Origin of the sequence: Anoxynatronum sibiricum (assembly GCF_039414295.1) — a bacterium.
Classification (GTDB): Bacteria; Bacillota; Clostridia; order Peptostreptococcales; family Tindalliaceae; genus Anoxynatronum; species Anoxynatronum sibiricum.
Window position 1 is genome coordinate 115343 of sequence record NZ_JBCITM010000006.1, and the last position, 55465, is coordinate 170807.

At 47.1% G+C, this 55465-nt stretch carries 64 protein-coding genes and 2 pseudogenes (2 of these 66 cut by a window edge); 18 read left to right on the plus strand and 48 right to left on the minus strand.

Annotation, left to right across the window (positions count from 1 at the left end):
• From AAIG11_RS07665 to AAIG11_RS07685, 5 genes and pseudogenes are all read right to left on the minus strand, one after another.
• On the minus strand, nucleotides 1-887 hold the start of the coding sequence (locus tag AAIG11_RS07665) for an HD domain-containing phosphohydrolase (protein WP_343185654.1). It extends 1201 nt beyond the left edge of the window; 887 of the gene's 2088 nt are visible here — the first part of the coding sequence; it begins with the start codon at nucleotides 885-887; its stop codon lies off the left edge, out of view.
• 92 nt (nucleotides 888-979) lie between these two features.
• A pseudogene (locus tag AAIG11_RS07670) lies at nucleotides 980-1176 on the minus strand (YwbE family protein).
• Between the two features lie 98 nt (nucleotides 1177-1274).
• The gene (locus AAIG11_RS07675; RefSeq protein ID WP_343185655.1) at nucleotides 1275-3074 is read right to left on the minus strand and encodes a glycosyl hydrolase family 18 protein; all 1800 of its coding nucleotides are present in this window, start codon (nucleotides 3072-3074) and stop codon (nucleotides 1275-1277) included.
• A gap of 303 nt (nucleotides 3075-3377) precedes the next feature.
• The gene (locus AAIG11_RS07680) at nucleotides 3378-3575 is read right to left on the minus strand and encodes a YwbE family protein (RefSeq protein ID WP_425499415.1); all 198 of its coding nucleotides are present in this window, start codon (nucleotides 3573-3575) and stop codon (nucleotides 3378-3380) included.
• Nucleotides 3576-3838: 263 nt separating this feature from the next.
• Nucleotides 3839-4363, minus strand: coding sequence for a DUF3795 domain-containing protein (locus tag AAIG11_RS07685; protein WP_343185657.1), 525 nt, complete (start codon nucleotides 4361-4363; stop codon nucleotides 3839-3841).
• A 118-nt stretch (nucleotides 4364-4481) separates the two neighbouring features.
• On the opposite strand from AAIG11_RS07685, the gene AAIG11_RS07690 reads away from it, so the two are divergent.
• The 3 genes from AAIG11_RS07690 (at nucleotide 4482) to AAIG11_RS07700 (ending at nucleotide 5912) form a co-directional block, all read left to right on the plus strand.
• A complete protein-coding gene (locus AAIG11_RS07690; protein WP_343185658.1) occupies nucleotides 4482-4625 on the plus strand; it encodes a hypothetical protein in 144 nt (47 codons plus the stop codon).
• Between the two features lie 29 nt (nucleotides 4626-4654).
• Nucleotides 4655-5071, plus strand: a complete 417-nt coding sequence (locus AAIG11_RS07695) for an amidohydrolase family protein (protein WP_343185659.1) — start codon at nucleotides 4655-4657, stop codon at nucleotides 5069-5071.
• A gap of 64 nt (nucleotides 5072-5135) precedes the next feature.
• The gene (locus AAIG11_RS07700; RefSeq protein ID WP_343185660.1) at nucleotides 5136-5912 is read left to right on the plus strand and encodes a serine hydrolase; all 777 of its coding nucleotides are present in this window, start codon (nucleotides 5136-5138) and stop codon (nucleotides 5910-5912) included.
• Here the strand turns inward: AAIG11_RS07700 and nudC are convergent.
• The 20 genes and pseudogenes from nudC to AAIG11_RS07795 all read right to left on the minus strand — a co-directional run bounded on the left by nudC (nucleotide 5909) and on the right by AAIG11_RS07795 (nucleotide 20865).
• On the minus strand, nucleotides 5909-6748 hold the full coding sequence (nudC, locus tag AAIG11_RS07705; protein ID WP_343185661.1) for an NAD(+) diphosphatase: 840 nt from the start codon (nucleotides 6746-6748) through the stop codon (nucleotides 5909-5911). The two genes, AAIG11_RS07700 and nudC, sit on opposite strands and share 4 nt — an antisense overlap.
• A gap of 42 nt (nucleotides 6749-6790) precedes the next feature.
• Nucleotides 6791-7552 carry a class I SAM-dependent methyltransferase gene (locus tag AAIG11_RS07710; RefSeq protein ID WP_343185662.1) on the minus strand — a complete coding sequence of 254 codons (762 nt, stop codon included), beginning with the start codon at nucleotides 7550-7552 and terminating at the stop codon, nucleotides 6791-6793.
• 33 nt (nucleotides 7553-7585) lie between these two features.
• A complete protein-coding gene (locus tag AAIG11_RS07715; RefSeq protein WP_343185663.1) occupies nucleotides 7586-7774 on the minus strand; it encodes a hypothetical protein in 189 nt (62 codons plus the stop codon).
• A 68-nt stretch (nucleotides 7775-7842) separates the two neighbouring features.
• Nucleotides 7843-8115 carry an exonuclease domain-containing protein gene (locus AAIG11_RS07720; protein WP_343185664.1) on the minus strand — a complete coding sequence of 91 codons (273 nt, stop codon included), beginning with the start codon at nucleotides 8113-8115 and terminating at the stop codon, nucleotides 7843-7845.
• A gap of 255 nt (nucleotides 8116-8370) precedes the next feature.
• On the minus strand, nucleotides 8371-8865 hold the full coding sequence (gene queF, locus AAIG11_RS07725; RefSeq protein ID WP_343185665.1) for a preQ(1) synthase: 495 nt from the start codon (nucleotides 8863-8865) through the stop codon (nucleotides 8371-8373).
• A 33-nt stretch (nucleotides 8866-8898) separates the two neighbouring features.
• On the minus strand, nucleotides 8899-9396 hold the full coding sequence (locus AAIG11_RS07730) for a QueT transporter family protein (protein WP_343185666.1): 498 nt from the start codon (nucleotides 9394-9396) through the stop codon (nucleotides 8899-8901).
• 257 nt (nucleotides 9397-9653) lie between these two features.
• Entirely contained in the window at nucleotides 9654-9854 is a 201-nt protein-coding gene (locus AAIG11_RS07735) for a hypothetical protein (protein WP_343185667.1), read from the minus strand.
• A gap of 171 nt (nucleotides 9855-10025) precedes the next feature.
• Complete coding sequence (locus AAIG11_RS07740; RefSeq protein ID WP_343185668.1) at nucleotides 10026-11060, minus strand: PTS sugar transporter subunit IIC; 1035 nt, start codon at nucleotides 11058-11060, stop codon at nucleotides 10026-10028.
• Nucleotides 11061-11080: 20 nt separating this feature from the next.
• A pseudogene (locus AAIG11_RS18170) lies at nucleotides 11081-11356 on the minus strand (serpin family protein); the annotation flags it as partial.
• 33 nt (nucleotides 11357-11389) lie between these two features.
• Complete coding sequence (locus AAIG11_RS07745; RefSeq protein WP_343185669.1) at nucleotides 11390-12265, minus strand: AraC family transcriptional regulator; 876 nt, start codon at nucleotides 12263-12265, stop codon at nucleotides 11390-11392.
• Nucleotides 12266-12277: 12 nt separating this feature from the next.
• Nucleotides 12278-12742 carry a TrmO family methyltransferase domain-containing protein gene (locus AAIG11_RS07750; protein ID WP_343185670.1) on the minus strand — a complete coding sequence of 155 codons (465 nt, stop codon included), beginning with the start codon at nucleotides 12740-12742 and terminating at the stop codon, nucleotides 12278-12280.
• A gap of 150 nt (nucleotides 12743-12892) precedes the next feature.
• A complete protein-coding gene (locus tag AAIG11_RS07755; RefSeq protein WP_343185671.1) occupies nucleotides 12893-13207 on the minus strand; it encodes a DUF3795 domain-containing protein in 315 nt (104 codons plus the stop codon).
• Between the two features lie 93 nt (nucleotides 13208-13300).
• Nucleotides 13301-14137, minus strand: a complete 837-nt coding sequence (locus tag AAIG11_RS07760) for a DODA-type extradiol aromatic ring-opening family dioxygenase (protein WP_343185672.1) — start codon at nucleotides 14135-14137, stop codon at nucleotides 13301-13303.
• 174 nt (nucleotides 14138-14311) lie between these two features.
• Nucleotides 14312-15373 carry an FAD-binding protein gene (locus AAIG11_RS07765; protein WP_343185673.1) on the minus strand — a complete coding sequence of 354 codons (1062 nt, stop codon included), beginning with the start codon at nucleotides 15371-15373 and terminating at the stop codon, nucleotides 14312-14314.
• 54 nt (nucleotides 15374-15427) lie between these two features.
• Nucleotides 15428-15643, minus strand: a complete 216-nt coding sequence (locus AAIG11_RS07770; RefSeq protein ID WP_283410007.1) for a helix-turn-helix domain-containing protein — start codon at nucleotides 15641-15643, stop codon at nucleotides 15428-15430.
• Between the two features lie 10 nt (nucleotides 15644-15653).
• The gene (locus AAIG11_RS07775; protein ID WP_343185674.1) at nucleotides 15654-16133 is read right to left on the minus strand and encodes a DUF2975 domain-containing protein; all 480 of its coding nucleotides are present in this window, start codon (nucleotides 16131-16133) and stop codon (nucleotides 15654-15656) included.
• Between the two features lie 221 nt (nucleotides 16134-16354).
• Nucleotides 16355-17233 carry a pirin family protein gene (locus AAIG11_RS07780; RefSeq protein WP_343185675.1) on the minus strand — a complete coding sequence of 293 codons (879 nt, stop codon included), beginning with the start codon at nucleotides 17231-17233 and terminating at the stop codon, nucleotides 16355-16357.
• A 343-nt stretch (nucleotides 17234-17576) separates the two neighbouring features.
• Complete coding sequence (locus AAIG11_RS07785) at nucleotides 17577-18509, minus strand: cation efflux transmembrane domain-containing protein (RefSeq protein WP_343185676.1); 933 nt, start codon at nucleotides 18507-18509, stop codon at nucleotides 17577-17579.
• Between the two features lie 392 nt (nucleotides 18510-18901).
• The gene (locus AAIG11_RS07790; protein ID WP_343185677.1) at nucleotides 18902-20104 is read right to left on the minus strand and encodes an S-layer homology domain-containing protein; all 1203 of its coding nucleotides are present in this window, start codon (nucleotides 20102-20104) and stop codon (nucleotides 18902-18904) included.
• Nucleotides 20095-20865 carry a formylglycine-generating enzyme family protein gene (locus AAIG11_RS07795; RefSeq protein WP_343185678.1) on the minus strand — a complete coding sequence of 257 codons (771 nt, stop codon included), beginning with the start codon at nucleotides 20863-20865 and terminating at the stop codon, nucleotides 20095-20097. The genes AAIG11_RS07790 and AAIG11_RS07795 overlap by 10 nt, the downstream gene beginning before the upstream one ends.
• A 456-nt stretch (nucleotides 20866-21321) precedes the next feature.
• Between AAIG11_RS07795 and AAIG11_RS07800 the strand changes: the two genes are divergently transcribed.
• A complete protein-coding gene (locus tag AAIG11_RS07800) occupies nucleotides 21322-23361 on the plus strand; it encodes a methyl-accepting chemotaxis protein (protein WP_343185679.1) in 2040 nt (679 codons plus the stop codon).
• 92 nt (nucleotides 23362-23453) lie between these two features.
• On the opposite strand, the gene AAIG11_RS07805 is transcribed toward AAIG11_RS07800, so the two are convergent.
• From AAIG11_RS07805 to AAIG11_RS07830, 6 genes are all read right to left on the minus strand, one after another.
• Entirely contained in the window at nucleotides 23454-24068 is a 615-nt protein-coding gene (locus tag AAIG11_RS07805; protein WP_343185680.1) for a hypothetical protein, read from the minus strand.
• A gap of 171 nt (nucleotides 24069-24239) precedes the next feature.
• On the minus strand, nucleotides 24240-25334 hold the full coding sequence (locus AAIG11_RS07810; RefSeq protein WP_343185681.1) for an alpha/beta fold hydrolase: 1095 nt from the start codon (nucleotides 25332-25334) through the stop codon (nucleotides 24240-24242).
• A 61-nt stretch (nucleotides 25335-25395) separates the two neighbouring features.
• Complete coding sequence (locus tag AAIG11_RS07815) at nucleotides 25396-25626, minus strand: hypothetical protein (RefSeq protein WP_343185682.1); 231 nt, start codon at nucleotides 25624-25626, stop codon at nucleotides 25396-25398.
• A complete protein-coding gene (locus AAIG11_RS07820) occupies nucleotides 25623-26849 on the minus strand; it encodes an alpha/beta fold hydrolase (RefSeq protein ID WP_343185683.1) in 1227 nt (408 codons plus the stop codon). Before AAIG11_RS07820 ends, AAIG11_RS07815 begins: the two co-directional genes overlap by 4 nt.
• A gap of 240 nt (nucleotides 26850-27089) precedes the next feature.
• Nucleotides 27090-29792, minus strand: a complete 2703-nt coding sequence (locus AAIG11_RS07825; RefSeq protein WP_343185684.1) for a winged helix-turn-helix domain-containing protein — start codon at nucleotides 29790-29792, stop codon at nucleotides 27090-27092.
• 382 nt (nucleotides 29793-30174) lie between these two features.
• A complete protein-coding gene (locus AAIG11_RS07830; RefSeq protein WP_343185685.1) occupies nucleotides 30175-30615 on the minus strand; it encodes a hypothetical protein in 441 nt (146 codons plus the stop codon).
• Between the two features lie 332 nt (nucleotides 30616-30947).
• Between AAIG11_RS07830 and AAIG11_RS18175 the strand changes: the two genes are divergently transcribed.
• Genes AAIG11_RS18175 through AAIG11_RS07840 form a run of 3 tightly spaced genes read left to right on the plus strand, consistent with a single transcriptional unit; the run spans nucleotide 30948 to nucleotide 32832 of the window.
• A complete protein-coding gene (locus AAIG11_RS18175) occupies nucleotides 30948-31820 on the plus strand; it encodes an EFR1 family ferrodoxin (protein WP_425499414.1) in 873 nt (290 codons plus the stop codon).
• Nucleotides 31821-31822: 2 nt separating this feature from the next.
• The gene (locus AAIG11_RS07835; protein WP_343185686.1) at nucleotides 31823-32674 is read left to right on the plus strand and encodes an arginase family protein; all 852 of its coding nucleotides are present in this window, start codon (nucleotides 31823-31825) and stop codon (nucleotides 32672-32674) included.
• Nucleotides 32675-32694: 20 nt separating this feature from the next.
• The gene (locus tag AAIG11_RS07840) at nucleotides 32695-32832 is read left to right on the plus strand and encodes an Rdx family protein (RefSeq protein WP_343185687.1); all 138 of its coding nucleotides are present in this window, start codon (nucleotides 32695-32697) and stop codon (nucleotides 32830-32832) included.
• A gap of 83 nt (nucleotides 32833-32915) precedes the next feature.
• Here AAIG11_RS07840 and AAIG11_RS07845 read toward each other — a convergent pair whose 3' ends face one another.
• The 3 genes from AAIG11_RS07845 to AAIG11_RS07855 form a co-directional block, all read right to left on the minus strand.
• Nucleotides 32916-34010, minus strand: a complete 1095-nt coding sequence (locus AAIG11_RS07845) for a hypothetical protein (protein WP_343185688.1) — start codon at nucleotides 34008-34010, stop codon at nucleotides 32916-32918.
• 200 nt (nucleotides 34011-34210) lie between these two features.
• Entirely contained in the window at nucleotides 34211-34756 is a 546-nt protein-coding gene (locus AAIG11_RS07850) for an aminotransferase class I/II-fold pyridoxal phosphate-dependent enzyme (protein WP_343185750.1), read from the minus strand.
• Nucleotides 34757-34799: 43 nt separating this feature from the next.
• Entirely contained in the window at nucleotides 34800-35009 is a 210-nt protein-coding gene (locus tag AAIG11_RS07855; protein WP_343185689.1) for a hypothetical protein, read from the minus strand.
• Between the two features lies 1 nt (nucleotide 35010).
• Between AAIG11_RS07855 and AAIG11_RS07860 the strand changes: the two genes are divergently transcribed.
• Nucleotides 35011-35316 carry a hypothetical protein gene (locus AAIG11_RS07860; RefSeq protein WP_343185690.1) on the plus strand — a complete coding sequence of 102 codons (306 nt, stop codon included), beginning with the start codon at nucleotides 35011-35013 and terminating at the stop codon, nucleotides 35314-35316.
• Nucleotides 35317-35432: 116 nt separating this feature from the next.
• On the opposite strand, the gene AAIG11_RS07865 is transcribed toward AAIG11_RS07860, so the two are convergent.
• Both AAIG11_RS07865 and AAIG11_RS07870 read right to left on the minus strand, forming a co-directional pair.
• Nucleotides 35433-36479, minus strand: a complete 1047-nt coding sequence (locus AAIG11_RS07865; protein ID WP_343185691.1) for an SAM-dependent methyltransferase — start codon at nucleotides 36477-36479, stop codon at nucleotides 35433-35435.
• 198 nt (nucleotides 36480-36677) lie between these two features.
• On the minus strand, nucleotides 36678-37418 hold the full coding sequence (locus tag AAIG11_RS07870) for a DNA alkylation repair protein (RefSeq protein WP_343185692.1): 741 nt from the start codon (nucleotides 37416-37418) through the stop codon (nucleotides 36678-36680).
• A gap of 195 nt (nucleotides 37419-37613) precedes the next feature.
• Between AAIG11_RS07870 and AAIG11_RS07875 the strand changes: the two genes are divergently transcribed.
• The gene (locus AAIG11_RS07875; RefSeq protein ID WP_343185693.1) at nucleotides 37614-38219 is read left to right on the plus strand and encodes a hypothetical protein; all 606 of its coding nucleotides are present in this window, start codon (nucleotides 37614-37616) and stop codon (nucleotides 38217-38219) included.
• Nucleotides 38220-38289: 70 nt separating this feature from the next.
• On the opposite strand, the gene AAIG11_RS07880 is transcribed toward AAIG11_RS07875, so the two are convergent.
• The 3 genes from AAIG11_RS07880 to AAIG11_RS07890 form a co-directional block, all read right to left on the minus strand.
• Nucleotides 38290-38508: a helix-turn-helix transcriptional regulator gene (locus tag AAIG11_RS07880; protein WP_343185694.1), complete on the minus strand. Its 219-nt coding sequence runs from the start codon at nucleotides 38506-38508 to the stop codon at nucleotides 38290-38292.
• Nucleotides 38498-38845, minus strand: coding sequence for a DUF3796 domain-containing protein (locus AAIG11_RS07885; RefSeq protein WP_343185695.1), 348 nt, complete (start codon nucleotides 38843-38845; stop codon nucleotides 38498-38500). The genes AAIG11_RS07880 and AAIG11_RS07885 overlap by 11 nt, the downstream gene beginning before the upstream one ends.
• A 326-nt stretch (nucleotides 38846-39171) precedes the next feature.
• Nucleotides 39172-40104, minus strand: coding sequence for a helix-turn-helix transcriptional regulator (locus AAIG11_RS07890; protein WP_343185751.1), 933 nt, complete (start codon nucleotides 40102-40104; stop codon nucleotides 39172-39174).
• A gap of 86 nt (nucleotides 40105-40190) precedes the next feature.
• Here AAIG11_RS07890 and AAIG11_RS07895 point away from each other — a divergent pair, with 86 nt between their 5' ends.
• Nucleotides 40191-40859 (plus strand): type 1 glutamine amidotransferase family protein, encoded by a 669-nt coding sequence (locus tag AAIG11_RS07895; RefSeq protein ID WP_343185696.1) that lies wholly within the window; start codon nucleotides 40191-40193, stop codon nucleotides 40857-40859.
• Nucleotides 40860-41338: 479 nt separating this feature from the next.
• Here AAIG11_RS07895 and AAIG11_RS07900 read toward each other — a convergent pair whose 3' ends face one another.
• The 4 genes from AAIG11_RS07900 to AAIG11_RS07915 all read right to left on the minus strand — a co-directional run bounded on the left by AAIG11_RS07900 (nucleotide 41339) and on the right by AAIG11_RS07915 (nucleotide 44585).
• Nucleotides 41339-42298 (minus strand): alpha/beta hydrolase, encoded by a 960-nt coding sequence (locus AAIG11_RS07900; protein ID WP_343185697.1) that lies wholly within the window; start codon nucleotides 42296-42298, stop codon nucleotides 41339-41341.
• Between the two features lie 77 nt (nucleotides 42299-42375).
• On the minus strand, nucleotides 42376-42915 hold the full coding sequence (locus tag AAIG11_RS07905) for a helix-turn-helix domain-containing protein (RefSeq protein ID WP_343185698.1): 540 nt from the start codon (nucleotides 42913-42915) through the stop codon (nucleotides 42376-42378).
• A complete protein-coding gene (locus AAIG11_RS07910; protein WP_343185699.1) occupies nucleotides 42912-43955 on the minus strand; it encodes an alpha/beta fold hydrolase in 1044 nt (347 codons plus the stop codon). Before AAIG11_RS07910 ends, AAIG11_RS07905 begins: the two co-directional genes overlap by 4 nt.
• A gap of 438 nt (nucleotides 43956-44393) precedes the next feature.
• Nucleotides 44394-44585 carry a hypothetical protein gene (locus tag AAIG11_RS07915; RefSeq protein WP_343185700.1) on the minus strand — a complete coding sequence of 64 codons (192 nt, stop codon included), beginning with the start codon at nucleotides 44583-44585 and terminating at the stop codon, nucleotides 44394-44396.
• A gap of 228 nt (nucleotides 44586-44813) precedes the next feature.
• On the opposite strand from AAIG11_RS07915, the gene AAIG11_RS07920 reads away from it, so the two are divergent.
• The 5 genes from AAIG11_RS07920 (at nucleotide 44814) to AAIG11_RS07940 (ending at nucleotide 48574) form a co-directional block, all read left to right on the plus strand.
• Complete coding sequence (locus AAIG11_RS07920) at nucleotides 44814-45416, plus strand: TetR/AcrR family transcriptional regulator (RefSeq protein ID WP_343185701.1); 603 nt, start codon at nucleotides 44814-44816, stop codon at nucleotides 45414-45416.
• Nucleotides 45417-45418: 2 nt separating this feature from the next.
• Nucleotides 45419-46270, plus strand: coding sequence for an ABC transporter ATP-binding protein (locus AAIG11_RS07925; RefSeq protein ID WP_343185702.1), 852 nt, complete (start codon nucleotides 45419-45421; stop codon nucleotides 46268-46270).
• Nucleotides 46267-46962: a fluoroquinolone export ABC transporter permease subunit gene (locus AAIG11_RS07930; protein WP_343185703.1), complete on the plus strand. Its 696-nt coding sequence runs from the start codon at nucleotides 46267-46269 to the stop codon at nucleotides 46960-46962. The genes AAIG11_RS07925 and AAIG11_RS07930 overlap by 4 nt, the downstream gene beginning before the upstream one ends.
• A 1-nt stretch (nucleotide 46963) precedes the next feature.
• Nucleotides 46964-47695, plus strand: a complete 732-nt coding sequence (locus AAIG11_RS07935; RefSeq protein WP_343185704.1) for a hypothetical protein — start codon at nucleotides 46964-46966, stop codon at nucleotides 47693-47695.
• Between the two features lie 66 nt (nucleotides 47696-47761).
• Nucleotides 47762-48574 (plus strand): EFR1 family ferrodoxin, encoded by an 813-nt coding sequence (locus tag AAIG11_RS07940; RefSeq protein WP_343185705.1) that lies wholly within the window; start codon nucleotides 47762-47764, stop codon nucleotides 48572-48574.
• Nucleotides 48575-48711: 137 nt separating this feature from the next.
• Here AAIG11_RS07940 and AAIG11_RS07945 read toward each other — a convergent pair whose 3' ends face one another.
• From AAIG11_RS07945 to AAIG11_RS07960, 4 genes are all read right to left on the minus strand, one after another.
• Nucleotides 48712-49296 carry a rhomboid family intramembrane serine protease gene (locus AAIG11_RS07945; protein WP_343185706.1) on the minus strand — a complete coding sequence of 195 codons (585 nt, stop codon included), beginning with the start codon at nucleotides 49294-49296 and terminating at the stop codon, nucleotides 48712-48714.
• 181 nt (nucleotides 49297-49477) lie between these two features.
• A complete protein-coding gene (locus AAIG11_RS07950; protein WP_343185707.1) occupies nucleotides 49478-49948 on the minus strand; it encodes a flavodoxin family protein in 471 nt (156 codons plus the stop codon).
• Nucleotides 49949-50008: 60 nt separating this feature from the next.
• Nucleotides 50009-51130, minus strand: coding sequence for a hypothetical protein (locus tag AAIG11_RS07955; RefSeq protein WP_343185708.1), 1122 nt, complete (start codon nucleotides 51128-51130; stop codon nucleotides 50009-50011).
• Between the two features lie 55 nt (nucleotides 51131-51185).
• Nucleotides 51186-51785, minus strand: a complete 600-nt coding sequence (locus AAIG11_RS07960; RefSeq protein ID WP_343185709.1) for a TetR/AcrR family transcriptional regulator — start codon at nucleotides 51783-51785, stop codon at nucleotides 51186-51188.
• A 484-nt stretch (nucleotides 51786-52269) separates the two neighbouring features.
• On the opposite strand from AAIG11_RS07960, the gene AAIG11_RS07965 reads away from it, so the two are divergent.
• Both AAIG11_RS07965 and AAIG11_RS07970 read left to right on the plus strand, forming a co-directional pair.
• Complete coding sequence (locus AAIG11_RS07965) at nucleotides 52270-53103, plus strand: AraC family transcriptional regulator (protein WP_343185710.1); 834 nt, start codon at nucleotides 52270-52272, stop codon at nucleotides 53101-53103.
• Nucleotides 53104-53218: 115 nt separating this feature from the next.
• Nucleotides 53219-54520, plus strand: coding sequence for an MATE family efflux transporter (locus tag AAIG11_RS07970; RefSeq protein ID WP_343185752.1), 1302 nt, complete (start codon nucleotides 53219-53221; stop codon nucleotides 54518-54520).
• A 33-nt stretch (nucleotides 54521-54553) separates the two neighbouring features.
• Here AAIG11_RS07970 and AAIG11_RS07975 read toward each other — a convergent pair whose 3' ends face one another.
• On the minus strand, nucleotides 54554-54805 hold the full coding sequence (locus AAIG11_RS07975; protein WP_343185711.1) for a DUF6765 family protein: 252 nt from the start codon (nucleotides 54803-54805) through the stop codon (nucleotides 54554-54556).
• Between the two features lie 95 nt (nucleotides 54806-54900).
• Between AAIG11_RS07975 and AAIG11_RS07980 the strand changes: the two genes are divergently transcribed.
• Nucleotides 54901-55465, plus strand: partial view of a phosphate/phosphite/phosphonate ABC transporter substrate-binding protein gene (locus tag AAIG11_RS07980; RefSeq protein ID WP_343185712.1) — the 5' portion only. It continues 323 nt past the right edge of the window; the window shows 565 of its 888 coding nt (coding positions 1-565); its start codon is at nucleotides 54901-54903; its stop codon lies beyond the right edge, outside the window.

Below are 55465 nucleotides of genomic sequence, written 5' to 3' on the forward strand. Positions count from 1 at the left end.
AAGAGAATCAGTATCGCCACAGCACTCATCCAAAAATAGGGATTCTCAAGCACACTCGTGCGATCAAAAGGAACCCACTTCATTCGAATCGTCTGTTTTTCACCATCACTGATTTGAGCCAGTCCTTTATTGAGAATATCATTCAGCATTGGCCAGTCGTTTCGGGTGGCAATGGATAAATGAGACTCGTAGGGAGTCTCTGTGTTCACCACCAGATTGGTGATTTTGTCATGGTCAATGCTGGCAGCTGCACTCATCACTTCAATAATCATGACATCCGCTTCTCCGAAAGACACTTTTCGAAGACCGTCACTGGCAGTGCCAACCGTCTGATATTCAAGTCTGGGGTAATTATCGTCGAGGTATTCAACGATGGAATAACCCTCCACCACCAACACGCTCATGCTGGAGTTGGCCAGTTTTTCAAAACTGAGTTTTTCCGAGTAGTTTTCCCGCGTCACAATTACATTGGGATTAAAGATATAAGGCACTGTAAACTCAAAATATTCACTACGAGCGGGGGTTTTCGTTGCTGCCGTAATCCCTGCAATCTCGCGATTCATGGCCTTTTCCATTAAATCAGTCCACTGGTCGAACTCCACCATTTCAAAGGCGAACTCCAGCTTTTCTTCCAGCAGTTTAAAGTAATCGGCAGAAATACCCACATACTCTCCATTGATGAGAAACTCCACAGGTGGATAGTCTGTTGTGTACCCGATTTTAATTTGACCGGCATGTTCATCCAGCCATTGTCGTTCTTCCTCTGTCAGGAAAATTGCCGCCTCCTGGGACTGTTGGCAGCCACTGAGAAATATATGTAAAAGAATCACAAACAGTAAAGCCCATAACCAGTTTCGCCCATGGAATAAACGCTGTTTTCTTTTCATTTTACCCCCCAACATCTCTCCTCTACATTTAAAGAGAGAGACGATTCCCGATCAACCTGTCGACGACAGATACGATTGACAATATCCACTGGTCATTTCTTGATCTCTTTTACCCTGCAAACGATTCGACTCTCAAGCATCACTTTGATCCCGCGAGGGTGAACAGATGTGTTCGCCAGTATTTTTTGACAACTCCTTCTGTTGCATTTCCGCTGCGTTGGTCTTGTTTTTGAACAACACATACAGACATGCCCAGTTCTATCTCATTTCGCTTTGTCACTACCGCCATTTTTCATAATCCTTTCAAAAATCGTCTTATCAACGCTTCAGTTCCTCGATATGCCTCGCTGCAGAAACTTCGATGGCTTATTTGCTGCTTTCATTAACCTACTGAAACACCACATCCCGCAGGGCCGGCCACACATCATCGGTGGCAAAAGTCCGCTGCCAGCAGGCAATACCTGCAAGGTTCAGCTCATGCATCAGGCCTGCTCGAAGAGAAAGGGTTTCGACATTTTCAATCCAGATTTTCACCAGATCTTCCCCGTCAATAAAAGCAGCATAATAGAGCTGTGACTCTTCGTCCCAGATGGGAGACAGCTCATTATTGGCAATAAAATTGGCCTGGGCCTGCATTCCAATGGCCGAAGATCGGTTGGTCATTCGATTGGCCCGTTCGGTGGAGGGCCGCTCCCGCCACACCCGGGTGTACAGGGGCAGCCCCATAACCAGTTTCTGGGAGTCCACCACTTGGGTCAGTGCTGTCATGCCTCGTTCCACCCAGGGATAGGATGCCACGGGTCCGCTGATGGGGCTGGATGCCCAGTGTTCGTCATAGGTCATGATCACCAGGTAATCAACAATTCGGCCCAGATATTCGTGGTCGTAGCATTTTGACCAGTTGTCACTGCCGCCCATGATGGTGACGTCCATGGACAGGATCAGCCCGTGCTGTTTCATGGACCAGGCCAGCTCATTGATAAAATGGGTGAGCCGGTCACGGTCCGCCATATAGACATTTTCAAAGTCAACGTTAATTCCCTCATACCCATGGGTCAGGGCTTCCTGAATCATCCGGTCAATGAACCGCTCCCGGGCGTCTGCCTTTTGCAAAAATGCGTGGGTGCGGTCAATGTTAAACTCGTTTGAAACCAGCGCCCAGATCTGAAAGCCATTTTCACGTGCCCAGCGAATGTAGGCTTCCGACACCTTTGACGAGATGTTACCTGCATCGTCTGTCAGTTCGTACCAGGTGGGGGATACCACGTTAACCCCGGGCATGTCAGGCAAGGTATCCACATTGGGATTTCGGCCATACACCGCCTCCCATACCAACATCACCGGCTCGTCCAGGGGCGGTTGCCATTCAGGGAGTGTGGCCGCCTGAATGGTCTGCATGGATGCCAGCCGGCTCTCCGTCTCCCGAATCACGCCAATGGTTCCCTGTTCTGTCACCACGGTGATCTGCTCCTCTCCGGACACATAGACCACCGCCACCCCCCCTGCTGACTCCTCCAGAATCCGGGTGGGTTCACGAACAGCCCGCCACTGAATGTACGTCTCCAGCGACAGGATTCTATCCCGGTAAGCATCCATTTGTCCGGCATCTTCAAAAATCAGCTGGCCGGATTCCAGCTCCAATTGCTGGTAGGGCAGATAATCATTGGAAAAGATCACATGGCCGCTGGTGGTTCCCATCTGTAGCCGAATGCCCAGAGTGTCACCCATGTCCAGATCAACCAGGTCTTCGTAGGGGAGAAAAGTGTCTTCCTGCAGATGAACAGGTATCACTTGGCGGCTTACCGGCGCACCATCAACGGTGACTTCCCCGGTATCGGAGATGGTGATAAAATGATTTGGGCCCACCAGATTCGTCTGCCCCATGGCGGCATCATAATGGTGAGTGTACAGGGAATCCCGCAGCCAGAAGGCGTTAAAATGGGTTTTGCCGGTTTCTCTGTTGATTTGCAGCACTTCTTCGGTATAGGGCTCAACATGCACACCCGCCTCCTTCAGGTACACCACTTGGGGAGCTATCTCATGGGTTTCATAGGATCCCATCAACGGCAGTTGCTGTACCCATCTGCGAATCCGCAGGTTCAGTTCGATATTAATGCTCAGTACTGCCGTGACCACCAGTGCCAGGGCCAGTAAAATTGTCAAAATGACTCGCAATGTCTTTTTCATGGTTGATTCCTTCCTTACTCCTATTATGTTAAAAACACCTTAATTCCACAACAACCTTTCCACTATATCAACCTTTGCTGATCCGGCTGTCATGGCGATTCCCTTCCCAAACCATCCTTTTTTCCCAACGCTTTCTTCTACTGGCCTCCCCTTCCTGCTTTTGTACTTAATAACGAAAAGAGAGATAAAAGGTTTCCTTTTGGGGTTCCATTACCTCCGACCCCGGAGTACCCCGGAGTAACAGCGCGACCCCGGAATAACGATTATCCCGGAGTAACGGTTATCGTCTTTTATTGCCTCCATCTATTTCTTGATCTCTTTTACCCTGCCTACGATTCCGCTCTCAAACATCACCTTGATCCCATGCGGATGAGAAGCTGCATTCGTTAAGATTTTTTTGACAACCCCTTCTGTTACATTGCCGCTGCGCTGGTCTTGTTTTTGAACAACCCCCACAGTCATTCCAGGCGCTATCTCATTCCGTTTTGTCCCTGCTGTCATTTTCATGTTCCTTTCACCTGTTTCTTTCAATTGAACTTCTTCACATATATAGCCCTTACATGGCTCTTTTACATGGCCCTTTGTATTCACTTAACCACTACGGCCACTACGGTGTTTCTCAATGTGCAGTATCATCATTCGATCTCATTTGCTCCCGCCTGATAATTGTATCATATTGTTTCACTGGGATCTTATTCCTGGTGCATAAAAAAGCACCGAACCCAATGTTCTGTACTCCAGTGATAATCTGTGTGCTGTTTGCTTCATTTGTTTTCCTCGTTCCACCGGTATTTTCTGTTGCTGTGCAGGGTATCCATCTGGCATTCCAGGCACAGGCCATTGTGACAGCAAACAACCCCGCCGCATTCTCTGCACTGCCACTTTTCAGCTTCTTTTGCCAAAAATGCCTCCATGCCGTGCTGGCGAATGAACTCCAGGTTTTCCACCATGCTCATATGGTATTTTTTCCGATAGCGGCTATCCAGCGCCTTCAGTCTCTTGCACGGGAAATCATTGCATTCAAAGCAGAACCGGTCTTTTCCTTTCTCCAGCCGTTCACAGTGATGACCCATGTGAGTGCAGTGTTCCCCCCGCGGGATACAACCAGGGCAGTATTTTCGGTGAAATCCCTGCTTGTTGATATCATGCTGCATAAAAAGATAGTGGACACACAGGCCACAGTTCATACCGCAGGGAGCAACGAGGCTTTCTTCCATCCTTCTCACCTTCTTCTCATCATGCAACTGGCCCTCAGGCCAGTTGTGTGGAATGGCATCGCCATTTTTCATTCGCTCATTCGTTCATCTACTTACCCTGAAATCTAAGGGTGTAACAGAGGAAGAATATGATAGAATCGATGGTGTCTGTAGCTCTGAACAGAAATTGCACAGGAAAGGGATGATCTGCTTGCGAACTGTCATTAACCAGGGAACACTGATTGATCCGGGTAATGGGATTCATCAACCCTGTCACCTGGCGATTGAAAAGGGAAAAGTCGCGGCTATTGCGGGGTTGGCGCCGATGATCCGGCTCAGTATCTGGATGCGGTAAATCAACAGGGACTTCCGGTTAACCTGGGATTGCTGGCACCCCATGAAACCCTTCGAACTCAGGCAGGGGCTACCGATCGGTACAGCGCTGCCAGTGACGGCCTGCTGAATCATGGCCAGGGACACCCCAGGGCAGCAGGCACTTTTCCAAGAATGCTGGGCCGATTTGTCCGGGAACGCCGCCTGTTGAGCCTGAATCAGGCCATCGCCAAAATGACGGTGCAGCCAGCCCGAATGGCGGGCATTCCAAAAGGAACCCTGGAGCCAGGTGCCGATGCAGACATCACCATTTTTGATCCTCAAACCATTATTGACCGGGCCACCTTTCGGGACCCGCTGGTTGCACCACTGGGCATTGAGCAGGTTCTTATCAATGGAGAACCGGTATTGGTAAGGGAAAAGCTGCTGTACAGCAATAGAGGAAAAGCCCTTCGGCCGGAAAGGTAGAATTATATAGGTAGCGCTTTAGCCGGAAAAGCAAAAAATTGAAGTGAAAATCAGGAGGCATTCCATGAACCAAATCATTCATCCCCTCACTAAAAACCTGGCGGGAACCATCGGCTGGTACTACCGGCACCTGGGGACCGGCGAAACCCATGAACACCAGGCCCGTCAACCCTATCTGGCTGCCAGTGTCATCAAGCTTTCCATCCTGCTGGCAGTTTTTCAGGCAATGGAAGAAGGCCGGTGCCACCGTGATGACCGGCTGGTGCTGCAAGAAGCGGATAAACTCCCCAGCTGCGGTGCCCTGACTGATCTGCACCCGGGGCTGGAAATCACCCTGCAGGATTGTTACCGGCTGATGATCACCCTCAGTGACAACACCGCCACCAATCTGTTGATTCAACGGGTGGGAATGGATTGGGTCAATGAAGTGATTCAGTCTGCAGGATTATCCCATACCCAGCTCAACCGGCTTCTTTTTGACAGTGAAGCCCAGCAGCAGGGGCGGGAAAATACCTTTAGCCCTGCGGATGCAGGCAAGCTGCTGGAGATGATTCACCGACGAACCTTTGTTTCTGAAGCCTGGAGCCTGGAAGCAGAAGCCATTCTGAAACGGCAACAGTTGAAAAACAAGCTGCGCGCTCTGATTCCCCGGCAAATTCCCATTGGTCATAAGACCGGAGAAGACACAGACATCACCCATGATGTGGGCATCATCTACACCCGCCAGCCTTTCATTCTCTGTCTGGCCGCCAACGGAACAGATGTCATTCAGACCGAAGAAGTCTTTCGGCAGGTTGCCCTGCGCTGCTACCAGTACACCGAGCTAAGCTGTACTTGTTAAGGCATTCGGCGCGTTCTAAAGGCTTCCATCATTTCACCGGTTAAGCTTATTTTCGATTCATCAGGGGGGACATTGTCGCGGTCCATCCAAACACCCATGGACAATTCGTCCTCGTCGATGATGATTTTGTCGTCTCCGTCAAGTTCTGCAAAGAAGCCAGCCAAAATGGTATCTGTAAAAGGCCAGGGCTGGCTTTTATAAAACTGAATGTTTTTAACCTTCAGCCCCACTTCTTCCATCACTTCCCGTTGAACTGTCTCTTCCAGCGACTCTCCAATTTCAACAAATCCGGCAATCAGCGCAAAATTCTTGTACGACCGACCTGCGTATTTGGTGAGCAGTAACCGGTCACCCTCATAGACCGCCACAATGACGCAGGGAGAAATGACGGGATAGGTTTGAAAACCACAGGATTCGCAAGATAACATTCGTTCAGTTTCAGACGTTTTCGTTTGATGGCCGCAGCGGCTGCAAAAGTGATGGTTCTGGTACCACCGATTTAGCTGCCATCCTACTGCACCGGCAAATGAGCGCCAATATTTGAGTTCTGTGCGAAATCTTCCTGTTGTCACGTACGTCCAACCTTTTACAGAATCCAAGTCTTGCTGCTTTACTAAAAAATAGTTGATATCGTCAATGTTGAACAAAAACTGTGCCTCATCCTTTAAATGAGGGTGCGAATCCTGAAAATCGGCAAAAGCCGGGTACCACAGTTTTTCTTTTTCTTCTTTTACCAGTACCGTTTCCCCTTTATAGGACAACAATAAATCCCCGGGTTCAGCTTTTTTATTGGTAAATTTGTTGTTAAAAATGCGTGGTTTGATGTCCTGTATCATGAAATACCTCTTTCTCTCGTTGGTGATGACGGGGTCCAGTCGCTACATGTCTTTCAAAATCATAGTCACTCCGGATATCTCATTTTCCAGCTGGTTGACTTCAGCCTGCTGGCTTTGCAGGTAGCTGTCAAACAACCAGGCCGATTCTGGGTATTGATGCTTTAATTCTGCCGCTCTTTTGGCAATATGCCCCTGCTGCTCGTCGTTAATGCCTTTGAGTTCATCTTCGTCAACAATTAGATCTTCCAGCAAACCAACACCGGTTTTTTCGAAAATATCCAGCCATTCTGCTCTGGTAAGATAGTCAATGGATGCGCCCTTTTGACCATAGGCATCATCGATGATCAGGTATCCTTTCGGTTTGATGGTGTTTTTAAGCTTTATGATGGTTTCCTCAGGGGAGCCTAACACATCGCCAACCGCTCCAAGAATCACAACATCGTAGCCCTTTTCTGTCAAGACAGCCTCCGTGATATCACCCACAGCAAATTCACATAAGCTTTCTACGCCATGTTGCCTGGATTTTTGACTGGCATCGGCAATAAAATCCGGCATGAGATCAATGCCCTTCACACTGCATCCCATCTCCCTGGCTATATATACACTCACGGCACCTTTGCCGCAGGCCAGGTCCAGCACCTTGATATCCCGTGTGACCTTCATGTGCTTTGACATCAAATGAACGATATCCCTTGGTGATGATCCCAGATCCCACAGATCCTGCAATAAATAGGGCAGGTATGGTATCAGTTCTGTGGTTTCTGCTGTCAACGACTTTGCCAGTTTTTCTTCAATCGTAGCCATCGATCAAACCCACTTTCTTTTTCAAGTTATCTACTATGCGCTGGTCATGAAGTTCAAAAATGCCAGCTTTTCCTTTTCGTTTTTAAACATTCCGTACCAGTCCATGATTTCTGCTGAAAACCCAATGAACCCATGACCTACGCTGGTATTCAACATGTGCATGGCAAAGGTGATTTCATAATCCGTCATGTTATCAAAAATAAAGAATAAGATTTCTTTCATATTCATTCTCCTTATCCACTCTCCCTGAACCTCAACCCGCGCTCGTGCCATTGGACACGGATGCACATTTACTGTTGAAATTTGAACTCGATAATGTTGGTTTCCAATATATCCCGAATCTCATGCCACACCTCTTTAAAGGTGGGCGCATTGCACACCATTTGCGGCGTAATGCCATGGATCTGAATGTTAAAGGGATGAAGGTCCAGTGGCTCCGGTTTGATAAGCCAGCTTTTTCTTGAATACTCGCCATTGTCATAAAGAATCATGCCCAGAGAGCAAGCGCTGTTTCTTCTTGCGTTGGCTGTTTCAAAGTCAATGGCGACGAATTTGATTGACACAAGGCTTCACCTCAATTTCGATTGTCTTCACAGCTGGGATCACAGCTTCATAAGACCCTCTTCCAATGCTGTTACCAGCGTCTCCCACGATAGCCACATTTATAGAATATCACATCCGTGACCGTTCCGACTCCATTCACCTCCAAAAATCTCTTGAAACAGGAAACGAAACCAACATTTCTATCATCAGCAATGGTCCTCCCCACTGCTGACATGAAAAAAGCCCGCCGGTAACCGGCAGGCCTCCTATATTTTCTATCGATTATCGATTGATTCCGGATACAGATCGTGCTGCTGCAGCCTTTGCCACGCCACTTCATGCCATCGGGTGCCTTCTTTGCCGTAATTGCAGTAAGGATCAATGGAAATACCGCCCCTTGGCGTAAACTTGCCCCACACTTCAATGTATTTGGGATCCATCAGTTTGATCAGATCTTTCATGATCGTATTCACACAGTCTTCATGAAAACCGCCATGGTTTCGAAAGCTGAACAGATAAAGCTTCAGGGATTTACTCTCCACCATCCGCACATCAGGCACATAAGCAATGTAGATGGCGGCAAAATCCGGTTGCCCTGTGATGGGGCAGAGGCTTGTAAACTCAGGGCAGTTAAACTTGACGAAATAATCATTTTCCTGATGCCTGTTTTCAAATGTTTCCAATATTTCCGGCTTGTATTGATCTCCATAGACTGTCTGCTGATTGCCTAAAAGCGACAGCCCATCAATATGGTCAGGTGCTTTCAACATGATTTCCCTATACCTCCCCTACTTTCACTTCTGTTATCTGTCTGATAGCGGCCCTTCAAGATATTTCACCATCAGAACTCCCACCATGCCGGGTATCACCTGTCCAACACCGATGCTCACCGCAAGAATTCCATAAGGAACATTGATCAGCGGCGAAAGCCACAGGGGCACCATCAGCGTCGGAATCGCCATAATGGGCAGCGCCACCAGTAAAAGATGCACTTTTCTGGCATACCTGCATCCGGCCGCTGTGAAAATGCCAACCATGAACCCACCGATCATATCCATCGGCCCAAGTCCGCCCAGAATAGTATTGCTGAGAAAATTTGCTGCTCCCAGGGGAATGATTAAAACTGGATTGATGGCCGCCAGCGCGTACAGACTGGTGGCGATCCGCACCTGATACTGGCCAAAGGCGAAACTTTGGGTGAAAAACATGATGACGACATACAGCGCAATAACGATGGCGGAAAAGGTTAAGCTGCGTGTATCAGCGAACGCATTGCTTTTTTTGACTGCTTGAACTTTCATTTTTTGCTCCTTCCCTCATCACAAAGGAGAAAGTGCGATAATCCTGTTTTTAAGGCAAAAAAAACAGCACCCAAAAAGGCACCTTTCAAAAACTGCTCTGCTACAAGCAACATCTGGCCCTAGTTTTGTTTATAGACAGGATGGTTTCGAACTGTCTTCCATATGACAAGCTATATTTTCTACCTATGCTACCATATTTTCCACTCCATGACCAGCTTTCTGTTCCCGATCTTTAACAGTTTCTCCTGTCCTCATTTCTACAACCAGTGAAATTGCCGGCCAAAGCCGGAGTCATATTTACGTTTGAAGAAGGCCTCCAAGCTCTCCCGGGTGCTGCCGTCACCTTTCTGATGGGTTTCTTTCTGAAACAGGCTCATTTCCTGGTGTTCTTCCAGAGAAAGGCGTTGGTACTGGTTCTGAAATCGAATGAAAGTGACTTCCAGAAGCGTGTAGAGCATCATATTGCGGCAGTGGGTGCCTGATCAGCTGCCTGAAACAGCTGGTGCCGCATTTCATCGCTGACATCCTTTTTCAAAGATTCGCATCGATTTTCGCTCATGCAGTTGCTCCATGACGGTTTTCATGGTCTTTACCTTTCCCGCTTTCTTGTTTGTTTTTTCATTGGCCTACTAGTTCAACTTTAGGTCACCAGCTTTGATCCATCCCTTTCGTCTCATGATTTCTGCCAGAATCAGCGAGAGAACGGCCGGCAGTATGAAATGAAGGAGCCCCATTTTCATCAGCACATCGGCAGAGAATCCCATGGCACTGATGGTTCCAAATTGTCCCACCAGTCCGCTGGTTCCCATTCCGGCACCTGTGGGCACGTTTTCCATACGCAGTAAAGTGGCCGCCAGCGGGCCAAGTATGGCACTTGCCACCGTAGGCGGTATCCAAATAAGTGGATTTCGCACAATGTTGGGAATTTGGAGCATCGAAGTGCCCAGCCCCTGAGAGAGCAAACCGCCCCAGCCGTTCTCCCGGTAGCTGATGACAGCAAACCCAATCATCTGGCAGCAACATCCCACTGTAGCTGCACCGGCAGCAGTACCGCCAAGACCCAGCATGATACACAGTGCCGCGCTGGAGATGGGCAGTGTAAGCGCCATGCCTACAATAACAGCCATCAAGGCTCCCATGGGAATGGGATGCATTTCGGTCACCACCATAATAACAGTCCCCAACCAGGCCATAAAGCCACCAATGAAAGGCCCTGCCACCATTCCCATTACCACACCGGCTGCAATGGTGATCATGGGAGTCGCAATGATGTCCACTTTTGTTTCTCCAGCAACCAATTTCCCGCATTCTGCTCCCACCACCACAGCCACGAAACAGCCCGCAGGACCACCGGCTTCATAGCCCGCCATGCCAGTGATCGTGGAAGCAAACAGTACCAGCGGTGGTGCCTTTAAACCGTAGGCAACAGCCACACCAATGGCTGGGCCTGCCATGGCCATAGCCCGCTGGCCCAACTGCTGTAGTATGGGAAGCTGAAGTTGTTCACCCGCCACATTAAGAATCAAGCCAATAATCAAGGAGGAAAACAGCCCCAATGCCATAGCTCCAAGTGCCTCAATGCCATATCGTTTCATCGAAAATTCGATATTTTTTCTTTTTAAGAATCCCAGCTTTGATTTGTTCGATGAAGCCATCGCCGTCATGTTTTCCCTCCAGTAATCAATCAGTTTGTATTTTTTGATTTTTGATGATTCGACCCTGATTTCAACCGATGTGACAGCGGCTGCTTCTGTACATTCGTGATCTCCCCTTCAGGACCATTAAAAAGATCATTGCTGGTGAAATCTGTGTTAAAAGGTTCGGTCCAGTTACCCTGAAAATAAACCACATTGATGAGAAATAGGATTGTGTGGGGATCAATCGGGTATTCAACAATGTCTTTAATCAACCCGTCAGTTCTGTCATTTACCCAGTTGTTGATCACATCCACTGATGCTTGATGATCAAGTCTGACCGACCGGGTAACGGGGCTTTATATGTTTGATATGTTTTGGGCGGGAATATAGATCTCGCTGATGGAGTTCTCATTATATGGCCCCAAATTCTCTTTGCCACAGTATTCGAAGTTAAAGTGTCCCGGCAGTTTCCTATCTGTTGCCGGCAGCCATTCTTCATAGATATACCGATAGGTATGCCCCACCTGATTGGCGAGCCCTTTATGCCTGAACTTATAATAAGTTTGGGCGGGAATGATTTTAGCCGTTAGTTGAATGGGGATTCGATCAATTTCACTGACCGCCACCGCCACGTAAAAAAAGAGGCTGTCTGTGTCCTGATCCGGGAACCAAAACTGCATCTGATAAAACTCCAGAGGTTTCTTCAGACTGGGAATGGCCGTCAGATTTTCGGTTAACATTGACCACTGTTCCGACAGATCATTTTTCAGTGACAGATCATAATAAAAGGGAATGCCCACCAGCTTGATGTCCTCCAAAAATACGATTTCCGGTTCTTTGTCCAGAACGTGTTCATTCTTTTTCAGCGTTCTCTCGGTGATGGGCTGCAGCAGCAGTCGTCTGTCAGCGATGCCTTCCCTGCGCATATCCGACGGGTTTTGGCGCATCATTTTGAAAAAAGCCCGGGTATACGCCTCAGCGCTTCCAAAGCCATAATCAAGGGCGATGTCAATAATGCGTTTATCTGTCGCCATCAGCTCTCTGGCTGACTCTGTGATTTTTCTGGCCAGAATGTATGATTTCGGCGAGTGCCCCGTGATGGATTTGAACAGTCTGGAATAGTAATAGAAAGAAAACCCCAGATCTTTGGAGATATCTAAAACAGATATTTTTGATCTGAGGTTCGTCTCAATGATTTGAATGGATTGTAAAATCAGCTCTCTGTTGTTCATTCCCGACACCTCTTAAAAGTTAAAGAACACACTCCAGTCAAAGTCAGCTGAATCTTCGATGCACACCGGCAGCCCTGCACACCACTCTGGCAGCGTTGCCTCCCGCGCCACATCGGAGCAGGGGTAATAGGGCTTAATATCCAGTACCGGCGTCTCTTCTTCTGCGTCAATATACCAGGTTTCGATGATGCCGTGCTCGTAATCAATGTGCTTCACATCAATCACGCTGATGCAAATTGGATTGGGCCTGATAGGTGATCGGGTGGCAAATACCCCCATGTGCTCCGGGCCTGGCAGATAGGGCTTCTCCAACACCTTCGTCTCCCGCAACCCCGGCTGATCCACCTGATTGGCCCACCAGGTCACCAGCAGGTGACTGAAACCATCCATGGCCGTCAGGGCTTCTTTGTAGTCATCTTCAATGACAATGGCAAACCCCTTGTCGCTTTTCACTTTACCAATTAGCTTTAGTTCCATCATAACTGCCCCCTTATTTTTATTAGGTACAGTTATATGATAAATCAATATCAATAAAAGTTCTTGATTCAATTTGTCCGAAATCACTCGTCAGTTGATCTTATTTGTTCAGTGCCACTGAATTTTCGGCCACCGAAAATACTCATCATTTCATTCACTTGTGTTTCGAAAGAAGCCCAGCGGAATAAATGTATCCTTGCCTGCTGTCCAGTTTCTAAGATTCGCCAGTCGCTCGCCATGATCTTCATGACCTGGTGTATTATAAGCTTCGATCAACTTCTCGCATGGGACTTCACTGCAAAGTCCGCAATGGTGCACTCCTTTTTCGATGGCACAAACAGCTACTTGACAGGTGCCCCAAAACGGCTTTCCTGCATTTGCCTGACACCCTTGGCAGCCTGTCCTTTCAATCCATTCGCAATCGCCGCAATAAGTGCCACATTTTCCCATCATATGTTGATCCACTCTGATGATCCTCCATTTCCACCGATTATCTTTTCATTTCAGTTACTTCTAATCACCTGCATCATCCCTGATCTGCTGACCGGCACCCTGGCTTCAAACAACATGGCTATTCCCGCCATCTCTCCATAAAAAGGCGATGGCTCTTTTTCCGAGAATATAGTCGTCAAATACCTTCTCGCCCGGGTTTCCCGACAGTCCCACACATACCAGCAGCGGCAAAAGATGTTCTTCTCTGGGATGGCAGTATCTTGCACCGGGAATCCTTTCCCAGTTGATGAACTGCTCCCAGATTTTTGCCTCATTTATTTCATCGCAACAACCGGCAATGAGATGATCCTGAAACGCATTGTTCTTTGGATCTTCCCTATTCTTTCCCTCAAAATCAAACCGGCTCATGTTGTGAAAGGAAAACCCGGAACCGATGATCAGGATATTTTCTTCCAATAAAGGTCTTAAAGCCTTCCCCATGGCCAGGTGTGTCTGCGAACTGAGGCTGTGGTGCAGCGAAATCTGGACCACAGGAATATCCGCCAGTGGGTACATCATCTTCAACGGAATATACGAACCGTGATCATAGGGTCTTTGATCATCGAGACGACATTCAATGCCGTTCCTGCCAAAGAGTTCGGCGATCTTTTCTGCCAGCCGGGGGTTTCCTTTAGAGAGATATTGAATGGTGTAAGCCGCTTCGGGAAAACCGTAGTAATCGTACATCAGCTCAGGCTCCCCACCACTTTGAATGGTCACTGTGTTCTCCTCCCAGTGGGCGCTGAACACAATGATGGCATCCGGTCGGCGGATTTTGGAAGAGAGGTTTTTCATAAAATGAATCATTTTTTCATGGGATGGGTCGTTCAGGATTGGCAACGGCCCGCCTCCGTGGGAAAAATAAATGACCTGACCAGTTTGGGCAATCTGCTCTTTGCTCATAAGACCCTCCTTCTTCTTCGAATCATCGAGTCACTTATACCCGGGAAGGATCGAATCCATTCATCACGCCCCACCCAGTTCACGAATTTTAAATGGCAACCGCACTGGCTGCCCTGTCATTTGATTGACTCAGGAAAAAGGTTTTCATCCTGGCTTGTTTGGTTCACCATCTGTTCACCGGATACTCTGAATACCCGATTGCATCACCCATTTTCTAAGACCAGAGTGATACATGAAAGGGGCTTTTGCATTTTTGGCGATGACATTAAGCCTGATCTTTGTCAGCCGTTTTTCATATCTGCCCAGAAATCCATCAATGCCTTCATTCAGGCTCTGGGCGAGGAACAGGGAGCTTTTCAGGGCATAGCTGATCCCTTCCGCTGAACTGGGGCTGATGGCACCGGCGGCTTCTCCCACAAGGGCAATCCCATCTCTTCCGGCCCAAAGCTGGTTCGCATGCTTTGGCCGATAGATAAAGGCACCTTCTTTTTTGACTCTGTGATGAAAAAGAAATCCATGATGCGCCAGTTTTTCCTTTAATTTGTGATATTTCTCCCAGGTCTTATCATTGGCTTTAAGCGCCGACCCCAGCACAAGGTACTGATTCTTGGGAATAATCCAGGAATAGAAGTCACTGATTTCCTCGTCGAAAATGGCCGTGTAATATGCCTGGGGCACCTGGTTTTCATACCATTCCTGAATAGCAATATAAATATCCGGAACAGCCCGGCCCATGCTGATGGACTTTCGAATCCCTGAACAGGCACCATCCGCACCGATGAGCACTCTGGTTTTGAGAGAATCTCTTCTCCCCTTTTGCGTAAAATGAACTGTAACACCGTCTTTCATCGGCTCATACCCTTTATACACAGCGTTGAAGCGTTTGTCCACCCCTAAAGACAACAGTGATACCATCCACCTGTCGAACTTTTCCCTGTCCATATTATAATAAAATCGTTGATACAGCTTTTCGATGCCATTGGTCACATCGATGGTTCTCACCGCAAAAAGCTGAGGATCTACCAATACCTCTGTTGGTACTCCCAAACCCAGTTTGGCAATCATTTTTTGAGCATCAGGTGCCAGAAGACCGCCACAACATTTGTTTCTGGATGAAACGGGGTGATTCGACTCCAGATCTCTTCTATCCATCACCACCACTTTGTATGCTTCTCCCAATAGCCGGGCCAGGTTTGCTCCTGCCGGACCGGCACCAATAATCGCAATGTCGTACATGCCTCCACCTCGTCTGTTGTTAATCGTTGCTGTGATTCATTTTTGTGACCGTGATCAGTCCCCACTGTCTTCCCGGTATTCCAAAATATCCCCAGGCTGACATTCCAGCACTTTGCATATTTCTTCCAGGGTGGAGAATCGTATGGCCTTGGCCTTGCCGTTTTTTAAAATGGAAATATTGGCCATGGTGATGCCGACTCTTTCCGACAACTCCGTGACACTCATTTTTCTTCTGGCCAGCATCACATCAAGATTAATGATAATTGCCATTAACATCACCTCAAATCGTCAATTCATTGTCGCTTTTTATTTCGATGGCATTTTGCAGCAGCTTTTGCAGAACGGCGGCAAACACGGCGACCACCATGGGTGCAAATGCAAAGAGCATCCCGATGAGAATCACACCCGGGGCGTCTTCCACCTCTCCCACCGTATAAAAAAGAGGCATCATTGCTATGTATAGAATGCTGATGGTTGCCGCCGCATATGTGATCTTCTTCAGGGCTTTCACCCCCAAATCTGAGAAAGCATCATTCCGATCTATCAGGTTCAACAGCGTAAAGGCCTGAAACAGTGCCATGAAAAATGGAATGGCTGACAGGTACATCCCCGCGACGATTCCATACAAGACTGCTGCCATATGTGAACTGCTTGCCGCTGCTTCTCTGGCGATCATGGGCAGCACTATCACACACACGGCCAGAATGGGAAGGCCAATGAAAATAACAGCTGTTTTTAGAAAACGTGTTTCCCTTTTCATCATCATCACCTCGTCATCATGTTATGCTTCATCCTATCATATTGTTTATCGTTTTACAATAAACATATGTTGATTAACGTTTTATTTTTGTTGTTTTGAAGATTTTTTTCCATCCGGTTTCCCACAAAAAGAAGCCCCTGCTCAATCCGTTCCATGTGGATTGCCAGAGGCCTACACGATGCGCGCTTATTAAACCTGGATCGAAAGCTTAAACAAAAAAACTAAAAATCTTCAGTTCCAAACTTTCCGTCACGATAATCCTGGAACGCCTGGTCCAGTTCTTCCTTGGTATTCATCACAAAGGGTCCCCCTGCAACGGCAGGTTCATTTAAGGGTTCCCCACTGAAGACAATGAGTTTGACGCCCTCTTCGCCCGCCTTCAGGGCGATTTCACCTGCCTTGTTTTCAAAAAGAATGAAATCTTTATGGGTGCAGGCCGTACCATTGATTTGAGCATGGCCTTCCGTCAGTAGAAGACCCGTATTGTACTTGCCCGGCTCTTCAAAGGTGACACTGTTGCCCCCCTGCACATCCAGCAAATAGATGTTCATGGGGGAATAGGTCATGGCTGGGCCTTTCACACCCTTAAATTCGCCTGCCACAACAGTGACTTTGCCGGCTCCATTGGGGAGTTCCAGTTTCCCCAGTTTGCTGCTGGGGAGATCCTGGTACCGCCCCGGTACCCATTTATCTTTTTTCGGCAAATTCACCCAGAGCTGGATCATGTGAAAGACCCCGCCCCGATTTAAAAACTCTTTTTCATGGTACTCCTTGTGCATAATGGCACCCCCGGCGGTCATCCACTGCACATCACCAGGATAAATGATGCCGTGATTCCCGGCGTTGTCGTGGTGCTCTACCGCTCCTTCAAAGGCAAAAGTGACGGTTTCGATACCCCGGTGAGGGTGGGGCCCAATGCCCCTGGAGGTGGTGGAGGGTGAAAACTCCCTGGGAACATTGTAATCCATCAGGGCAAAGGGAGAAAATCGTTCCAGCAGATTTTTCCCGCCGGGGAAATAATTTCTGACCCGAAAACCATTTCCCACCCAGTGTTCTTTCTCGATGACAAATTTCTCTTCAATCGGTCGCACCATCGACATGTGCTCACTCCTTCACAATATTTCATTCATTTTTCAACCCTTTAATCAACTAAGCCAATTTAATCATCTTGGCCAACGGAGTTCTGTCTGGCGTCTCCAAACACTCTCCATTTCCCTTCATACCCCTTTATTTGATTTCTCACCTCTTATGGCTTCTTAAACCAATAATGACTTCAAAAACCGACAGTTTTTCATCTCCAAAGTGGCCCCTGCCCATTGTCGATCAACTTTCCCGCTGCTTCTTTGTAGTCCTTCAATAAGGCATTGATATCATCAGTCGTCCATTTTTGCCATAAACCGCATCTCCTATTCGACAGAAACCTACCTTTTTCCCGACAGATACTCACCCTTGTGATAAATCTGATATTGGATTACTTTCGGGAATAATGTCCAGCAACAAATGGGCATGATCTTTCATCAGTATGTGGGAGATCTTGGTTTTTGCCGCCACAATATCCGCTTTGATGTAATACGCTTCATCAGTTGAAATGTAAATGAGAACAACATACTGGCTGCCATTTTTGCTGATAAAAATGCCTTCAATGTTAAACGCCTCAGGCATATTGCCGGTGATGGCGGCCTCAAATATGGCTCGCTTCTTCTCATCCTGCAATGTTCCTCCCGCCAGTTCAATGACGGACTCCTTGATAATGGTTAATGGCTCTTTGATTAACATTGCCGCCAGTATTAGAACAAAAAATGAATCTGCTAAATAGGGGATAAATCCGCCGCCGCCTGCGCCACTGGATAAGAAAAAGACACCCACCCCAATGCCCAGAGACAGGGTTCCGTCGACAAACGTCGCCTTTTGTTCCGTTTTTAAAAGGATACTGGTGTTGCCCATGGAACGGTTTTGTTGATAATAAAAGAAAGACACACCATAGCAGATGACCGCACATGCCAGCGCATAATAGAGAATGGGATCAGGGATGAGCATTGGAATATTATCCGATAAGCCGGTGAAATACATCACGATGCGAACAACAGCGGTAACAACAGACATCACCAGTACTCCAAAGATCATCAGCCCTTTGATAAAACCGTAAAGAGACTCATAGAAAAATTTCCCGAGGGGAAATGTTTTGCTTTTAGTGGCCCGAACAGCGACAATTTTCATAGCTACCAATACGCCCAGGAACATAATAAAACTATAATTTCCATCCAGCAAGATTGCTTCCGAATTTGAATAGTAATAGGTTGCCCAGGCCATCACTGCCATCACGATATTCGCTGCTGCCCCCACTAACAACGCACGGTTTTCTTTGTTCTGTTCCACGAATCATCTCTCCTCTTCATCTTGTTCCACACATTTGCGGCGCTTACTATCACACCACACTTCATGGCTTCTGCCCGGAAGAAATGCCCAGCCACCAAGTATCCTCTGCCGCTTCTCTTTAAATGTGCCACATGGCCCTCCTCTTTTCTACTGACAAATGTCACGAATGCTCCTGACAGTGATTATTTAATGAGGGAAAACCACAAACCCTCATCTTACAGAAGCCATTGTAAGGAGTTACACCGCCTTACAATGGCTTCTCAGTGATAGCGAACCCGTTTTATGTACTCAATCGGCTTACGCAGCCAATCAAAGGTTGGACATACTCCCGGCTTGAAAAATCGTTTGTTGGGAACAACCGCTTCAATCCGCCGTTCCCGGCTCTTTAACAATTACTGCACTTCACGCCATTCCGACAAGAGAGACAAGGTTCCCCCGGGCAAGCCCGGTCGTACGCCATAAACAGCATCTGCTTCATATGTCTTCCCATTTTCAGTTTTTTGGGTGATTCCCATTGCAATATAGATCCCCTCGTGGGATACGAAAATCGTATCAGGATGCAAGATTGCTCGATAACCTTCAAAATGATGGGCATACTCTATCGTAATCCAATGGATCGTGAACTCTTTTTCACTTTCAGGCACTTCGTCAAAATCTTTGAACCAGGCACCACGGTAAAAATTCCTGTTGTCACGAAGCTCCCGCAGGCGGGTCACATCTTCCTGCGTCAGTGTGGTTGTGGCCTGGCTGACAGGGTTAAACCGCGACCAGTCAATCGTATCCACCGTGGTATTGGCAAATTTCAGACCACCGTCAGGGATACCGGTTGGACCCTCTGCCCGTGGGTAAAACTCACCACGAAAGGTGACCCCGCCATTGGCTTTCACCTGGTTGTCCACTTTCATCAGGAACATGACCGCTTGCTGGCGTTGCAGGTTCTGATCAACACCGTAGGTGTGATAGTAACGGCCGCCGCCCATGCCGGAAGAAAACTCGTTGTCGTACATGAACTCTACAGCTTGAGCCTCTGACAGGTTAAACCCGAAGAGGGCTGAGGTGATTTTTGCAATTTCCATCCGCTTCAAGGGAAGATTTCGGGCGGTGACATGTTGATGCCCACGAATCGGCAGTTGATAGTGTGCCATATGGGTGTAAATATTTTCTGCCCAGTGATGACTGCTGCCGGGTGAATCAAGTTTCTTGCCGGGTTCCAAATACTTGAACAGCATGGCTGTCCATTCGGATTCCAGTACATCGGCATGGGGTTTAAAGGTACCATCAGGATAGCCCCCGACAATGCTCCTGTCCACCGCCCAGGAGACAGCCTCCGTTGACCAGGCATCTGTCAGATCCGGGAAATTGGTTGTCTCAGCAAAAGCCAGCTGAGTCAGCATGAACATGCATATTGTCACCATACATGCATATTTCGTTGCTCTCTTTCGATCATTCTTTTTCGCTGCCGCCTGCCTTTTGCTTAGATTTTCCGACTTTCCCTGTGCTGCTTTTCTCATCATGTAGTTCCCCCCGTCATCGATCTCGCCAACCTTTTTCCCGGCTCCCTTTTTTCCTATACCTGTGGTCTGACTCATTCCCATGACCTGGCTAAACGAAAACCAAGGTCATCAATTTTAAAGGTGGGATGTCCCCGCCTGCGGGAAGTGGCACCACATCCTCTAGCCTCTTCTGCCCAGCTTCCACCACGAAAAACCCGGTACTCCCCATAGGTCTTTTCGTCGTATAAATCCCAGCACCATTCCCACACATTTCCCAGCATGTCGTACAAGCCCCATTCATTAGGCTGCTTTTTCCCTGCTTCATGAACCTGCTCTTCAGCGTTATCTTTATACCAGGCAATGTCTGTGATCTCGCCATATCGATACCCTTCTGACGTGGCTTTGCAGGCATATTGCCACTCAGCATCTGTCGGCAGCCTGTATCCATTTGCCTGTGGTTCAAATCCCACATGGCCACTGTGCTTATCAATGGCATAACACTCTTGCAGTCCGCATGCCTTTGACAGCCGATTACAGAAGGAAACAGCTTCATACCAGGATACCTTCATCACTGGCATATTGTTGGCCTTTGCACCAACTTCCAGCATCTTTTTTGCTGTCTCTCCCGTCCTGGAAAGGATTTCTTGATACAAACCTTCTGTCACCGGATATTTAGCCATCAGGAAAGCCTTGATCTCAACCCTCTTTTCAATTTCTGTCAGTTTTCCCTTTTGGCCTGGCATGCTCATTTTGGAATTTGAACTTATCCATTTCTGTTCATCCCGATAGTCCCTCACTGTTTCCACACCGCCAGGAATCGGCAGCATCAGATGGTTTAGATATTCTGTTAATCGACTTTTCATTGGTTCACTCCTAAGAAAGACACATGTTGCATGGTCAGTAAGGTTTCAAGTGGTCGCCAGAGTGGTGCGTTTTAAACTCCCCTTCACAGAAGGAGAGAATCGGCCGTCGCTTCGCCACTGATTTCGGCTCTAGCTGTCACACGTTCTCTATTCCATTAGAATATCACATCCGTCCCCTTTTCGGCTCCCTTCACCTCGTAAAAATCTTTCGAAACAGCAAGCAAATGCCATTTCTTTGTCATCATCCCGTCAGCAGCCTTGATGATAGCCATTAAAAACCACCGGTAATCGAAAGATTGCCGGTGATGAAAAAATAATGGTTGAACAAAACAATAATCATTGACAATAGTCTGAAGACTCTTATAGAATGAACGAGAATAAAACATAATCGCGATTACTCACTTGGTTGTCTACTGAAACAATGTTCAAGGATGATGAAACGGAAGGATGAATCAGATGGAGCCGAAAGAGACTCAACGTGACGGGAGAAAAGGTACCATTAAAACCAGACTGGTATTGCTGCCCTTGCTGGTGGTCATCATAGTGGTGTCAGCCATTAGTGCTGTCAGTTCCTGGTTTAGCAGAGAAAGTCTGTTACACCAGATGGAAGAAAACGGGTACTACATTGCCCGTCAGTTTATCAGCCGAGTGGAAGACAACGTGGATTCACTGGAAGCCCTGAATGATTTGCTGGAAGAGAAAATCTTAACGGCTGCAAGAATGGCGGTTCGCAATGAAGAAGTGATGAGTGATGAGCTTCTCCTAAGTTTGGCAGTCGACTTTGGCATTTCAGATCTTTACTGGTATGACAACCAGGGTGTTACCCTTTATTCCACAGTGCCTGAATACATCGGATGGCAGCCTGATCCTGGTCATCCGGTTCATCAGTTTATGATCAGCGGGAATGAAAGTCTTATGGAAGACATCCGCATGGATACTGAATCAGGAAACTACTTTAAATATGGGTACCTGCGCAGTCAGTCAGGTGATTTCATTCAGGTGGGCATCCCTGCAGATGAAGTACAGGCATTGACTTACAGGTTTAGCTATCAGTCTCTGGTGGAGAACATGGCCCTGTCAGATGAGGTTATGTATGCCCTGGTGATGGACAAGGATCTGAAAACGGTCGCACATAATGATCCCAATGAAGTAGGCATCGTCTTTGACGATGCAGGCAGCATGGCAGCAGCCCAGCAAGGCGTTCCTCACAGTCAGATGTGGGACTTTAACGAGGAGACAGTTTTTGATGTTATTTTCCCTGCTGTCATCAATGGTGAGCTGCAGGGAGCCGTGGCCATTGGCTTTTCAATGGCAAATGTTAACGCCGCCATTAACCGAAATCTCTCAATGGCCATTGGCGGCGGGCTGGTTGGCCTGCTGCTGCTGGGGCTGATTCTTTACTCCACCTCCAACAGTGTGATTACAACCCTTCGGGTACTTGTAACTCAGGCAAGTGCCATGGCAGCAGGTGATTTTCGCCAGGATTTGCCAGCGTCATTAAGTCAGCGGAACGATGAAATTGGTGGAATTGCTGAAGCGATTCGCTATATGCAGGATTCCATGAAAAAAATGATTCGTAATGTCATTGAAGCTTCTGAACAGGTGGCGGCTTCATCGGAGGAACTGACGGCCACCAGCCAGCAGTCTGCAACCGCCTCTGATGAAGTGGCTCGAACCATCGAAGAAATTGCAAAGGGTGCCGGTGATCAGGCCAAAGATACCGAAAAGGGCGCCCTGACAGCCAGTGAGCTGGGTGAAGTGGTTGCCAAAGACAAAGCAGCATTATCCGCCTTGAACCATTCGGTGGATTCTGTCACTCAACTAAAGAACGAAGGCATTCATACCCTGAATGAGCTGATTGTCAAAACGCAGAAGAGCAGCCAGGGATCAGCCCAGGTACACGAAGTGATTTTAAATACAAACAACAGTGCCGACCGGATTAATCAGGCCAGTGGCATGATCAAGAGCATTGCTGAGCAAACCAACTTGCTGGCCTTAAACGCTGCCATCGAAGCGGCCCGTGCCGGGGAGGCTGGTCGTGGCTTTGCAGTGGTGGCTGATGAAATCAGAAAACTGGCTGAAGCCTCCAACCAGTTCACCGGAGAAATCAGCACCATTATGGAAGAGTTGACCGCGCAAACTGACAAGGCTGTGAAAACCATGGAAGAGGTTGCCAAAATCATTGAAGAGCAATCTGACAGTGTGGAGGAAACCAACCAGAAGTTTGCAGGCATCAGCACTGCCATTGAAACCATGAAACAGGCCATTCAGGAAGTAAACATCTCTGGTCTGGAGATCGAGAGCAAAAAAGATGCCCTCACGCAGATTTTGCAGAACCTGTCGGCAATTTCACAGGAGAATGCGGCAGGTTCAGAAGAGGCTTCAGCTTCTGTTGAGGAGCAAACGGCTGCAATGGCAGAAATAGCCAACTCCAGCGAAGAGCTGTCTCAGATTGCCGAAGAACTGAATCTTTTGGTTCAACAGTTCAAAGTCTAACCACCTGCCAGTACATTGTCTGCATGCATCATGACCCCTGTTCAATTTAACCCGGGCCTCCGAGGCTCGGGTTTTATATGTGTCCATCTCCTTTAGGCAAATTCATGAATGAGTTGCAGTTTGACCACTTTTCCCTCTTCTATATAAAAGAAGAGATAGGTGTAGGGATTGTCCGGGAGCACTAACTCATAGCGTCCATCAATGCCGGAGGTGCCATCCAGGCTGCGGGTCACTTCCGGGTATGCCAGCATCAGGTCGTCCAGGGTACTCCCTGGAGAGATCCCTCGGTTGGTTGTGACACGATGATTTTCCGTTTCGATGTTGATGAGATAAAACCGCCGGCCGTCCTGGGCTGGTGAAAAGAGAACAAGCCGTGTATCCTCATAAGCCAGTGTTTTTTCATGACTTCCGGTGAAAGTGTCAGCATTTTCAAGGATGACGATTTCTTCCACCAAAGGAGTACCCAGGATTTCTTCCAGGTTCATTTCATCTTCATATGCCAGTAAAACGACACTGCCTTCAGAAAAATGAAGAATGCCGTCATCTGAAATGCTTCGCTGGGAAGCTTCCTCCTGAAAAGACGCTTCAACTTCAGGCTGTTGTCCTTCTTCCTGAAGATGATCTGGCGGCGGTTCTGGAGCATTTGTACAGCCAACGGCAATTATCAGGATAACCCACACCATTGCTATGAAGATCATTTTTTTCATGGATGTATGCGCCTTCTTTCCTTATGATTACTTTCTCTCCCGCCGGCGTCAACAGATTCTCACTTGCCATACCCTTTCAAGGGTTCCTGAGATCAGATCCATTGCCTGCGATACTTATACAGGGCGACCAGAGCAAGCACGGTGCCTGCTGTTATGGTCACATCTCCATTTTTATTGTTTCTTGATTATGTCACTCTTAAAGATCAAGGCGACTTTGTCAGGTTCTTCAAAAAAGGGACTGTGTGCCGAGTTTTCGAAGAGATAGAAACATTTTAGAGGTGCATCGATCAGCTGTAAATATTCTTCTGACATCTTGTAATTTACCGTGTAATCATATGCGCCAGAAAAGAAATAGATAGGCACTTCAAATGTTGTGCACTTTTCACGCAAATCTTCATTAATCTGTAAATGCTTGTGATTACTGAGCAGCACCTTGCCACGCCAAAGGTTGATTTTTTCGACAAGGGAATATTCCCTGTTTTTCAAGGAAGATAGGAATACCCCTTTTATGACAGACTTCATGTCACGGGTTGTGCCGATACCGGCCCGATGCATTACATCATCCCTTATTTTTTTGTATTCCTCTGACAGGTAGTCATTGTCCTGAAGTTTTTTAACGGTTTTACGATCACCTTCCTTCATGTAATGGCCGAGCATATAATCATAGGCAAGCCTCTCTGACTCAACCTGGTAGGCAATCTGCGCAACTCCGATGTATGCTTCATACAGCTGTGGCACCTTATGTACAGCCTGAATACCGAAATAAGTGCCTCCCGAATGAGCCATAAGATAGATTTTATCCTTACCAAACCGCTTTGCCAAATAATGAGTTGCCGCAATGATATCTTCGATGTACTGTTCTGTTGTTATTGTACTACAGTCAATGTCATTCCCATAAGACAGTCCTGCACCTCTTTGATCCCACCAGACCACCGTAAAGTAGTTTTCCATCCCTGTGGGATAATCTTCAGTAAGAAAGTATTCTGGCATCCCGGGACCACCATGCAAAAACAACAGAACGGGATTTGAAACGTCTTTGCTTTTGATGATCATCCCCATTTTAACTCCATTAATTTCAACAAATTGTTTTTCCGCAATACTATTATCAAGTGCTGCATCGTTTAGATCCGTCACTTCTTTTACCTTGTTGGGGCTCAATACCACTAAGGCAGCCAGGCATAAAACAACAACCCCTAAAATAGCGTACAGCAGAAATATAACCATTTTTTTCACCCCCCTGCAGAACATTCCAGCTGCCTGAATCATCTTAGATTCCGACCTCCCTCTTCATCAATTTCATCAAATGTTTATCCTCTCAGTGAAGCAATTAATCAAGCTGAAAGTTTCCCCTGATCACCAGCAACAGGGGCAGGCGGAGGTCACTGATCCGGCTCAGCATGCCATGCAGGGCTGCCTGGTCGACAACTGTTCCGGTAAATCTTGTCAGTCCTTCCGGCAGCAACAGAATTTCCATACCGGGAAACCAGTCCGCCCAGCCTTGATCCAGGTGCCCCTGGACGATAATGGTATAGTGCTTTTCACTTACATCAGCACTCATTTAACCCTTCCTCCTTTCACCTTGTTGACAAGCATATCAATTACCTTTTCTGATTCGTCCACCCAGGGGCTGTGTCCGGAATGCTCAAACCAGATCAGCTCTTTGTGTGGAGCCGCCAGGATTTCGTAATAGTCTTCAACCAGGTGTGGCGGTGCGTTTATATCGTGCCGGCCTTCCATAAAATAGACCGGGACGGCGAGGGTCGCTGCATCTTTGCGCAAGTCCACTTCCCAGAGCTGCGGCCACATTGTATCCATTACCCGGAGCAGGCCGCGGAAGTAATTGACCTTGTCGTAAAGTCCGTACTCCACGGCAAAGATATCGCCGAAGGTGTCGTAGCCGGGTCCGGTAATCTTCGGGTTCTGCATCATTGTCTGGCTCAGCACCATGATGTAGCGGGTCACCTTCCAGGCGATGCCCTTGCCAAAATAAGGTGGCGGCCCCTGCTTCTGCAATGCCAGCTGGGTTTTTGTATTCCCCTGGTCAGCAGAAATCTCCAGGGCAAGCTGGTAGTCATAGAGATCCGTTTCCAGGAAAGCCACCATCTGGGCCAACCCGATAAAGGCATGAAAATGTTCAGGATGTTGCTGAACCATCCAGATGCCCAGGATGCTGCCCCAGGATTCTCCCACCACATAGATCTTTTCTTCTCCGAAGCGTTCCATCAGATAGAGAGTCAGCCTGTGAGCATCATCCAGGTATTGCTGGGGCGTAAGCTTCTTAAGATCGACTGCCCGGTATGATTTGCCTGCGCCAGGCTGGTCCCAGTTAACCACAACAAAGTGTTCTTCCAATTGACCAAGCACTTTCCTGGTTGCCGCCAGCTGGGTTCCACCGGGGCCTCCGGCCAGGAAAAGCAGGACCGGTTTGTCTGTATCGTGGCCGCGTATGGTAATCCACTGTTTTTCACCATTAATCTCCACCTGCTCCAGACTGGCAATGCTGCCGGGCAATGGCAAACCGTCTGCACCCAAAATCGGCGGGGTTTTTGCACACCATTGGGAAGTAACGACGGCCAGTACGGCGACAGCAACCAACCCTGCCATGAGAACAAGCTTGGAAGACCACAAAACAGCCCGGGTAAGGAGCTGGTACAACAATCCGGCATCGATCAAGGCCAGCACTGCGACAACAAGTAGGGGCACAGCGGTCATGAAAGGCAGCAGGATGACGGGTATTAGTAAAAGAAAAGCGATGAGCATGCCTGCCAACTTTAGAATCATGAGGCCAATCCTGATTACAAGGGTAGGCAGCGTTATTATTTTTGAAGCCATCGTTGCTTAATCTCCTTCCCAAATTTAGTTCATTAGTGAGTTCACATGAATTAGTACACTTTCATTGTAGTCTGTCGCGGAAGAATCTGCGCCTATCTTAAGATAGGTTTTTCAGATGGGCATGTAAAAAAAGCCCCTGCACGATGTGCAGAGACTGAAGGATCATTACTTGATTTAAAATATGATGGTTTACGGTTTGTGTCCCCCGATCCCTGTTATTACCTTAAGCTCCCTTCCCCTGACCACTGCCTGGGTTCGGCTGCTGACACCCAGCTTCTCATAAATGTTGTGGGCATGCCACTTAACGGTGCCGAGACTGATAAAGAGCTTTTTGGCAATCTCTTGGTTGGATAGACCTGAAGCAATTAACTGAAGAATCCTTGCTTCCTGCTCGCTTAATAAGCCTGAAACATCAATGGCAGGGGGCTCTGCAGAAAATGTGTTGAAAAGGGATTTGCCATAAGCCTTAAGTGAAGGTTCTTTCAGCAGCGGTAACGCATATTCAAAAATCTGTTTTAGTATAAGTCCTTCGTCGGTAAAGGATCTGACATAACCTTCTGCCTCAGCAATTAACAGGGCATCATGAAAGCTGTTCATCAAGCCTTCTTTATCACCTCTGTACCAGCAGGCAATGGTATGCAGCATCAGTGCCTCCAACAAGGTTTTATTACGGTTGCCGGCTCGGCATTGGTCAATCAGCTCCCCGGCCAGTTGCGAAGATTCCAGGTACTGGTTGACGGCCATTTTGACCCGGATCATTGTCAGCAGTTCATAATCAATCAGGTATTGTACCGAGCTGCTATTGAGAAATGATTGAAACTGGCTGGCCCAGGAGACAGCTTTTTGCAGATGGCCTTTCAGCAGCGCCACTCTTGCCTTTATTGCTCCCGCACGGATGGATAGTCGCTGGACTCTATAAGATTCCAAGATTCCCACAAGGATCCCAAGATGTTCTGTCATCATGCCAAAATCCTGACGCGACATCTGCAACTGTGTCTGGTAAAAGTATACATGGCGAAGATCATCCACTATGCCACCCTTGCCGGCCAGTTCCGCTGCCTTGTCCAGGCAGTGCTTTGCCTCCTTGAGATCATTTTCTTCCCTGGCTATTTCTCCCAGAACAGCCCAGGCGAGACCGGCGGGAGGGATAATGTGCTTTTCATCTCCGGCCAGCTCCAATGCCTGGAAGCAGGTTTGTTTTGCTTCACCCATTTTTCCCTGGGCCAGTCTGACGCTGGCCGCTTCACATAAAGCGTTGATGGCCAGGTATAGCACTCCCGCCCTGCCGGCAAAGTCACTTGCTTTCAGATAGAAATGATATGATTCCTCAAAGTTACCGGCCAACTCATAAATCAGGCCTAAGGTATCATAGCCTCTGGCTTTAATGTGAATCAGGTCGGGAGACAGTTCGCTCATTGCCGGGTCAATCAAGCGTAACCCATCCACCACTTTTCCATTCATGGCCAAAAGGGCTGCCCGGTAAATATGGATTTGAGCAGACAGCGACTTTTGGAAGATTTCATCCTGTAATGGAAACTCTTGTAACATCACCTCGCCCCGGTCCAGAAGAAACGCTGATTCTTCAAGTTTTCCTGAAAGAAACAACACGCGTGATGCCATAATCTGAAGATCAGGGCGGCAACCAATAAAATCCGGGGGCAGTTTGATCAACCAGCTTTCCAGCAGCGAGACATAGCCCCTTGACCAGATTAAAGGATTTTTCAGTACCCTCTCAATGGTATCGGCAGCTACGTTATGGTCTTCTGAGGCTAATGCATATTCCACTGCATCTGCCAGGTATCCCCTCTTTTCTGACCAGTTGGCGGCAATACGGTATAACCGGTTTTTCTCCTCTTTGCTGAGCTGCTTTCGCAGGCAGTCTGCAAAAAGATGGTGATAACGGTACCACTCCTTTTGTTCGTCAAGGGCAATCAGAAACAGATTGGATTTTTCAAGCTGACGGAGAATATCTTGTGAGCGTTTTTGCTCAGCCATCTCAGTGCAAAGTTCGTGGTTAAAGCTTTTCAGAACGGAGGTTTGTTTAAGAAAATGCCTGATTTCGCTGGGTTGGCTTTTTATGACCTCTTCTATAAGGTAGTCAACTAGGTAGCGGTGGCTGCCTTTAAAATGATTGATAAAAGCACCAATATCACTGCACTGGCGCAGAGAAAGCGCCGCCAGTTGCAGCCCAACAGCCCAGCCTTCAGTGCGTTCAAACAGGTCGGCAACCCATTCCGGCCTTATGGTTGTTCCCATAATTGATGTAATGAACTCGGTTGCTTCTGGTATATCAAAAGCCAGGTCTCGTAAGCGTATTTCGGTGATTTCGCCATGGGCTCTCAACCGGGGAATCGATAGGGGCGGATCTTCCCTTGTAACCAGTAAGATATGGAGGCACGGGGGAGAGTGATCGATTAAATATTGGACGATTTGGTGGATGAAGGGGGAGTGGATCCGGTGATAATCATCCAGGACAATGAAAAGCCCGTTACCGGACTGATTTTCCCATTCGGACAGACTAAAAAGCATGCTGTGTAAGAGCTGCTCCACGTGCTCAGGGATGGGGCTGTTAAAATCCGAATCTCTGTTTATGGAAGCAATGGTTAATGGCTGGTTAAGAAATGCTGCCGAAAGATACGCCAAGAAGCGTCCCGGATTATCATCACTGCTTTCCAGCGATAACCAGAAAACCTGCAAGCCTTCACTGTTAGTCTGTATGCTGCGAACCCATTCGGAGGCCAATACCGATTTGCCGTAACCGGCCGGAGCCGAAATCAGAGTGGCCCTTCTTCCGGCAAGCAGGCCTTCGTTCAGCAGCGATACAAGGCGCCTGCGGTTAACAAGCTTCGGCCTGGGCGGAGGAAGGGTTGTCCTGGCCTTTGTATTCAGCATTGCCGACCCCTGCCGGCCGCCTGACCAAGTGCCGGGTTTTTGCTCGTTCTGCTTGCTGCCTTGCATTTCCTAAACACGTCCTTTCGTTTATGAAGTGTTTTTTAAAACTGCAATGCCCAGATCAAGGACGGCGCACCTTACAGATTTTTATACAACCATAAGCACCAGTTTGTTAAACAGGCTTGCCATAGATCCTGATGTTTTTGTTAGCATTTTAAAAGCAGCATTTTCTAAGACTATTGACATGAAAATCAGGATTTTTGTTGAAAAATGAAGTTTTTATAGCTTCACTTCCTTCGGGAATAACCTTGATCGTTCATTATCCTGCAAGTTCAGAAGTATCCATATTTATTAGGAATAAAAAAGTTCATTCGGATAATGATCATTGTTTTCGACAAGAGTCATAATATGAGAATGCTGGTAGGAAAACTGAACCCGAACCATTCATCCTTTGCTGATGACCGCTTTTCCATTTACAGGATGCACTCCATTTTTCCAATGACTTCTTTTCGGTGATTGCAGATGTGAAAGTCAAGGGGTAATCTGGTACTTTTTCAGGCCGCCAGCTTCGAAAACGGGCAGCACCTGGAAAGGCTTGGCTGCTGAACGCCAATAAGTTTGTTTTTCTGGATTCCTCAGTGAAAAAAGGACATTTCCATCCCTTCGAATCACCGCCACATCGCCGATGGCTGGAAGTGACGGGTTCTCCGTAATAAGCAGCTTCCCGACCCCGGTGAGAGTAATAGTGATGATCCTTCATGGTACAGACGCCCGTTAGCTTTGCACCATAGTAGGCTGCCAGGCCCTTCAGAAGCCGGGTCATTTCTTCAGGCTCCGGAATACCTGTTTTTTTCTTTTACCGGTTCCCCTTCACTCAGGTGCTTTATTTCCGACAAAAACTGGAAGGCGGACCCCACCAAGGGGGAGTGGATAGGATGGCATGGCCGTTGCTCCTGCATCCGTCTGTGCTGGTGAATAATCCTTTGATTTGACCGTGTGTACTGTATCATCGAACAGCTTCGCCAGGACAGGAGCATCGACTTGATCTCCCTTCCAACGAAGAAAAATTTGTAATGGATTTAAACAAAAATTTTTTCTCCTCGTAATAAAGTGAGGTAAACTTATAAAGCATTGATGTCTTCCGCTTAAAGTAATATGTTGAAGGAAGTGAAGACAGTGAAGCGAGTTTTAATACTTTATCATTCAGGTGCAGGGAGCACCAAAACCATCGCTGAGATCTACCGAGAAAAATTAAAAGACCTATCACCCGGTCTAATGCCCCTTACCTTACCCTTTCCCTATGAAATTCTGGGTCATTATGATCTGATCATTTTGGGTTTTCCAACTTATCATGGGGAAGCACCTCATTCCATGGTGCAGTTTGTCGAAAATATGCCTTCGTTCGAACCTCAAAAAGCAGCTTTTCTCTTTACCACCTACGGACTTTATCCAGCAAACTCATTGTATCATTTGGGAAAAAAACTGAAAGAGAAAAATTACGCATTATCTTTTACCGCAGGTTACCGGGCTCCTGCCACAGATGCAGCACTCTTATTGCCACCCATGAACCCATTGTTTCGGTACGGGAAGAAGACTTCAAAAAAGTTGAAGACTCACCTAAATCATATCCGAAAATGCATTGTCTCGTCCCAGGTTGTGGAAGTAAATCCCCGATTCAGGTTTCATGCACTTCTTAACTACCCCAACCAGTACTTTGGTAAAAGAGTTAAACATCAATTTATGGTTAATGATACCCTATGCGTGCAGTGCAACCGATGCGTCCATGAGTGCATCCTTAAATGCTGGCATCGTGGCTCCAGTTCCTTAGTGCCGGTTTATGATAATACCCACTGCGAATACTGCTTTAAATGTGTGCACCATTGTCCGTCCAATGCCATTATGTTATCCTCAAAAACAAAAGAACGCCCCAAGTTAAACCAGGCCTTCTATCAAAAAAGGAAAGAGGCGCTTTTGTCTTGCCTCAATCACGAAGAATGTTTTGCTAAAAAAAACCAAAGGAGGAACTAAAAATGAAGCAAGTAAAAATTGCTGGAATCCCCATGAACTCGGGAGGTTTTTATACCGGAACTGAAACGACCCCTCAAGTCCTTCGAGAGGCCGGGTTGATTGACACATTGAAAAAACAGGGCGTCAGCGTACAGGATATGGGCGATATCAGCATTCCCAGTTATATACCCAGGCACAATGTACCTCCCATTAGAAACTGGCCTGGTCCCCGTGTTGTGTGGCAAGAGATCTATGACCAGTCGAAGGACTGGTTCGATGAAAATGAAACACTTTTATTATTTGGCGGAGACTGCAGCATTGTTACCGGCACGACGCATAGCTTATACAGAAGGTATGCAGCCGATATTCATCTCATTGTCATCGATGCCCATATAGACGCTTACAAGCCTTCTGCCGATCGTTGCATGGGTGCAGCCGGAATGGGGTTGTGGTTTCTTTTAGAAGAAAATGATTTTCTTGCCAGCCTGAAGGGATTTGGCGGCGACAACGTAACCATTGTAGGGTATCAGCATGAATCAGCAATCAACACGGATGTTAAAAAGCACCCTTTATCTGAACTGCGGGAAAATGGAATCAGCCAGGTCATTCAAAAAGTTCTTCAGGAAATCCCACAAAACCGAAAAATCATGGTGCATTTGGATTTGGATGTGATTGCCAAGACAGAAATGCATGCCGTCTATTCTCCCAGTGAAGCCGGACTTTCTATGACAGAAGCCACAAGCCTTCTCCGGCAGATTCTAGCCGATTCCAGAACGGCTGGGGTCGAAATAACCGAGTTTTTTCCTCCCTATGATCATGACGGAAGTCAGTCTAAGGGGTTAATCAATATGCTTGTTGATGTCTTTAGAGATTAAACCTTCCTGATCGTACACCCTTGGCCGATAATGATCCCTTCCGGCGGGGCCTTTGTGAAGTGATGCTGGAAGATCGTCTCCTGTTTTCGAAAAAATCACTTGGACGCTTCCCTGAAAAAGATGAAGTGGCGTCAGTCATTCGAAAAGCGATGGCGTAGAGTTCATCTGTCATTTTGTCAAAAACACAAGCTGCCGGGAAACCATTCCCGGCAGCCATTTTTTAGCAGTTGTTTTGTTAAGGCTAAACTCGCTCCCACTTGGATTCCATATAGGGTGGCGCGTCTTGTTGCAGGGTGATTTTCGCCTTCCACTGGTAGGTTTTGGGCCATTGGCGGAAGACTTTGATGGCGGTGAAGAAAAACTTCAGAAACAAGGTGGTGGGCTGTGGTTCCCAGCCATCTTTGGGGTGGAGGGTCACTTCCACTTGGTCGCCGCTGCGGTTTACCTGGTACTCCCCTGACACCACCCCGGCGGAGGCTTCTGCTCCAAAGGTGAACCGGCCCTTGAGGGAGGCCTTGTTGGGGAGATGGGTGATTTCTGGGAAGGCAGGTTGGAACCGGGCTTCAAAGGTGTGTTGGTTGTGTATTGCACGAATCGCTGCAAAAGCAGGAAGTTCCTTTTCTTCTGCCATTTCTGCCAATTGGTATTGTGTGCCATTAGGGCCGGTATAATGGTTGTCCTCACTTCCAACTGGATTAACGACAGGCGCTTCCAGTAGTTCCAGCATCTTACTCTGGGCGGGGCACCAGTCAACCAGAAAGGTGTCGGCGCTGTAGCGCATGAAGTACACCCGGGAGCCGTTCATGGGAAAAGGGAAGGGATCGGCTTTGTGGCTGCGTCCGTTGATGCTGATGGTGACCTGTGTGTCGGCCCGGCGGACAAAGTCGAAGCCATACATAAAATACACCGGCAGGTAGGATGGTTTGGTCGAAGAGCTTCCCACAGGGGCCAGGAGGGCAAATGGGTTGGTAGGCTTCTGGCTCTTTTCCACCACTTCCACCTTCACCGGGCGGCCGTTTTTGTCTTCAAAGGCAAAGGCCACGTCCACACCCCTGGGGGTGATGTTGAACCGGGCGTTTTCCATGGGGTGTATATGGGTGTCGGCCAAGCCTTTGGCGGCCACGTCCAGCTTTTCTTCCACGGTGAGACCGGGCTGCTGGTACACATCAACGTAACCGTCCTTTCGCCAGGCAATGATCCGCAGGCCAGTGCCGTAGCTGGCGTCCTCAAACCATTGGGGCTCGAAGCCAATGTAGGTTTCGTCGGGATCTTTTTCAAAATTGATGAGGAATAGCCGTTTCATAGGGCTGATGTTCAGAGTGAAGGGTGAATACATGGGAAAACCTCCAGTCGTGGGTTGCGTTCTGAGTGGGTTGCGTTCTGTCCATGAATACGTGATCAGTGCCTGTAAAGTTTTACTCGTGGTGTCAAGACGAACCCATACCCGTCGAACCCAAAGGCACCCAAGTCCCATTATTTTGGGTGCCTGGTGAGCCGGCGCACCTCCTCAAAGGATGCTGATCTAAATAGATCTGCTTATGGGTTCAGCTTACTGAGTGCCTCTTCCAGCCGATTCATTCCTTTTTCAATGTTCTCCATTGAGTTGGAATAGGAGATGCGAATATGGTCAGGTGCCTCAAAGGCAGCCTCTGTAACGACTGCAATGTTGGCTTCCTCCAGCTGATAATTTGCCAGGTCCAGGGAGTTATTGATCATGATCCCATTGTATTGACTGCCATAATAATGGCTGACATTCGGCATGACGTAGAAAGCTCCTTTAGGGGTGCTGCATGAGAGGTGTTCCATCGCATTAATTTTTTCTATGATATATTTTCTTCTTCTGTCAAACTCGGCCCTCATCATTTCAACGGACTCACGGGAGTTAGCCAGAGCTTCCATGGAAGCATATTGGGCCGGGGTGTTTGGGCTTGTGGTGGTGTTGCCCTGGTAGTCAGTCATCCCTTTGATGATGTGTGCCGGGCCAAGGGCATAACCAATACGCCAGCCTGTCATGGCGTAGGCTTTTGACACTCCGTTGATGGTGATGGTTTTTTCCTTGATTGCTGGGGACAGGGACGCCACGCAGATGTTCTTCGCCTCTTCATAGACCAACAATTCGTATATTTCATCTGAGATACTGGTGGAAGTGAAGAAATACTACCGCCGCCGGTTCACCCAGTTGTTCCTGCTCAGCTGGCTGCTGATGACGGCCGCTGCCCGGTCCTTCGGCAGCTTCGATGTGCTCTACGGGGGCGGTATCGTTGTCACCATTCTGGTCCTTTCCTACAAGCGCTGCAAAATGACCGCTCTGAAAAACATTAACTGGAGGAATCACCGTGAATCAAAAAGCACGCTCCTTTGTTGCCTGGACTTTTGCCCTCAGCTACCTTTACGCCGCCCTTTTCTACTTTGTCCTTGGCATCCGCAGCGGCACCGGTTACCTTCTCATGGCCATCGGCTACATGTGGATTCCCGGCACCGTTGCCATCGCCCACGGTTCCCTAAACGCATCCATTGGCATTTCCTTTGTCTACATCACCGGCGGGCATGTGCTCTGGAACGGCTTCCACCACCTCAGTGGATTTGTGCTACTGGCACTGGTGAACCTGGCGATGTGGAAAAGCATCTCCTCACCAACCTGATACCGTTTTATCACCGGGAATGGGGCCACGGTTGCATTGCCCCGTCCCCGGTGATCCCTTCTGTAAGGAACAAATCGCACAGAACCCCATGCGCAGACAATCCAACGGCGGCGGCATTACCGGCGCTGGAAGAGATAGTGGCTCACGTACCATTCGTTGCCTCCGTTGTAAGCAAAAAACTCTGCACAGGCCATGAAAAAGACCCGCCAGTACACCCACCATTTCAGGGCATGTTTCGGCCCCTGGATCTCTGCCATGATGGGCATGATGGTTTCCCTGCGGGCGTCCATCTGCTGAAGCCAGGCCTCCAGGGTTTTCTGGTAGTGAAGGCCTGAGACGGCCCACTGCTGCTCCAGGGAAAAATGCCGGTTGAAATAATGTAGCAGGTCCTGGCTGGGCATGGTGCCGCCGGTAAAGAAGTGACGGGCCATCCAGTCGCCTTCGTCTTTCGCTTCGTAGGCATAGGGGGTGGTGCGGTGGGTGAAGATATGGACAAAAAGACAGCCTTTCGGCAGGAGCAGTCCGGCAATTTTTTCCATCAGTGCCTCATAATTCCGCATGTGCTCAAACATTTCCACAGAAACCGCCCGGTGAAAACCACCGGCATGGGTGAAGTCGTTGATGTCTGCAGTAATGACGGTGAGATTCTTCAGGTTTTCTTCCTCAGCCCGTGCATCTATAAAGGCCTTTTGGGTAGAAGAATTGGAAACCGCCACAATCTCCGCTGCCGGATACTTTCTGGCCATGTACAATGACAGAGAACCCCATCCGCAGCCCAGGTCCAGTATTTTTTGTCCGTCGGCAATCCCTGCCCGCTGGCAGGTCAGCGCCAGCATGGCTTCTTCCGAAGGGTCAAGCAATGCCTGAAGCTGGTTGCCGGATACTGGCTTTTCCCAGTAGCCGCAGCTGTATTTCATGTGGGAACCCAACACCTGCTGAAAAAAAGCGGTGGGCACCTCATAATGCTGCTGGTTGGCATCGGTTGTATTCACGGCAATGGGTTGGGAGCGGAGGCCTTCCAGGTACTGGTGTAAATTATCCTGGTGCGCCTGGATGCCCCGGGATTGGATTTCACGGAGCCGCTTCGCCGTCATGCGCCGAGCGCCCCACCTGATAAGGCTGTCGGGCAGCAGGTTTCTTTCAAGTGCTGGGTCAAACCACATAGGCATACCTCCTGTTGATCAACTGTTTGGCATAGAAGTGCTACACTCATCTTACCCAAACATAATCGGGATCACGCTATAGGCCCCACAAAACCCGAAAAAAAGTATCAGAGGTTACAGCACCGAGGTTACAGCACCTCCGGCCTTTTGCAGCCGGTAAACAAGCGGTAATGCTGATGAATTGATTGTCGCGGGCGATCAAACGGGTATTTTACGGGTGGCTCGCTTGATGATCCATTTTGTGTGCTTATGATCTGACTTGCTCCATCTTTTGATCAGCTCCACAGTCGGTTCCCTGTTCACTTTCAGCCAGTCTGTCAAGTGATTGGCCACGGATTTTTTCACAAACATGACCTCATCTTCTTTCAAAAGTTCAAGTATGGCAAACACCGGCTGGGGGTGATGGATAAAAGTGTCCAGCTTGGTGGCCCAGGGTAACTTGGGGCGCAGGCCTTCACTTGCCAGCCTTCTCAAATGGAAATTGGGAGACGTGGCCCATGCAGTCATCCTTTCCAGAGTCTCTTCGGGGTATTTTCGAATAAAGGGCCTGATGGCATATTCTCCCGTGTTGCGCTTGGTGATCTCTTCAATGGCTCCCAAGGAAAGGGCCAGATGGTTCAACCCATACTTTTCCACGTATTTACCAATGGGCATGATCCAGTAATACTCTGAGAACATGCCCGTTTCATTTTTATTCTCCTCACCAAGAATGGAAACAAGGATGCCCACCGCCTTCTCATAATCTTTTGGCAGGAGCTGGTGGAGTTGGTCGGCATGGAGTTCGATCCGCTTGGTATAAGCCAGGGATTCGCATTCCGCCTCAATAGCCTCCACGTAAGCTTCTTTCGGAAAATCCGCTTTGACTGCGAGAATCTTGTCAGCCAACATTGCTGCCAGGTTTGAGTCAAAGTGTTGCGTAATGCCTTTGTCTTCCGCCATTTTCTCAACTCCTTATTTACTTCAGATTAATTCATGATCAATGGTGTGTTTATTTCATCAGGCCTTCGATGCCTGGCCACAGCCTTCTTTGCAATCATGTTCAGAAGCCGTCTTACACATCTGGCCAGTCAAATGAGTTGACGCAGCACCCGGTTCCATATAGAATAAATGACAAAATACCAGGGAGGGATCGCTGTGAACGCAAATTGGAGCCCGTACAATGGGAAACGGAGCCTGGGACTGGTGTTAATCGCCCTGTCCACCGGCCTCTTTATCTATGCTTACACACAGATGGACCCTTTTGAGTCTGGTGTTGTGGCCATGTTTATCAGTGCTTTTGGCTGGCTTGCAGGTCTTTTCGCCGCTCTTTACTACCATTCCCGGGAAAAGGATTTTTTACAAGCCCTGAAGAATCCGATGCTGGAGTGCCAACTGTCACCCCATGAGGTGCAGATCATGGCTGCTGAAAATCGCATGACCCCTAGGGGAAAAGCACCCCACAACCTGTTGATCAGCCTGGAAGGCGTGTATTTGCTAGGCCGATTTTTCAGGTTAAAAGACTATGAGCTGGAGTCTATCACATGGAAATCCGGGAATCACCGGGAAAAAGAACCCGGCAGGCTAAGCATCACGTATCAGGTTCTTAACAACAACCCTTTTCTCCTTGCCGACGGTACACCGGTGACTCATTCAGAAGAAGAACGCCGCAAAAAGCTGACATTGCTCATTCCTCATCAGCACAAGCATGTGGCCACGGAAGCCTCCAGCTTCCTGCGGAACCATCATTTCAGCAGAGTCTGATGATCGGCTAAAGTGATCATCCCATTTGTGCAGAATATCAAGGTAACAGAATAGAGGAGAGGATCGCTCTTTACTCCTCTTCAAATTGAAAGAGCTCTTCCAGGGAACTTTCCAGGGCCTGGGCAATCCGCCAGGCCAGCAGCAAGGACAGGTTGTACCGGCCTTTTTCAATGTGGCCGATGGTTTCCCGCCTCACATCCACCCGTTTGGCCAGTTCTTCCTGGGTCAGGTCATGTCGGGCGCGGAATTCTTTGATGCGGTTTTTCATCTTCACTGGTTTAATCGTCATCGACCACACCACCCTCTTTTTCATAGAGAACCAGGCTGATGGTGAAGGTGAGGATCTGCAGTGCAAAGACAATGCCCACCATCAGTGCCAGCCACTGAAATGACCGGGTGACTGTCACCACCACAATGGTGAGGGCCAGGCCCAGCATGGACACCACAAACCCATTCATCCCCGCCTTGTTCAGGTTCTGCTCCAGAAGCTCATCCTGCTGCTGAAAGGTGACGGCAAAGAACCCAAAGAACCCGAAAAAGCCGTATAGGCCCGGTTCCCCCATGAACACCCCCAGCAGCCCCAGAAACCCCAACAACCCCAGGTAACGCAACCTTCCTTTTCGCATGTGACTTCCTCCTTCGTTTCATGGTTTCGTTTTTCGATTCGCCCACAAGAGACTTATTTATCACTATATAATATCTATTTCCATCTTTATGAGATGTATATATCTCTTTTTATGATATAAATATATCACATCTTCCGGGAATGTCAAGGAAAAATGTGATGTGTTTTTCATCTTCCCGCCACCTGGTAAATTTTACACCTGGAAGGTTACAGCACCTCCGACCCCTTGCAACCTCCTGCAACCTCCCGCAGCACCTCCGACCCCTTGCAACCTCAAAGGTTACAGCACCTCCGACCCCTTGCAACTTCTAAGCATAAACTCCTGTTCTATCCATTGTATAAGGTGGCAATATCATGTATTCTGCGCTTCATTTCTGTGCGGATATGCAACGGCTCTAAACACTCGCATTTATCTCCAAAACTGAAAAGAATGTTGTAGTAGTATTCGTTCTCTATGAAAGGAAATCGAACAATATAATGCTCATCACCGTCTGGCGAAAAGTTGTCATCAGTGCAATAATCAAGCACCCTGTCCATGACAGATTGATGAATCCGAAGTTTGATTTTTGTTTGCATCGTTGCCCAAACATCGGCAAAGTCCAACTGCGGTTTTGGATATTCCCGTGGCGTAAAAAACGTCTCTTGTATTTGCAGGTTTGATGTGCGGGATAGTTTGAACAGGCGAAAATCAGTTCTTTTATGACAAAACCCTTGCCAATACCAATGACTATTTTTTAATACAAGCTGATACGGTTCGGCTGTTCGTGCAGTTTTATTTCCGTAGCGGTCTGCATATTCAAAGGAAAGCAGCCTGCTTTCCTGTAACGCTGTTTGGATCATTTGCAAATATGGCTGTATGTTCCTGTTGCCCATCCAGGGAGTTAAATCTACATGTATTTGACTTGCTTTTAGTTCAATATCTCTCGCTCTGTCAGCAGGGATAAAGCTCTTGACTTTTGCAAAGACGTTTACCAGTTCATTACCTCGTATCATGCTGGAAAGACTGGAAAGCCCCATCAGGATAGCGGAAAGGTCGGCAGTCGAAAAAACCTTTCTATCAACCTTGTACTCCTGCAGAATTTCAAAGCCGCCGCCTACTCCCGATACTGATCGAACAGGAATGCCTGCCATGTTGATGCTGTCGATGTCGCGGTAGATTGTGCGAAGTGAAACTTCAAACATATCTGCCAGCTCCTGTGCGCTTATACGCTCTCGATCCAGGAGTATCATAATAATGCTGACGAGCCTGTCAATTTTCATCTGAGAGCCGCCTTTCAGTATTTCTTTTACTGTTGCAGATTGTTGCCGGATTGTTGCCATACTGTTGTCAACAATCGCATGGTAGAATGAAAAAGCAGGCAATCAAAGGAAATGGAGGAATTTATGTGACAATCTATGTTTATGTTCTTGATACTTTAGCCGACTGGGAACTGGGGTATGTTACTTCAGAGCTGAACTCTGGTCGATTTTTCAAAAAAGGCGAGCAGCGAGTATCGCTCAAAACGGTCAGTTATTCTAAGGAGCCAGTCAATACAATGGGCGGGTTAACCATCGTGCCCCATTGCTTAGTTGATGATATTGTTGTGAGCGAAACAAGCGTATTGCTATTACCGGGCGCAGATACGTGGAACGACCCAAAGCATGGCGCTATCATCGAAAAAGCAAGGGAATTTCTCTCTTTGGGCGCTACAGTATGTGCCATCTGTGGTGCTACCGCCGCGCTTGCCAACTTTGGGCTGTTGGATCAGCGTCCCCATACCAGCAATGGGCCAGGATTTCTTGAAATGGTTTCTCCTGGCTATCAAGGGCAACGTTTTTATGTAGACAAGCCGTCTGTAGTGGATCACAACCTTATTACCTCAAGTTCCACCGGAGCTTTGTTGTGGGCGAAGCAAATCATTGAACATGTAGGTGTTTTTCAATCAAACACACTGGAATCTTGGTATGAGTATTTTAGTACCGGTGAGCCTCAGCATTTCTTTGCCCTCATGCATACTATGTCGTCCAACGATTAAGGCCGATCCATATGCCACAATTCTTCAAAAGTGGGAGCGCTGTTCACCATTTGTGGCGTGATGCCGTAGATCTGGATGTTAAAAGGGATGAAATTCAGTGGTTCCGTTTTGATGAGTCAGCTTTTTCGGGTATGCACGCCATCATCATAAAGCACCATGCCCAGGGCACGGGCGCTGTTTCTTCTGCTGTTGGCTGTTTCGAAGTCGATGGCGACGAATTTGATGGACATGGTGGTTCACTCCATCTTTCTTCAATGGTTTATGATAGGTGAATGAATCGGTATAATGGAGCCTGCTATATTATCTTTCGCCAATGATCCCAAATCTCCTGCTACTTTTGCCATATCTTTATCGGTTTTTCGTTTGACAGGAGTGCATGGTCCTGAATGCCTACTCATTTCATTATACGTAATGCAAAGACAAACTCCCCATGAAAGGGACAGTGAATCTGTCGCCCCGTGGGGAGTTTATGATTTGTGTTAAGCCGGATACGCCAAACTCTTGTCATGTTTTTGCAGCCAATCGGCGATCCGCTCCTTCAGCTCCGGGTGAAGTGGTTTATCCATGTCCGCCCTGTACTCCTTGATGATGTGCAGCAGGGATGCCTGTTTACTGTTTTCCTTCAGCAGGTGGTTCATCCCCTCTATCACATGGGCTTCTGCCGGGCCTTTCACGTAATTGCCCAGTTCCAGGGCTTTTTCCGGTGTCACCTGGACGTCGGTGGAGCCGTTGATGGCCAGGGCGGGGCAGGTGACTTTAGCCAAGTCTTCAAACACATCGTAGAGAAGGTGCTCCCGATACCACCTGGCATTCATTTTCTGGAGCTGGATGCGGATCACCGGCTTTTTCGTGGCCAGGATTTTAACATTAAACTTCTGCGCCTGCTTTTCCACCTTGTTGTAAGCTTTGGTGAGGCGGATGAGGGCCCCTTTAAGGCCTTTCATGTGCCTCATTTCCTGGCTAACCAGGTCGCGCTGGCGTTTCACGGCATCGTTAAGGGATTCTGCCCCGCCTGCCAGGAAGACAAGGCCGTCCATGGGACACTTTGCATTGGCAGCGGCAATGAGGGTGCACCCTTCGCTGTGACCCAGTAGAATCACTTTGCCCACTTTAGGGTGTGCTTTCAGGTAATCCGCCAGGGTGAGGATGTCCTCCACCAGGTCGTGCATGCCGGTGGTGATGAAAACGCCGCCGCTTTTGCCTGTCCCCCGTTTGTCTGCCCGGAGGGTAACACAGCCCAGCCCACCCAAAAACACGGCCAGATCCCGATACATGTTAGGGCTGAGTTTTGCTTTCTGGATGTTGCCGTCCCGGTCTCCGTTGCCTGAACCGGCCACAATCACCACGGCGGGAAAAGGGCCTTTTCCTACAGGCATTCCAAGGGTGGCAGCCAGGGGGTAGTGACCTTGTACCAATACTTCTTCTTCACGGTAGTTCATCGTTCATTACTCCTCTTCTTCGGTCAAGACAGTTCCCCGTCTATTTCTGTTCAATCGGTTTATGGGGCTTTATGGGCTTATTGGTTTTTCTCGGTGGCGGGGATCACAATGTTGGCAATAGTGCGCAGCCGCCGGTTCTCCCCGGGTTCGTTTTTCATGGCGGCCATCAGCTTTTCCCCCATGACCGTCATGATGTCCATGAATTCTTCGTCGCTGAGGTACACACTCGCCTGGCGGAAACTGACACCGTCCTCTTTCAGATTGATGGTTTCTTCCTGCAGATACGCTTCGTATTCTCCCAGCAGGCCCATGATGAAACTGAAGAAAAAGTTGAAGTGGTCTTCCCGGGAGGCTTCTTCCACTTCCTTTGTGGTGGCGCTTTCCAGTGTGGCAGACAGGGCAAAGACCTTCTCCATGGTGCCCCGGATTCGGTTTTCGCTGACCACTGCCAAGATCTCTTCTTTGAGGAGGGCGTTAAGGTGGCGGTAGAGACTTGCCTGTGGAATGTCCTGGAGCTTCTCTGCCATTTCACCGGCGGTCATCTCTTTGCCATCCAGCAGGGTCTGAATGATGCGCATACGGATGGGGTGGAGCATGGCTTTGATTTTTGATTTCATGGTTTCACATCCCTTTGTGACAACACGTTGTCAACAATTTCAGAAATCCGGCCAGTGTTGCCTGCATAAATAAAGTGGTTGCCTTCCAGTATTTCGTAGTCAGCGTGGGGGCCTATTCGTGCAAGGTGGTCCTGCTGATATTGCTGGGGTGTAATGGTAAGCTGCTTGTTGGGTGTTTCATAGGTGTCCCTGGAGATTACCTTAAAAAAGGGGACGGATTCTGGGAGTGGCAGGTCCATGGTATCTTTGATGTAATCCGTTGAACGTCCGATCTGTTCCAAGACATTGTCATTCAACGAAAATCCGCCAAAAATCTTCATGTAACTGATCTCTTTTTCCGTGTATCCATTGTCAAGCAACGACTGTCGCTGATTGCTGGTGATCACCTGGGCCAGCACTGATGTAGCACCTATTGATTGCTGAAACTTTACCACAGGCAGTACAAACTTGACAAAAGCGGGCATCTCTTCATGATAGGCGGTGGAGGTGCCATCCAGGGAGATGATGGCTTCCACCTCTTCTGGATACTTTGAAGCATAGTATTCGCTGTAAACACTGGAGATGGAGTGGGGCATTAACACATAGGGTGGTGTGTACCCTCCTTCTCTCAGAGCTGTTCTGATCTCTTCAACGTAATTTTCTGTGGTGCGCGGCTTTGACGTTTGGCTGCTAAAACCCACGCCAAAGTATTCCACAGTCACCACAATGTGCTTTTCACTGAGTGTACGCATGAGGGGCGAAAAATCAGCGGAAGGAAGGGGCACCCCCATGCCGGGGAGTAAGACGATGGTCTTCTCACCGTCTCCTGCAGTTGGTCCCATGGAATAAAGGTGCATCTGTCCATCGTCCACCCCAACCATCTGCCCATAGGGCTCAGTCTGTTCCAGTTTTCCCTTAAAGTAGGTGGCTTGCGCCGTTGCACCCATGACCATGCCCGCTGCCGTAAGCCCAAAGACCATCTTAAAGATCATTTTCAGGTTCTTCTTCCATTTCACTGTTGTTTTTGCCTGATTTCTTTGGTTTGATCCTTTGAATTTCATCTTCTCATTACTCCTTTTTTGAGTCTGTACCATTCATCAAGACGGGATGGAGCATTGTATCTTGTTGTATGAATGGGAGTGTGATTCTGTCGTGTTATTATTATCATTCCTAATAATGATAATAATAGCCTTTGCGATCTTTGTCAATGTTTTTTGTCATGGCATCTTACACATGGAATCGGCTATCATGAATGATGAACTGGGGCGAACTGGCCCTTGAGAGAGAAAATCGTGGCTGCTCATTTTTTTGATAAAAAATGATATTCTCTCTGGACAGCCGGAATGATCGACGGTTTCTTAAGCTGAAACTCTCCCACACTGATTTCCTCTTTGCCAATTTTTCGGTAAATTGGGACGAATGTGCTTTGTGTCAGAAGGGGTGAAATACGGCTTCCAAATGGGGTGGTGTGCTCACTTGAGATGCCCGGGCAGGTCCAGTCAACCAGTAACTGGGCATGCATTGTCAGCTTCTCCCCTGGACGTATGATCATACGCCACTGTAAGGGCCAGCACATCCATTGTGTAGCCCAAGAACAGTAATATTCCCACTGTAATAATTCGATACACTGAGGTGTAGCGATACCTTTTCAAAATGCTCTTCTCTTTCTGTTCAGTCCACTGTTCTGTCATGAACATCCTTCCTTTCTTTCTGATGGTGACGACTTGCCCATTGATGAAGCCGGTTCCGCGCCCGGTGGAATGTGACTTTCACCTGGTTTTCGTTCATCTCCAGTGCTGAGGAATACTGAACAATCTCAAACTCAACCATCAAAATAAACAGTTGCAGGAAAATAAAAAGCATGATATATTAAACGCAATGACTATTAAAACATATTCAGTCATACAGGAGTTGAGATGATGCCAAAGCATTTTCAAGCCAAGGAAAAGGAAATGATTTACGATCGCTTAATTGAAGAAGGGAAGAAGTCTTGGGGACTTTATGGCATTAAGCGTACCAATATTGATGAAATATGCAATGCAGTGGGCATATCCAAAGGGTCATTCTATTCTTTTTTCCACTCAAAAGAACTGTTTTTTATGGAAATACGCGAAAAAAGTGAGCAAGAAATCAAGGAGTTATTAATGGAGGTCACTTTTAACCATCAAGGCAGTTCAAAGGAACGATTTATTGCTGCTTTAAGCGAAGTGTTTCAGGAAGTCAGGCGTCACCCCTGGTTAATTTCATTAATGAAAAACAGAGGTGAATACGAACAGCTTTTACGCAAACTGCCCCAGGAGAGAGTGGAAAAACACATTGCCGAGGATCAGGAAGACATTGAAAAACTGATGATGCATTTAGGGCTTGAGGCAGAAGACGTTAACATCAAAACAGTTGCAGTCGCCATACGAGGACTGTTTTTTCTATTACTGCATGAACAGGAACTTGGGAAAGAGCATATTGAATCAGTCATTAACCTGTTGGTTGAAGGATTGGCAGAACGACTATTTGGGAGGGTTTAAGTATGATAGAAGTGGAAAACTTGAATTTTTCGTACAATCAACAGATAAGCTTCATAGAGAATGTATCCTTTCATGTTGGGGCGGGAGAAATATTTGGATTTCTTGGTCCATCGGGAGCGGGGAAAAGCACTTTACAAAAAATATTGTGCGGCATATTACGGAATTACCAGGGATCTGTAAACGTGCTGAACACCGAAGTGAAAAACCGTGACAAAGAATTCTATGAAAAAATCGGAGTTGATTTTGAGTTTCCTAACTTATATGGGAAGTTTACCGGTTTGGAAAACCTGCGATACTTTTCTTCGCTGTATGACAGGAAGTCCTTAGACCCCCTGACCTGTTTAGAAAGGGTGGGCTTGGGGGAACACGCCAATAAGAAAGTGGCAGATTACTCAAAAGGGATGAAAATGAGATTGGCTTTTGTGCGTTCCATTTTACACCAGCCCCAGCTTTTGTTTTTGGATGAACCAACCAGCGGTCTTGATCCCACTTATGCACGGTTGATGAAAGATATGATCCTTGAGCAAAAAAAAGAAGGCCGAACAATTATTCTCACCACCCACAACATGCATGATGCAGAAGAACTGTGTGACCGTGTTGCCTTCATTGTAGACGGAAAGATCAAAGCGGTGGGTGAACCCTTGCAATTGAAGGATCATAAAAGAGCAGTGGAAATAAGCTATGCCTACATGGATTCAGAGGTAATGAAAACTGGAAAAGCCGTGCTGGCGAATCTGCAAAAGGATGAGCTCTTTATGAAACAGTTGCAGGAAGGAAGGTTGAGGAGCATTCACTCAAAAGAGCCCACATTGGAAGATGTCTTTATGGAGTTAACAGGGAGGCGCCTGGTATGAGAGCTTTCAGTATTTTCACCTTTGACATTCGGTACCAAATCAAATACGGATTCTACTTTCTCTATGCTGTGATTTCCCTGTTATACCTGAGCATTTTATTGTTTCTGCCTGAAAGTATGGCTCGTCCTGCAGCTGCCATCATCATCCTGACAGATCCCGCTGCCCTTGGTTTCTTTTTTATCGGCGGAATGATTTTATTGGAGCGTGGTGAGGGCCTCCACACTTATTTTTCCATATTGCCCACACTTAACCGTGAGTACGTATTATCCAAAGTGCTGTCCCTGTCAATCATCTCCACAATGGTTGCCTTATTCATTGCAGGGATCATGTTTCGATCAGAAGTGAACTACCTGCTTCTGTCTCTTGGCGTGTTTGCAGGTGCATCTGTGTTTACCTTGTTTGGGTTAGCGGTAGGGACTGTTGCTAAATCCATCAATCACTATTTTGTGATTAGTGTTCCAGTAGGGATCCTGTTAATGGGGCCGGCTTTTTTGATTTACCTTGATCTGAACAATTTCTTAATAGAAATACTGCCTGCCACATTACTGCTTCGTTTGATCTATGCCTCTTTACAATTGGAGATTCCTTATCCTCCCATATTATCACTTGTGGGAATCATTTTATGGTGTGCACCTGCTTATATACTTGCAAACAGGTTTTTCGCCACATACATTGAACGGGGAGGAGAGTGAGATGATGAGCATTGTCTTCAAAATCTTTAATGTAGGATTTCGACAGGTGCTTCGTGATGGCATGTTACTCTTGTTGATCCCGGCGCCATTCCTCATGGGAGCAGTTTTGAGATACATGCTTCCCTTTGCAGATAAGATATTGCAACAACGACTGGATTTCTCCCTCTCCCCCTGGTATGCAGTAAGTGATGCCATGGTACTGACATTAACGCCGGTTATGATGGCGATGATTTGTGCCTTTGTGATCCTTGATGAGCGAGATGAGGGCATAGGCATTTACTACAATATAACCCCCGCAAACGGTTATGCTTATCTGATTGCGAGAATTGCACTTCCCATGATCTGGGGGTTTATTTCATCGATATTGGTTGTGTCGCTTTTTGCCTTCACTGTAAAGGACCCCTTGATCATTGTCATTTCCTCTTTAATTGGGACATTGCAAGGTGTCGTTGTTGGTATGTTTTTGGTGACTGTTGCAGGCAACAAAGTGGAAGGGCTTGCCCTGGCTAAATTGTCAAACATTTTCGTGATGGGTTTTATCATACCGTGGATCACACAATCCCCTGTTAGGTATATTTTTGGAATACTACCCAGCTTTTGGATTGGAGAAATCCTAAGCAACAACGGCATCCATGTTTTCACCATGCTGACCTATGGTTTAGCAGGGGCTATCAGCTGTCTGTTTCTAATTACCGCATTAACCAAGAAATTTCTGAGCAGGATCTTGCATTAATGGGGTAGATTTTGTCGGCATGGTTTCGTGTTCGAAGGCGTCGGGGATGTAAAGGAGATGAGGCTTGTGGCAAAAATATTTTATTTCTCAGGTACAGGGAATTCATACCAAGTTGCCAAAAAACTTTGTATGAAAATAGACGATTGTGAACTTATTAAAATGACAGATGAAATAGAGAACAAGATTTATGAAGATGATATTATTGGCATTGTGTTTCCTGTTTATTATTTCGGGCTTCCAAAAGTTGTGGAAAGCTTTTTGATGAACTCTGATTTTAACAGCAATAGTTTCTTATTTGTCATTGCAACACGAGGGATCCCTTTTGCAGGTGGCGTGCGAAAACAGTTAAGAAATTGTTTAAGTAACAAAATATCATATTTTCAGTATATAACTATGGGGGATAATTTTAACATTGATTTTTGGAATAGCTCATCAAATAAAACCAAAGAATTAAGGAATAGGCAGAGTGATGCTGTAATCAGCCAAATAACTGCGTCGATAAATCATCGAATCGCTAAGAGGAGATTTGCATTAATAGATTTTCTGTGGTTCATCACAAAGTATTTTCCCAGATATGGATATAAAACATATTTAGATAAAGTCTATAACAGTGACGACTGTTTTAGTGTAAATACTGAAGCTTGTACGAAGTGTCATACATGCATTACATCCTGCCCGGTAGACAATGTTAGATTTGAGAAAAAAGTACTGTGGATGCATGAGAACTGCCAGCTTTGTTTGGCTTGTTATCATTGCTGTCCGGTTAATGCGATACAATACAATAATGGTCACTTAACAACAAAAGGTAAAAGGCAGTATTGGAATTATAATAAGAACTTAATGAGCACTTCAGCTGATAAGGCCACTGCATCGGAGTAAACAGGCCATTTTTTCAAGATAAAATGCGGTGGCTGTCATTCAGTTGTTACAGACAATGCAAAACCACCCATGGATAAAAGCCTCTTACCCAACGGGTGGTGCCTTGTGTGCGTTGATCCTGTAACTATTTGGTGCTATTATGCCTGGCGCCTTCGAAACCCATAGCCGCAGACCAGGCCTGCCAAGATTCCCACTGCATGAGCGGCGGCACCAATGGAGACATCCGGGTTCATGATGAACAACAGGGCGTTGCCTGCAAACAAGGCCATGGTGTAGTGTTTGGCCGGGTGTCCCCAAAACCGGGTGGTTGGACGAAGCACGGCCACTGCGGCCACCACACCCCAGACGGCGGCGGAAGCCCCTGCCACCAATCCTGTTGTCCAGCCGATGAAGGGGGCAAGAGGAGGAATGGTGAGGCTGCCAAGGAACCCGCAGATCATGTAAGTGGCCATAACCGCGACTGATCCCGCGTGCTTCTCCATCTCCCTGCCAAAAAAGAAGAACAAGCCCATGTTCATCAGCAGGTGAATGTGCAACTCCTGGGAGAAGAAGACGGTCACCAGGGTCCAGGGCCGCTGCAGGATCACCTGCAGTTCATGATTAAGAAGCAGGTAATCCCTCGTTCCGGGGAGGGCGTTTAAGATAACAAAGATGGCGCTGTTGATGAGTATGAATGTCATGGTTGCAGGAGCTTCCCGTAAGACGGATTTTAGTTTTTCCATGAAATTTTCCAAGTATGTACCTCTCTTATTACTAATATTTTGGTGAATGTGCCTTTACAGCTTCCTATGCAACCATAAGCATCAGTTTGATGAACCGGTTGAGGTTACAGCATCGGAGGTTACAGCACCTCCGACCCCTTGCAACCGCCGACCCTTTGCAACCGCCCTCCCCGTTGTCAGGTTATTGCTGAAGGGATTTGCATATTTTTTCGGCGATGTCATTTATGGTTTTTTCCCGGGAACCGGACCACACCACTACTCCTGTTTCCTCCACGGTACCACCTTTCTCTTCACATACAGCCAGCATTGTCCTGATTGCCTGGTTACCCCCGGTGAAGCGTCCTGGCAAGCCCTTGGTAACAAAGCAGGCGATCTTTTTGCCTCCTAATGAATGAAGTTGGTCCAGGTAATTCTTCATAACGGGGTTGAGAGAAAAAGACTGAACAGGTGATCCGAATACAATAATATCATATTTGTCTGTTTCAGGAACGGATTTGAAAACAATATCTTCCATTCCCTGCTTCATTTCTCCTTCAATCTCAATTCTTTCAATTTCTGCTGCATGTCCTCTTTCAATTAACCTTATCTTAATCTTTTCAGCCACGGCACTGGTATTGCCAGTTTGTGAGTAAATGATTATGCCTATTTTCATTAGAGCACCCCATATTCGATTTATTTAAGCACTTGTTAATAATCCTTTTACCTAACCTCTTTACGTCTTTACAATCCGCTCCCAGAAGGAGTTCATGTGGAGTTGCCCATCTTTAGTTTCATCAATCAGTGCCGTCCACTTATAGGTTTTGGGCCAGTTCTTAAAGAGTCCGACTACGTCATAGAGAAGCCGAATACCCCATCTTTCCTTCCTTGGTATCCATCCACCAGAAGGTACCATGGTTACACTGAGATTATCGTTGATCCGGGTGACGTTGTAGTTGCCCCGAATCTCTCCCAGGCTCGGATCTCCCTTGATTGAAAACGCTCCTTGCACAGAAGGGCCCTCAAATGCAGCGAGGTTGGGAAAAGCCGGTTCAAAGGACAGTCGAAGGGAACGCCCCTGACACTCCCGCTGGATCCCCTTTAGAACGGGGTTTTCATCAAAGCAATCCACTTCATATGTGGTATCGCCGTCAATAACCCTCGTCTCCCCAGTCACTGAAAGGGTAGAAATTAGACCATCATAGGCCCTATTGAAAAAGATGACCAGTGGATCTGACGCATAGCGGGTAAAATACATTTGCTTCCAGTCAATGGGGAAATTGATCACATCAGGGCGGTGAGAACGGCCATTGATGGTTATGGAAATCTCGGTCCCTTTTCGCCTGACGAAATAAAAGTCATGTAGCATAAGTACGGGCATGGCAGAGGGGTTTTCTGATCCATCCCCTACTGGTGAAAGAAATCCAAATGGTTGCAGCGCCTTCTTGTTTCCCTCCCGGATCTTAAAGTCGATTAACCGCCCCTCTAAGTCTTCAAAGGAAAAGTGGGCTTCCATCCCCGAATCTCCCACGGTGAAGAAAGAGTCACTAAAGTTCCTGGAAACCATATTGGCCAACCCACCCTTGCAAACGTCATAGCCATCCGGTTCCAGTTTCAACTGAGGGTCATGGAAGATGTCCACCTTGCCATCCACTCGCCAGCCGATGATGAGTTGTCCTTTTCCATGCTGGTTGTCATCAAATCGCTGCGCCTCAAAAGCTGAGTAAATGGCATCAGGATCCTGCTCGAATGTCATGAACAGGAGGGCCTCCATGGGTGTCATGGACAAAGTAAAGGGCACATGCAGCCTTCTGACTTTATTCTCTTTGGAAATGGGTTTATCTTCATTTTGACGCAATTGTCTTTGCTCCTCTCAATCATCCTGAACCTTGCATCTTCGCGTTTTTCACTTGCTATTCCGGATCATTCACCAATAATGTATATAACCGTTTTAGATTTGACATGACCGTCGCAATCATCTCATCTTTGCTGCTGATGGGCGTTCGACCGTTAATCCATTTGCAGACTTCACCATGCAAGTAGCTATACAATATATTGGCAACTGAACTTGCTTTTTCATCTGTGATGACTCCCCCGTTTGCTTTTTTAATTGAAGCATTAAGTCCCTCCGCGGGTCTAATGAGTATTTCAGCTATTTGAGGAGATGGCTCGCCTTCTATTGGTTCTAACCAGATCAACCGATACCACCAGGGATGCGCTACTGAAAATGTTACTATTGCTTCTAATGCAGAATACAACACCTCTTCATCATTATCTGATGAGATGGTATTTGACTCGACATAATGAATCATTTTTAGCAGAACAGCTCCCAATGATTCCCACATTATTTCATCGAAACTATTGAAATAATTGTATAGATTGGTATGCGCACATTTAATTTCTTTGGCAATTCCTCGTAGATTAACCTCTTTGAGACCTTCTTTTTCTTCAATTAACCGTAATGTGGTATGGATGATAAGATCTCTACTGACTCCTTTTTTATTTTCTCCCATGCTATTCCCTCCCCTTATATTACCAATGGTAATTACCGCTGGTAATACAATAACAAAATAGATCCTTTTTGTAAATATATTTTTTCTGTCCAGGTTGATCTTTTAGGTCTGACAGTACTTTTATTAAGATGATGCCACCTATCAACTCAGTTTCATCGACATCAGATGATTGGCCTCATTCTTCACTGCTCATCACGTTTTTCAAATCATTGAACAACATGCTGAAGCAGGTTACGCTACCTCCGTCCCCGGTGAACTCCGCGGTGATCCCCCTTAGCATTGATTCTTTCAGTCATCATGACCTGCTGCATCAACGTAAAGACCCAACTCAAACGGTGATGAGATTGTTTCTCCCAAAAACAAAATTGAAGCAAACGCTTTACTATGGTAAAATTACTGAACACTTTTCTATATAAATTAAACTCTATCAGTACATCAGCATGACTATTTTCAATCATTGCATTGTAAGACACAGGGAGGAAAAATGATAACAAATGCGTATATAAATCGTGCTATCGATTATATCTTAAATCACATCAATGAAAATATATCTGTTGATGAGATAGCTTCTCATTGCAATTTTTCAAGATATTACTTTTCCAGAATGTTCAAGGCGGAAACTGGGGAAAGTGTCTATGAATTTATCAAACGCGTGAAAATGGAACAAAGTGCGTTTCGCCTGAAGGTGGAGAAACGCAGAAGCATCACCGATATTAGCTGTGATTATGGTTATAGCTCATCAAACTACAGCTCTGCCTTTAAACAACATCACCACCTGTCCCCAATGGAATTTCGCCGCAGTATCACCCAGATTTCTTTAACAAACCCGCTGTTTAACAAAGCTGCTGTCGGGTTAGAGTCATTTGAGAAGTGCACCCAAAAAATCTCCATCGAAGTTCTTGAGGATTATCCTGTTATCTATGAACGACATAAAGGAAGCTATGGCAACTTATCAGTTCATTGGGGTGCGTTTCAAGAAAAACACAAGGAACATATCACCGAGCTAACGTTGTTTTTAGAGCGCACCTATGATGACCCGTCCATTACCGATATAGACGAATGCCTGTATGATATCTGCATGACAGCCCCAGAAGGCTGCCAGCTTAAAAATACCTATGTGATCAAAGGTGGTAAATTTGCCATTTATCACTTCAAAGGTTTCGTAAAGCAGATTTACACCGCTTACCAAAGCCTCTTCAATGTGTGGTTACCTCAAAGCAGCTGCGAAATTGACCACCGCTACGGCTTTGAGATTTACAGAAAGATTGATAATGGTTCCATGTATATGGAAATTGATCTTTGCATCCCCATCAAATAGAGCACAAAAACAGAAGTCTTCTGCTTTTTCTTCCCTTATCCTATATGGTGTGCACAATGGATAAAGGGAGGAAATGAGTATGAACTTAGAGATTATTCAAAGCAACAAAATCAAAATGCTTTTGCAATTTTCGATTCCATCGATTATTGCCATGGTGCTGACCTCACTGATTACAGTTGCCGATGGTTATTTCATCGGAAACTATGTGGGAAAAGAGGGTCTTGCTGCGGTTAACTTGGGGCTGCCAATGATCTATTTTTATCTGGCAGTGGGACTGATGATATCGGTAGGCGGCATGGCCATTGCCGGAATGGCTCTTGGCAGTGGCGATATCAAAAAGTGTAACAGTGTTTTTAATCAGACCATGTGTATGACACTGGTTTCGACCGTTCTGGTAAGCAGCTTCATGTGGTTTCTCTTTGACCCACTCCTTCATATCTTAAATGCCGATGCGCAGGTGGCGGGATTTTTCAAAGACTATTATGGCATTATGCTGTTACAGCTTCCGATTATGGTGATCAACGCATCCTTTGGCATGTTTATCCGCGGAGAAGGCAAGCCGCAGTATTTTATGCAAGTCAACATTTTGAACGTGCTGCTCAATATTCTGTTTGACTATTTATTTGTTCGCTGGTTTAGCTGGGGTGTAAAGGGTGTCGCTGTTGCCTCTTTGCTTTCCGCTATCATGACCCTTGTGTGCATTCTTTACTTCTTTATCAAGAAGTCAAGCGTGTACAAATTCCGCAGATTTACTTTTTCCAGTGTGGTGCTTAAAAACACACTTTTCAATGGCAGCTCGGAATTTGTCGGTGAAATGTCGATGAGCATTTCCATGTTTGCCTATAACTTTGTCATTCTAAAGAATATTGGCGTGGACGGCGTGACAGCCTTTACCATAGTGGGATATATTGCCTACATTTTCAATATGGTCCTTATCGGTTTTGGTCAGGGGGCAAGCCCTCTCATCAGCTTTGCCTATGGGGCAAAAGAACACTTGCTTGCAGCCAACCTGCGTAGAATCACCACCTTCATGGTGCTCACTGCAGGAGCAGTGGTGTTTTTGCTGGTGCTGGTTGCTTCTGGATGGTATAGCAGTCTGTTTGTAAAGAGTGATGTCGTGGAACCGCTGGTGCGTTCGGGCATGATCATCTTTAGTGTTTCATTTCTGTTTTCAGGAGTTAATACCATTTCAGCATTTTACTTCACATCCATTGGCAGAGCCAAAGAATCCGCCATCATATCTTCTGCACGAAGTTTGTTTATTTTGCTGATTTGTATTTTTACTTTGCCACCGCTGTTCGGAATGACTGGAGTATGGCTTGTGGCACCGATGACAGAAATCTTGACCTTATTCATAAGCCTGTATTTTATCAGGCAAGAAAGTGCAAACCAATCACACAGCTTGGTGCAAGGCTGATATTCAATCCGCGCATACTGATCTTACTAACCTTCAATATCCGCCGCTACATATTGTGGTATACCGATGAAAATGCCAAAAATGGTCCACCCGGTCAGGTCTCTTGCCTGCGCCGGCGTTACCAATGCGGGGAAAGGCCCTGTTCAGGGGGCCTTTCATGGCATTGAAGGCGTCGTAATATCCTGTAAAGTTCTGGTGCGCCCAGGTATCAGCAAATCCGTATCCGCGTTTCTTCTTTCCTGCTTTTGGGATATAGAGAATATCAATGCAATCATTTCGTTCCATTAATACTTTCGATTTAACGGCAGTTCTCTCTTGTGATATGATAAATTTGATGTATTGTGCTAAACTACAGTATTATTGAAGGAGAGATAAACTTAATGAATCGAAAACTTGCTATACTGCTGGCTCTGGTCCTTTTGTTGGGAGCCTTTCTAACAGTAGGATGCAGTCCCGACAGCATCGATGAAGACGAAAAAACAGTGCTACGCCTGGGTGCAGTTCCAGGAGAAGAAGAACAAAAGCGCCGAGATCAATACCAACCGTTTGTTGAGTACCTGGAAAGAGAGCTTGGTGTAGAGGTGGAGCTGTTTGTTGGTTCTGATTACACAGCAACTGTTGAAGCTATGCGTTCAAATAAAATTGACTTGGTATGGTATGGGCCGCTTTCCTATCTTCTTGCGGCTGACATTGCTGATGCCGAAGCCTTCGCCCTTTCCTATGACAGTGAGTTAGGCGTGTTTTACGAGTCGTATATCATTGTCCATGCAGACAGCGACATTTACGAAATAGCAGATCTAAAAGGCAAAACCTTTGCTTTTGTTGACCCTGCTTCCACAGGCGGACACCTGATTCCCCGACATCAAATGGTGGATGCCGGTTTAGACCCCGACGCTGATCTTGAGTCAATGGTATTTGTAGGAGGTCATGACGCTTGTGCTGAAG

Bases quoted from the DNA above. Each gene is read 5' to 3' on its own strand.
- AAIG11_RS07715 (WP_343185663.1), bottom strand. From the start codon at position 7,774: ATGAAAGAAATCTTATTCTTTATTTTTGATAACATGACGGATTATGAA.
- AAIG11_RS07820 (WP_343185683.1), bottom strand. From the start codon at position 26,849: ATGATTCTAAAGTTGGCAGGCATGCTCATCGCTTTTCTTTTACTAATA.
- AAIG11_RS07750 (WP_343185670.1), bottom strand. From the start codon at position 12,742: ATGGAACTAAAGCTAATTGGTAAAGTGAAAAGCGACAAGGGGTTTGCC.
- AAIG11_RS07810 (WP_343185681.1), bottom strand. From the start codon at position 25,334: ATGATTCAGGCAGCTGGAATGTTCTGCAGGGGGGTGAAAAAAATGGTT.
- AAIG11_RS07800 (WP_343185679.1), top strand. From the start codon at position 21,322: ATGGAGCCGAAAGAGACTCAACGTGACGGGAGAAAAGGTACCATTAAA.
- AAIG11_RS07890 (WP_343185751.1), bottom strand. From the start codon at position 40,104: ATGAAAATTGACAGGCTCGTCAGCATTATTATGATACTCCTGGATCGA.
- AAIG11_RS07795 (WP_343185678.1), bottom strand. From the start codon at position 20,865: ATGAAAAGTCGATTAACAGAATATCTAAACCATCTGATGCTGCCGATT.
- AAIG11_RS07960 (WP_343185709.1), bottom strand. From the start codon at position 51,785: ATGGGAGAAAATAAAAAAGGAGTCAGTAGAGATCTTATCATCCATACC.
- AAIG11_RS07735 (WP_343185667.1), bottom strand. From the start codon at position 9,854: ATGCTCTACACGCTTCTGGAAGTCACTTTCATTCGATTTCAGAACCAG.
- AAIG11_RS07815 (WP_343185682.1), bottom strand. From the start codon at position 25,626: ATGAGTGCTGATGTAAGTGAAAAGCACTATACCATTATCGTCCAGGGG.
- AAIG11_RS07885 (WP_343185695.1), bottom strand. From the start codon at position 38,845: ATGCGAAAAGGAAGGTTGCGTTACCTGGGGTTGTTGGGGTTTCTGGGG.
- AAIG11_RS07865 (WP_343185691.1), bottom strand. From the start codon at position 36,479: ATGTGGTTTGACCCAGCACTTGAAAGAAACCTGCTGCCCGACAGCCTT.
- AAIG11_RS07965 (WP_343185710.1), top strand. From the start codon at position 52,270: ATGATAACAAATGCGTATATAAATCGTGCTATCGATTATATCTTAAAT.
- AAIG11_RS07950 (WP_343185707.1), bottom strand. From the start codon at position 49,948: ATGAAAATAGGCATAATCATTTACTCACAAACTGGCAATACCAGTGCC.
- AAIG11_RS07685 (WP_343185657.1), bottom strand. From the start codon at position 4,363: ATGAAAAATGGCGATGCCATTCCACACAACTGGCCTGAGGGCCAGTTG.
- nudC (WP_343185661.1), bottom strand. From the start codon at position 6,748: ATGATACAGGACATCAAACCACGCATTTTTAACAACAAATTTACCAAT.
- AAIG11_RS07805 (WP_343185680.1), bottom strand. From the start codon at position 24,068: ATGAAAAAAATGATCTTCATAGCAATGGTGTGGGTTATCCTGATAATT.
- AAIG11_RS07780 (WP_343185675.1), bottom strand. From the start codon at position 17,233: ATGTCGATGGTGCGACCGATTGAAGAGAAATTTGTCATCGAGAAAGAA.
- AAIG11_RS07790 (WP_343185677.1), bottom strand. From the start codon at position 20,104: ATGGGAATGAGTCAGACCACAGGTATAGGAAAAAAGGGAGCCGGGAAA.
- AAIG11_RS07770 (WP_283410007.1), bottom strand. From the start codon at position 15,643: ATGGCAATTATCATTAATCTTGATGTGATGCTGGCCAGAAGAAAAATG.
- AAIG11_RS07900 (WP_343185697.1), bottom strand. From the start codon at position 42,298: ATGAACTACCGTGAAGAAGAAGTATTGGTACAAGGTCACTACCCCCTG.
- AAIG11_RS07930 (WP_343185703.1), top strand. From the start codon at position 46,267: ATGAGAGCTTTCAGTATTTTCACCTTTGACATTCGGTACCAAATCAAA.
- AAIG11_RS07935 (WP_343185704.1), top strand. From the start codon at position 46,964: ATGATGAGCATTGTCTTCAAAATCTTTAATGTAGGATTTCGACAGGTG.
- AAIG11_RS18175 (WP_425499414.1), top strand. From the start codon at position 30,948: ATGTTGAAGGAAGTGAAGACAGTGAAGCGAGTTTTAATACTTTATCAT.
- AAIG11_RS07765 (WP_343185673.1), bottom strand. From the start codon at position 15,373: ATGTACGACATTGCGATTATTGGTGCCGGTCCGGCAGGAGCAAACCTG.
- AAIG11_RS07895 (WP_343185696.1), top strand. From the start codon at position 40,191: ATGAAAAAGCAGGCAATCAAAGGAAATGGAGGAATTTATGTGACAATC.
- AAIG11_RS07775 (WP_343185674.1), bottom strand. From the start codon at position 16,133: ATGAAAAGGGAAACACGTTTTCTAAAAACAGCTGTTATTTTCATTGGC.
- AAIG11_RS07905 (WP_343185698.1), bottom strand. From the start codon at position 42,915: ATGAAATCAAAAATCAAAGCCATGCTCCACCCCATCCGTATGCGCATC.
- AAIG11_RS07920 (WP_343185701.1), top strand. From the start codon at position 44,814: ATGCCAAAGCATTTTCAAGCCAAGGAAAAGGAAATGATTTACGATCGC.
- AAIG11_RS07945 (WP_343185706.1), bottom strand. From the start codon at position 49,296: ATGGAAAAACTAAAATCCGTCTTACGGGAAGCTCCTGCAACCATGACA.
- AAIG11_RS07740 (WP_343185668.1), bottom strand. From the start codon at position 11,060: ATGACGGCGATGGCTTCATCGAACAAATCAAAGCTGGGATTCTTAAAA.
- AAIG11_RS07710 (WP_343185662.1), bottom strand. From the start codon at position 7,552: ATGGCTACGATTGAAGAAAAACTGGCAAAGTCGTTGACAGCAGAAACC.
- AAIG11_RS07680 (WP_425499415.1), bottom strand. From the start codon at position 3,575: ATGACAGCAGGGACAAAACGGAATGAGATAGCGCCTGGAATGACTGTG.
- AAIG11_RS07745 (WP_343185669.1), bottom strand. From the start codon at position 12,265: ATGAACAACAGAGAGCTGATTTTACAATCCATTCAAATCATTGAGACG.
- AAIG11_RS07760 (WP_343185672.1), bottom strand. From the start codon at position 14,137: ATGAGCAAAGAGCAGATTGCCCAAACTGGTCAGGTCATTTATTTTTCC.
- AAIG11_RS07870 (WP_343185692.1), bottom strand. From the start codon at position 37,418: ATGGCGGAAGACAAAGGCATTACGCAACACTTTGACTCAAACCTGGCA.
- AAIG11_RS07915 (WP_343185700.1), bottom strand. From the start codon at position 44,585: ATGACAGAACAGTGGACTGAACAGAAAGAGAAGAGCATTTTGAAAAGG.
- queF (WP_343185665.1), bottom strand. From the start codon at position 8,865: ATGTTGAAAGCACCTGACCATATTGATGGGCTGTCGCTTTTAGGCAAT.
- AAIG11_RS07825 (WP_343185684.1), bottom strand. From the start codon at position 29,792: ATGCTGAATACAAAGGCCAGGACAACCCTTCCTCCGCCCAGGCCGAAG.
- AAIG11_RS07830 (WP_343185685.1), bottom strand. From the start codon at position 30,615: ATGACCCGGCTTCTGAAGGGCCTGGCAGCCTACTATGGTGCAAAGCTA.
- AAIG11_RS07975 (WP_343185711.1), bottom strand. From the start codon at position 54,805: ATGGAACGAAATGATTGCATTGATATTCTCTATATCCCAAAAGCAGGA.
- AAIG11_RS07835 (WP_343185686.1), top strand. From the start codon at position 31,823: ATGAAGCAAGTAAAAATTGCTGGAATCCCCATGAACTCGGGAGGTTTT.
- AAIG11_RS07700 (WP_343185660.1), top strand. From the start codon at position 5,136: ATGAACCAAATCATTCATCCCCTCACTAAAAACCTGGCGGGAACCATC.
- AAIG11_RS07910 (WP_343185699.1), bottom strand. From the start codon at position 43,955: ATGAAATTCAAAGGATCAAACCAAAGAAATCAGGCAAAAACAACAGTG.
- AAIG11_RS07730 (WP_343185666.1), bottom strand. From the start codon at position 9,396: ATGAAAGTTCAAGCAGTCAAAAAAAGCAATGCGTTCGCTGATACACGC.
- AAIG11_RS07925 (WP_343185702.1), top strand. From the start codon at position 45,419: ATGATAGAAGTGGAAAACTTGAATTTTTCGTACAATCAACAGATAAGC.
- AAIG11_RS07970 (WP_343185752.1), top strand. From the start codon at position 53,219: ATGCTTTTGCAATTTTCGATTCCATCGATTATTGCCATGGTGCTGACC.
- AAIG11_RS07675 (WP_343185655.1), bottom strand. From the start codon at position 3,074: ATGAAAAAGACATTGCGAGTCATTTTGACAATTTTACTGGCCCTGGCA.
- AAIG11_RS07845 (WP_343185688.1), bottom strand. From the start codon at position 34,010: ATGTATTCACCCTTCACTCTGAACATCAGCCCTATGAAACGGCTATTC.
- AAIG11_RS07880 (WP_343185694.1), bottom strand. From the start codon at position 38,508: ATGACGATTAAACCAGTGAAGATGAAAAACCGCATCAAAGAATTCCGC.